Source organism: Bradyrhizobium sp. USDA 3262 (genome assembly GCF_054060035.1).
The window spans coordinates 1194475-1250836 of record NZ_JBSSCT010000001.1 but is presented as its reverse complement, the minus strand read 5'-3'; the positions used below and the strand labels follow the sequence as shown (position 1 = coordinate 1250836).

The 56362-nt window shown below is 64.8% G+C and carries 53 protein-coding genes and 2 tRNA genes (2 of these 55 running past the window's edge); 24 read left to right on the top strand and 31 right to left on the bottom strand.

What is annotated here, in order from left to right:
- Window positions 1-686 carry the 5' portion of a hypothetical protein gene (locus tag ACVWYP_RS05840; protein WP_304498060.1) on the bottom strand. 442 nt of this gene lie to the left of the window's left edge, so 686 of the gene's 1128 nt are visible here — the first part of the coding sequence; it begins with the start codon at window positions 684-686; its stop codon lies off the left edge, out of view.
- A 93-nt stretch (window positions 687-779) separates the two neighbouring features.
- On the bottom strand, window positions 780-1154 hold the full coding sequence (locus ACVWYP_RS05835) for a response regulator (protein WP_304498059.1): 375 nt from the start codon (window positions 1152-1154) through the stop codon (window positions 780-782).
- A 265-nt stretch (window positions 1155-1419) separates the two neighbouring features.
- Between ACVWYP_RS05835 and ACVWYP_RS05830 the strand changes: the two genes are divergently transcribed.
- The 3 genes from ACVWYP_RS05830 (at window position 1420) to ACVWYP_RS05820 (ending at window position 3950) form a co-directional block, all read left to right on the top strand.
- A complete protein-coding gene (locus ACVWYP_RS05830; protein ID WP_304498058.1) occupies window positions 1420-2184 on the top strand; it encodes a Crp/Fnr family transcriptional regulator in 765 nt (254 codons plus the stop codon).
- 199 nt (window positions 2185-2383) lie between these two features.
- Window positions 2384-2968: a hypothetical protein gene (locus ACVWYP_RS05825; protein ID WP_304498057.1), complete on the top strand. Its 585-nt coding sequence runs from the start codon at window positions 2384-2386 to the stop codon at window positions 2966-2968.
- 205 nt (window positions 2969-3173) lie between these two features.
- Window positions 3174-3950, top strand: a complete 777-nt coding sequence (locus ACVWYP_RS05820; protein WP_304498056.1) for a response regulator transcription factor — start codon at window positions 3174-3176, stop codon at window positions 3948-3950.
- Between the two features lie 15 nt (window positions 3951-3965).
- Here ACVWYP_RS05820 and ACVWYP_RS05815 read toward each other — a convergent pair whose 3' ends face one another.
- From ACVWYP_RS05815 to ACVWYP_RS05800, 4 genes are all read right to left on the bottom strand, one after another.
- On the bottom strand, window positions 3966-5438 hold the full coding sequence (locus ACVWYP_RS05815; protein WP_304498055.1) for an HlyD family type I secretion periplasmic adaptor subunit: 1473 nt from the start codon (window positions 5436-5438) through the stop codon (window positions 3966-3968).
- Window positions 5435-7174 (bottom strand): type I secretion system permease/ATPase, encoded by a 1740-nt coding sequence (locus tag ACVWYP_RS05810; RefSeq protein WP_304498054.1) that lies wholly within the window; start codon window positions 7172-7174, stop codon window positions 5435-5437. Before ACVWYP_RS05810 ends, ACVWYP_RS05815 begins: the two co-directional genes overlap by 4 nt.
- A gap of 146 nt (window positions 7175-7320) precedes the next feature.
- On the bottom strand, window positions 7321-7779 hold the full coding sequence (locus ACVWYP_RS05805; protein WP_304498053.1) for a hypothetical protein: 459 nt from the start codon (window positions 7777-7779) through the stop codon (window positions 7321-7323).
- 261 nt (window positions 7780-8040) lie between these two features.
- Window positions 8041-9432, bottom strand: coding sequence for a hypothetical protein (locus ACVWYP_RS05800; protein ID WP_304498052.1), 1392 nt, complete (start codon window positions 9430-9432; stop codon window positions 8041-8043).
- Window positions 9433-9733: 301 nt separating this feature from the next.
- On the opposite strand from ACVWYP_RS05800, the gene ACVWYP_RS05795 reads away from it, so the two are divergent.
- The 7 genes from ACVWYP_RS05795 (at window position 9734) to ACVWYP_RS05765 (ending at window position 16219) form a co-directional block, all read left to right on the top strand.
- Window positions 9734-10453, top strand: coding sequence for a prolipoprotein diacylglyceryl transferase (locus ACVWYP_RS05795; RefSeq protein WP_304498051.1), 720 nt, complete (start codon window positions 9734-9736; stop codon window positions 10451-10453).
- Window positions 10434-11879, top strand: a complete 1446-nt coding sequence (locus ACVWYP_RS05790) for a radical SAM protein (protein ID WP_304498050.1) — start codon at window positions 10434-10436, stop codon at window positions 11877-11879. The genes ACVWYP_RS05795 and ACVWYP_RS05790 overlap by 20 nt, the downstream gene beginning before the upstream one ends.
- Complete coding sequence (locus ACVWYP_RS05785; protein WP_304498049.1) at window positions 11876-12157, top strand: hypothetical protein; 282 nt, start codon at window positions 11876-11878, stop codon at window positions 12155-12157. Before ACVWYP_RS05790 ends, ACVWYP_RS05785 begins: the two co-directional genes overlap by 4 nt.
- Before the next feature lie 18 nt (window positions 12158-12175).
- Window positions 12176-12427, top strand: a complete 252-nt coding sequence (locus tag ACVWYP_RS05780; RefSeq protein ID WP_304498048.1) for a hypothetical protein — start codon at window positions 12176-12178, stop codon at window positions 12425-12427.
- Between the two features lie 13 nt (window positions 12428-12440).
- Window positions 12441-12677 carry a hypothetical protein gene (locus ACVWYP_RS05775; protein WP_453945765.1) on the top strand — a complete coding sequence of 79 codons (237 nt, stop codon included), beginning with the start codon at window positions 12441-12443 and terminating at the stop codon, window positions 12675-12677.
- A gap of 276 nt (window positions 12678-12953) precedes the next feature.
- Complete coding sequence (gene typA / locus ACVWYP_RS05770; protein ID WP_016847242.1) at window positions 12954-14780, top strand: translational GTPase TypA; 1827 nt, start codon at window positions 12954-12956, stop codon at window positions 14778-14780.
- Between the two features lie 191 nt (window positions 14781-14971).
- Window positions 14972-16219, top strand: coding sequence for a flavin monoamine oxidase family protein (locus ACVWYP_RS05765; protein ID WP_304498047.1), 1248 nt, complete (start codon window positions 14972-14974; stop codon window positions 16217-16219).
- A gap of 88 nt (window positions 16220-16307) precedes the next feature.
- On the opposite strand, the gene ACVWYP_RS05760 is transcribed toward ACVWYP_RS05765, so the two are convergent.
- From ACVWYP_RS05760 to ACVWYP_RS05750, 3 genes are all read right to left on the bottom strand, one after another.
- Entirely contained in the window at window positions 16308-16715 is a 408-nt protein-coding gene (locus ACVWYP_RS05760) for a thiol-disulfide oxidoreductase DCC family protein (RefSeq protein WP_304498046.1), read from the bottom strand.
- Window positions 16716-16775: 60 nt separating this feature from the next.
- Window positions 16776-18104, bottom strand: a complete 1329-nt coding sequence (locus tag ACVWYP_RS05755) for an SDR family oxidoreductase (protein WP_304498045.1) — start codon at window positions 18102-18104, stop codon at window positions 16776-16778.
- A gap of 128 nt (window positions 18105-18232) precedes the next feature.
- On the bottom strand, window positions 18233-18700 hold the full coding sequence (locus tag ACVWYP_RS05750) for a DUF2269 family protein (protein ID WP_304498044.1): 468 nt from the start codon (window positions 18698-18700) through the stop codon (window positions 18233-18235).
- A gap of 373 nt (window positions 18701-19073) precedes the next feature.
- Between ACVWYP_RS05750 and ACVWYP_RS05745 the strand changes: the two genes are divergently transcribed.
- Together ACVWYP_RS05745 and ppa are read left to right on the top strand one after the other, a co-directional pair.
- The gene (locus tag ACVWYP_RS05745) at window positions 19074-19583 is read left to right on the top strand and encodes a GNAT family N-acetyltransferase (RefSeq protein WP_028343770.1); all 510 of its coding nucleotides are present in this window, start codon (window positions 19074-19076) and stop codon (window positions 19581-19583) included.
- A gap of 165 nt (window positions 19584-19748) precedes the next feature.
- Complete coding sequence (gene ppa, locus ACVWYP_RS05740) at window positions 19749-20279, top strand: inorganic diphosphatase (protein WP_028343771.1); 531 nt, start codon at window positions 19749-19751, stop codon at window positions 20277-20279.
- A 137-nt stretch (window positions 20280-20416) separates the two neighbouring features.
- Here the strand turns inward: ppa and folD are convergent, their stop codons facing one another.
- Genes folD through ACVWYP_RS05725 form a run of 3 tightly spaced genes read right to left on the bottom strand, consistent with a single transcriptional unit; the run spans window position 20417 to window position 21962 of the window.
- On the bottom strand, window positions 20417-21301 hold the full coding sequence (folD, locus tag ACVWYP_RS05735) for a bifunctional methylenetetrahydrofolate dehydrogenase/methenyltetrahydrofolate cyclohydrolase FolD (protein ID WP_212058118.1): 885 nt from the start codon (window positions 21299-21301) through the stop codon (window positions 20417-20419).
- A 1-nt stretch (window position 21302) separates the two neighbouring features.
- The gene (locus ACVWYP_RS05730) at window positions 21303-21638 is read right to left on the bottom strand and encodes a DUF167 domain-containing protein (RefSeq protein WP_080686922.1); all 336 of its coding nucleotides are present in this window, start codon (window positions 21636-21638) and stop codon (window positions 21303-21305) included.
- A 33-nt stretch (window positions 21639-21671) separates the two neighbouring features.
- A complete protein-coding gene (locus ACVWYP_RS05725) occupies window positions 21672-21962 on the bottom strand; it encodes a YggT family protein (RefSeq protein ID WP_016847252.1) in 291 nt (96 codons plus the stop codon).
- Between the two features lie 296 nt (window positions 21963-22258).
- Here ACVWYP_RS05725 and ACVWYP_RS05720 point away from each other — a divergent pair.
- A tRNA-Ala gene (locus ACVWYP_RS05720) sits at window positions 22259-22334 on the top strand.
- Between the two features lie 116 nt (window positions 22335-22450).
- Here ACVWYP_RS05720 and ACVWYP_RS05715 read toward each other — a convergent pair.
- From ACVWYP_RS05715 to ACVWYP_RS05685, 7 genes are all read right to left on the bottom strand, one after another.
- Entirely contained in the window at window positions 22451-23260 is an 810-nt protein-coding gene (locus tag ACVWYP_RS05715) for an enoyl-CoA hydratase (RefSeq protein ID WP_304498043.1), read from the bottom strand.
- Window positions 23261-23376: 116 nt separating this feature from the next.
- Window positions 23377-24186, bottom strand: coding sequence for a glutamine amidotransferase (locus ACVWYP_RS05710; RefSeq protein ID WP_304498042.1), 810 nt, complete (start codon window positions 24184-24186; stop codon window positions 23377-23379).
- 147 nt (window positions 24187-24333) lie between these two features.
- Window positions 24334-25113, bottom strand: a complete 780-nt coding sequence (locus ACVWYP_RS05705) for an SDR family NAD(P)-dependent oxidoreductase (RefSeq protein WP_304498041.1) — start codon at window positions 25111-25113, stop codon at window positions 24334-24336.
- Between the two features lie 226 nt (window positions 25114-25339).
- Window positions 25340-25843 (bottom strand): tellurite resistance TerB family protein, encoded by a 504-nt coding sequence (locus ACVWYP_RS05700; RefSeq protein ID WP_016847256.1) that lies wholly within the window; start codon window positions 25841-25843, stop codon window positions 25340-25342.
- A gap of 277 nt (window positions 25844-26120) precedes the next feature.
- A complete protein-coding gene (locus ACVWYP_RS05695) occupies window positions 26121-27530 on the bottom strand; it encodes an adenylate/guanylate cyclase domain-containing protein (protein ID WP_304498040.1) in 1410 nt (469 codons plus the stop codon).
- Between the two features lie 41 nt (window positions 27531-27571).
- A complete protein-coding gene (locus ACVWYP_RS05690; protein WP_304498039.1) occupies window positions 27572-28957 on the bottom strand; it encodes a cytochrome P450 in 1386 nt (461 codons plus the stop codon).
- A gap of 83 nt (window positions 28958-29040) precedes the next feature.
- Window positions 29041-30417, bottom strand: a complete 1377-nt coding sequence (locus tag ACVWYP_RS05685; protein ID WP_304498038.1) for a hydrolase — start codon at window positions 30415-30417, stop codon at window positions 29041-29043.
- 181 nt (window positions 30418-30598) lie between these two features.
- Here ACVWYP_RS05685 and ACVWYP_RS05680 point away from each other — a divergent pair, with 181 nt between their 5' ends.
- On the top strand, window positions 30599-32278 hold the full coding sequence (locus tag ACVWYP_RS05680) for an MFS transporter (RefSeq protein ID WP_304498037.1): 1680 nt from the start codon (window positions 30599-30601) through the stop codon (window positions 32276-32278).
- 115 nt (window positions 32279-32393) lie between these two features.
- Here ACVWYP_RS05680 and ACVWYP_RS05675 read toward each other — a convergent pair whose 3' ends face one another.
- The gene (locus ACVWYP_RS05675; RefSeq protein WP_016842076.1) at window positions 32394-32609 is read right to left on the bottom strand and encodes a cysteine rich repeat-containing protein; all 216 of its coding nucleotides are present in this window, start codon (window positions 32607-32609) and stop codon (window positions 32394-32396) included.
- Between the two features lie 312 nt (window positions 32610-32921).
- Between ACVWYP_RS05675 and ACVWYP_RS05670 the strand changes: the two genes are divergently transcribed.
- Window positions 32922-33974 carry a polysaccharide deacetylase family protein gene (locus tag ACVWYP_RS05670; protein WP_304498036.1) on the top strand — a complete coding sequence of 351 codons (1053 nt, stop codon included), beginning with the start codon at window positions 32922-32924 and terminating at the stop codon, window positions 33972-33974.
- Between the two features lie 353 nt (window positions 33975-34327).
- On the opposite strand, the gene ACVWYP_RS05665 is transcribed toward ACVWYP_RS05670, so the two are convergent.
- From ACVWYP_RS05665 to ACVWYP_RS05650, 4 genes are all read right to left on the bottom strand, one after another.
- A complete protein-coding gene (locus ACVWYP_RS05665; protein ID WP_304498035.1) occupies window positions 34328-34873 on the bottom strand; it encodes a carboxymuconolactone decarboxylase family protein in 546 nt (181 codons plus the stop codon).
- A 21-nt stretch (window positions 34874-34894) separates the two neighbouring features.
- Window positions 34895-35512 (bottom strand): nitroreductase family protein, encoded by a 618-nt coding sequence (locus ACVWYP_RS05660; protein ID WP_304498034.1) that lies wholly within the window; start codon window positions 35510-35512, stop codon window positions 34895-34897.
- A 97-nt stretch (window positions 35513-35609) separates the two neighbouring features.
- Window positions 35610-36527, bottom strand: coding sequence for an NADP-dependent oxidoreductase (locus ACVWYP_RS05655; RefSeq protein ID WP_304498033.1), 918 nt, complete (start codon window positions 36525-36527; stop codon window positions 35610-35612).
- 491 nt (window positions 36528-37018) lie between these two features.
- Window positions 37019-38038: a helix-turn-helix transcriptional regulator gene (locus ACVWYP_RS05650; RefSeq protein ID WP_304498032.1), complete on the bottom strand. Its 1020-nt coding sequence runs from the start codon at window positions 38036-38038 to the stop codon at window positions 37019-37021.
- Between the two features lie 351 nt (window positions 38039-38389).
- Here ACVWYP_RS05650 and ACVWYP_RS05645 point away from each other — a divergent pair, with 351 nt between their 5' ends.
- Window positions 38390-39424 carry a hypothetical protein gene (locus ACVWYP_RS05645; RefSeq protein WP_304498031.1) on the top strand — a complete coding sequence of 345 codons (1035 nt, stop codon included), beginning with the start codon at window positions 38390-38392 and terminating at the stop codon, window positions 39422-39424.
- Between the two features lie 480 nt (window positions 39425-39904).
- On the opposite strand, the gene ACVWYP_RS05640 is transcribed toward ACVWYP_RS05645, so the two are convergent.
- The 4 genes from ACVWYP_RS05640 to ACVWYP_RS05625 form a co-directional block, all read right to left on the bottom strand.
- Window positions 39905-39980: transfer RNA gene (locus ACVWYP_RS05640), tRNA-Thr, on the bottom strand.
- 108 nt (window positions 39981-40088) lie between these two features.
- The gene (locus tag ACVWYP_RS05635) at window positions 40089-41855 is read right to left on the bottom strand and encodes a heme biosynthesis protein HemY (RefSeq protein ID WP_304498030.1); all 1767 of its coding nucleotides are present in this window, start codon (window positions 41853-41855) and stop codon (window positions 40089-40091) included.
- Between the two features lie 20 nt (window positions 41856-41875).
- Window positions 41876-43138 carry a COG4223 family protein gene (locus tag ACVWYP_RS05630; RefSeq protein ID WP_304498029.1) on the bottom strand — a complete coding sequence of 421 codons (1263 nt, stop codon included), beginning with the start codon at window positions 43136-43138 and terminating at the stop codon, window positions 41876-41878.
- 111 nt (window positions 43139-43249) lie between these two features.
- On the bottom strand, window positions 43250-43990 hold the full coding sequence (locus tag ACVWYP_RS05625; protein ID WP_304500446.1) for a uroporphyrinogen-III synthase: 741 nt from the start codon (window positions 43988-43990) through the stop codon (window positions 43250-43252).
- A gap of 174 nt (window positions 43991-44164) precedes the next feature.
- On the opposite strand from ACVWYP_RS05625, the gene tsaD reads away from it, so the two are divergent.
- The 4 genes from tsaD (at window position 44165) to ACVWYP_RS05605 (ending at window position 48227) form a co-directional block, all read left to right on the top strand.
- Complete coding sequence (tsaD, locus tag ACVWYP_RS05620) at window positions 44165-45238, top strand: tRNA (adenosine(37)-N6)-threonylcarbamoyltransferase complex transferase subunit TsaD (protein WP_453946189.1); 1074 nt, start codon at window positions 44165-44167, stop codon at window positions 45236-45238.
- Between the two features lie 188 nt (window positions 45239-45426).
- A complete protein-coding gene (locus ACVWYP_RS05615; protein ID WP_304498028.1) occupies window positions 45427-46404 on the top strand; it encodes an NAD(P)H-dependent glycerol-3-phosphate dehydrogenase in 978 nt (325 codons plus the stop codon).
- Between the two features lie 114 nt (window positions 46405-46518).
- Complete coding sequence (locus tag ACVWYP_RS05610) at window positions 46519-47646, top strand: alpha/beta hydrolase (protein WP_304498027.1); 1128 nt, start codon at window positions 46519-46521, stop codon at window positions 47644-47646.
- Between the two features lie 167 nt (window positions 47647-47813).
- Window positions 47814-48227, top strand: coding sequence for an EVE domain-containing protein (locus ACVWYP_RS05605; protein ID WP_028342057.1), 414 nt, complete (start codon window positions 47814-47816; stop codon window positions 48225-48227).
- Window positions 48228-48387: 160 nt separating this feature from the next.
- On the opposite strand, the gene ACVWYP_RS05600 is transcribed toward ACVWYP_RS05605, so the two are convergent.
- Window positions 48388-49566 carry a DNA topoisomerase IB gene (locus tag ACVWYP_RS05600; RefSeq protein WP_304498026.1) on the bottom strand — a complete coding sequence of 393 codons (1179 nt, stop codon included), beginning with the start codon at window positions 49564-49566 and terminating at the stop codon, window positions 48388-48390.
- A 756-nt stretch (window positions 49567-50322) separates the two neighbouring features.
- Between ACVWYP_RS05600 and acs the strand changes: the two genes are divergently transcribed.
- Together acs and ACVWYP_RS05590 are read left to right on the top strand one after the other, a co-directional pair.
- Window positions 50323-52290: an acetate--CoA ligase gene (gene acs / locus ACVWYP_RS05595; protein ID WP_304500445.1), complete on the top strand. Its 1968-nt coding sequence runs from the start codon at window positions 50323-50325 to the stop codon at window positions 52288-52290.
- Between the two features lie 339 nt (window positions 52291-52629).
- Window positions 52630-53157, top strand: coding sequence for a L,D-transpeptidase (locus tag ACVWYP_RS05590; protein WP_028342054.1), 528 nt, complete (start codon window positions 52630-52632; stop codon window positions 53155-53157).
- A gap of 80 nt (window positions 53158-53237) precedes the next feature.
- On the opposite strand, the gene ACVWYP_RS05585 is transcribed toward ACVWYP_RS05590, so the two are convergent.
- Window positions 53238-53735, bottom strand: a complete 498-nt coding sequence (locus ACVWYP_RS05585; protein ID WP_369525550.1) for a thermonuclease family protein — start codon at window positions 53733-53735, stop codon at window positions 53238-53240.
- 139 nt (window positions 53736-53874) lie between these two features.
- On the bottom strand, window positions 53875-54102 hold the full coding sequence (locus ACVWYP_RS05580; RefSeq protein WP_304498024.1) for a DUF1674 domain-containing protein: 228 nt from the start codon (window positions 54100-54102) through the stop codon (window positions 53875-53877).
- A 180-nt stretch (window positions 54103-54282) separates the two neighbouring features.
- Between ACVWYP_RS05580 and ACVWYP_RS05575 the strand changes: the two genes are divergently transcribed.
- Both ACVWYP_RS05575 and ACVWYP_RS05570 read left to right on the top strand, forming a co-directional pair.
- Window positions 54283-55629, top strand: coding sequence for an RsmB/NOP family class I SAM-dependent RNA methyltransferase (locus ACVWYP_RS05575; protein ID WP_304498023.1), 1347 nt, complete (start codon window positions 54283-54285; stop codon window positions 55627-55629).
- A 153-nt stretch (window positions 55630-55782) separates the two neighbouring features.
- Window positions 55783-56362 carry the beginning of a heparinase II/III family protein gene (locus ACVWYP_RS05570; RefSeq protein ID WP_304498022.1) on the top strand. It continues 1172 nt past the right edge of the window, so only the first 580 of its 1752 coding nucleotides appear in the window; the start codon lies at window positions 55783-55785; its stop codon lies beyond the right edge, outside the window.

The window sequence follows — 56362 nt, the reverse complement described above, 5'->3', positions numbered from 1 at the left end:
ATCGATCCCTTGATCGCTGCCCACTTCCTTCGGCCGTTGCGGTCTTCGGACGGACCGGTCTGCAGGCTCCCTTTGTAGGTGTTCGACCGCGCATTCCCCGCATTTTGCTTGCCGCCGGTCTCGGCAAAGAAAAGGCCGAGGCTGATACGGCCCGCGGCCGCGGCGTCAGCGGCATCGAGACCCTTGGCTCGCGCGATCGCGGCCGCCAGATCGACCACGTCCGTGAATGGCGTATCGGATCGTTGCGCGCCGGCGGGCGGCGCCTCCATGATGTCAAAGAGCTTCCTGTACTCGTCGAACAGCGGCTCATTGTCGGCGTCAAAATACGCCGGGGGAATTCGGAATCTGCTGGGTCTTCCAACCCTGGACGGAAGCGCATCGGTGAGATCCTTGTATGCGCTCATCATTTCGACGCGGGCCAGGTAAAGGGCCTGGCCCGGCAGATTGGGCAGCGGCTGATTGGAATCGATCTGTGCGCGTCGCTGGCGCAGGATCGACTCGAAGCTCTTCAGGGCATTCTCGTACGCCTCACGTGCGGCCGATTGCTGGCTCGTGAGCGCGAGGGGCGTCGCAATGGTTGGGGACGCGGAACCACCGATGACGGCCGAGGCCAGCGACAGGACCACCCCAAGCAGCCCGAGGGATCGCGCTGCTGCCGGCGCAACGGCAGATGTCCTGATCGCCATGACGGCTTCCCAATGCCGGTGCGTCGCCGAATCCAACAGCTTGGATCGTAGACGACGAACGCGCCGGCGGCGAGGCCGAAGCCCGGCAATCCGTCAGTGGCCGTTTCTCAGCGCCGCCTCCAGCGCCTCGCTCGAGCACGGCTTGGTCAGCCGCGGCTTGCCGGCGAGCGATGCCGGCAGCTTGATGTCCGCGCCATAGCCCGTGACGAACGCGTAAGGCACCTTCAGCGCATCCAGCCGCTCGGCGATCGCGAACGTCTTCTCGCCCCTGACGAGGCCGACGTCGAGCAGCGCGAAATCCGGCGCGCGCTCGGCGATCAACTCGAGCGCACGGGCGACGTTCGCCGCGGTGCGCACCGTGCGGGCGCCGAAGCCGAGGATGGTGTCCTCGAAATAGAGCGAGATGATCGGATCGTCCTCGACCACGAGGACGTCACCGGGCATGCCGGCATTGGGGGTGAAGTCCATGGCGTGCCAGTTTCCGTTGCTAGAGCTTGTTGTCTTGACGCGTTTTCTTCACGCGAACCGGTATCCAATTCGCTCGAAAACGCTCCAAAGCATGGATGAAAGACCGGATCAGTCCGGCCGGATGGCCCGCGACCGGCGCCTGAAAGCACGCCGGCTGTTCCCGAGATGAAACCACCACATCGCGAGCGACGCCGTCTGTTCACTAGTGAACATAAATCCGGGAACCTTTCGATTATTGTCGGCGTTGGGTTTTCAGGAATTTCCCATGATCGCGAAACGGACCGAGTTGGCCGGGACGAGTGACCGGCCATTCAACAATCTTTTGCGCCGGCTGAACGACGCCGATTACCAGTTGATCGCGCCGCATCTGGGGCTGGTCGACGCGCAGGCCAACGACCTGCTCTACAGCCCCGGCGACGATGTTCAGACCGTGCATTTCCCGTGCGGGCCGAGCCTCGTCTCGTACATGGTGCCCAATGAGGACGGCCGCGATGTCGAGACCATCCTGGTCGGTCGCGAGGGCGCGGTCGGCGGCATCGTCAGCCAGGGCTTCCTGCCGGCCTATACCCGCATCACCGTCAAGTTCGGCGGCCCGTTCGCGCGGCTGCCGATCAGCAAGCTCGACGCCGCCAAGCTGAAGTCGATCTCGGTGCGCAACATCTTCGCGCGCTATGCCGATTGCATGCTGGCGCAGATCTTCCAGTCGACCGCCTGCAATGCGATCCACTCGATCGAGCAGCGCGCGGCGAAATGGATCATCTCGGCGATGGAGCGCACCAATGGCAACGGCATAGTGCCGCTCACCCATGAACAGCTCTCGACCCTGCTCGGCGTCGGCCGCAGCTACACCAGCCGCGTGATCCAGAACTTCAAGGCGGAAGGCGTGCTGGAGACGCGCCGCGGCGCGATCGTGATCCGCGACACGGACAAGCTGCGGCAGCGCTCCTGCCTGTGCAACGACGCGGTCAAGGATCATTTCGAGGAGGTACTGCGCGGGGTCTATCCCAGCGAGGACAACCCGGCGAACTAGGGTGTGTACGCATCATTCGTCGCATCCGCCATGCTTCCGGAACCCGACGCTTAACCCGACATCGCCGTAGGGGTTCGTCCAATCGCCCCAACCCGCGCGCTTAATGAGCGCTTAACGCTTTTGCGCAACAGATAGGATCATCAGCGCGGAATTAGTCCTTGTTATGAGTGCGAGCCGAGCTCCCGAGGAGGGGAATCGGATGGGACTGCTTGTTGTCGGAGCGCTGGCAGGAATCCTGGTCGGCTTTGGCTGGTTTGCGCCTTCCCGAGGGTATTTCCTTGGGTGTGGGTCAAGACCCTGTTTCGACAAGGTTGCAGTCGCCCCGCCCACAGAGCCCATGCCGGCGGCGTTAGCGCCAGCTCCTGCGATCGTCAAATCGAATTCTGCAACCCCGGCAAAATCCGGCAGGAGACCATCATCGAAGAAACACGGACCGGCCGACCTCGCCAAGGCGGCGTCCCCGCGGACGAGGAACAACGTCCCGACACCCCAACGCGCCGCGGACATGGCAGATCCTGTCCTCACCAAAGCGAAGGTCACGATTGCAGCGCAGATAGAGGATCCGGGATCGGCCGAATTCAGCGACATGAAGCGCGCCATGCGAAAGAACACGTTCGGGCGCGCCGTGGATACGATTTGCGGGCGCGTGAAAGGAAGCAGTGTGTCGGGCGGAGAGACTGGAGGGAGGCCGTTTCTGTATCTTGTGAAGGAGGATGAAGCGTATGTCGTCGACGGCAAGTCGGGGTCGGCGGCGTCAACGGCGTATCGAAATATCTGCAAATAGGGGATGCGTCGACCGCGCCACGACGCGCGTCCAAATGATTTGATCGGAAAGAACTTCCACCGAAGCGCCAGGCTATCCCGCAATGGATGCGATCCTGATGTCGGCGCTGCGCGTGATGATGCATTCAGGATGAATGCCGCAACGGTAAATGCGCAATACGCATCGATGGGACTGTCGCAGAAATTCTTTTCATTCCGAGGAAATCATGGACGACATAACGGACTCCTCAAAACGGCTCAATGGAGCGCTTCACGTACCGGTTCTGGTGATCATCGAGCCGCACCTGTTGCCCCGCACATGTATTCTCAACGTCCTCAGACGGGAATTGGCCGACTTCGAGATCCTCGACATGGCAACGGTCCAAGGCCTGGACTGCATGTCAGCCCGCGACGTTCGTCTGGTGCTGCTGAGCATCGCGGACAAGCCCATCGGCGATCCCTCGGTCGAGGACGATCTCGCCTTCGTGGCCGAGCACTGTCCCAATGCCGCCGTCGCAATCCTGTCAAACCATGACGACGAGCCGACCGCACAAGCCGCGATGCAGCGGGGTGTTCGCGGCTTTCTTCCCACCTCGCTACCAATCGAGGTCGTCATAGCCGGCCTGCGCCTGGTTCTTGTCGGCGGCGTCTACAGGCCGTTGCCGGTCGCCGAGATGAACAGGATGCCGGGTTTCGATCCGCCGGACGCGCGCGGGCTTGCGTCCGCATATCTGATGAACGAGGCAGCCAGGGCGGCCATCGACAGGAGCGGTCTCACGCCTCGAGAGCAGCACGTTCTGGCGGAATTGGAGCTCGGCCTGCCCAACAAGCTGATCGCAGCCAAATTGAAGCTCTCGGAAAGCACCGTCAAAATGCACATTCAGCATATCATGAGGAAATGTGCCGCTCACAATCGCACGGAAGCGGTCCTCCGCTGGCGCGGCCGGTCGCTCGTGCAGAATCGCGATCACGACCCGGGTACAGCCCCAATGCCGGAGACCTAGTCACCCTGAGCCGGATCAATCCTCTCTGAATGCACCGCGGAAGCTGTCGAGCAGGGGCCTGAGCGCGTAAAGTGCGACGGTACCGCGCCCCGTGGTGATGAACACTTGAACCGGCATACCGGGGACGATCTGGAAGTCGTTTGCGGCGATCTGCGCGTCGTCGATCCGGATCTTGGTCGCGTAGTATGGCTGGTCGGTACGCTTGTCGAGTAGCCGGTCTGCCGATACGTGCACGACGATTCCCTTCAGGCGCGGCACGCGACGCTGATTGTACGGCACGAGATGCACCTCCGCATTGAGGCCGGGATGAACCACGTCAATGTCCTCGGGCCTCAGGCGGGCGGTCACGATGAGGCGGTCTTGCCGGGGCACCAGCTCCATGAGCGGAGCACCCGCCCCGATGACGCCGCCCGCTGTATGAATCCGCAAGTCGGTTATCACGCCGTCCTCAGGCGCCTTCACCTCCGTTCGCGATAGCTGATCCCTGGCCGCAAGCAACCGCTCGCGGAGCTGGAATATCTGGTTCTGTGCTTCACGAAGCGACTGTGCGATCTCGTTCTGCCTGTCGCTCTCGAGCTTGAACAATGTGGCCTGCTGCTCGCTGATGACCTGCCCGGCGCGAGAAATCTGCGCGGTGATCTCGCCGCGGCGACCCTCAACGTCGGCCAGTTCACGTTGCAGGTTCAGAAGCCGCGGCCGCCGTTCGAGTCCCTTGTTCACGAGCGTCGTGACCATATCCAGTTCTTCCCGGACGATGTCGACCCGCTGCCCGGTGGCGCTCTGCTGAGCCTTGAGACCTTCGATCTCCCTCTCGACTTGAAGCCTCCGTTCGCGAATGACCGCAAGCTGCGACTCATGAACCTGCCGGCGCGCCTGAAAAATGAACTGCTGCGCCGATACCGCGGCGGCGGCCACCCCATTTCGCTTGCTGTCCTGTTCCAGCGCGCTCGGGATTGCGATGCTCTCAAAGTTCTGCTGCTCGGCCTGAAGCCGTGCGGCACGAGCAATTGCATCCCACAACTGGCCTTGAAGGCTTTGCACCTCCGAACCGGGCCGGGTGTCGTCCAGCGCGATCAGCGTCTGTCCGCTTCGCACGATATCGCCGTCCGAGACCAGGATCTTCCTGACGATCCCGCCTTCCAGGTGCTGAATCGTCTTGCGGCTCGATTCTGATTCCACGACGCCGGAAGCGATCGCGGCGCTCTCGAGAGGCGCGAGGCACGCCCATGCGCCAAGCCCCAGCATGAAGCAGAGCACCAGCAGGTTGCCCGCCAGGGTGATACCGCGAAGCCGTCCACGCGGAGAGATCGGTGTCGGGGTCGCACACCATGGATATTCGAGAGGCTCGAAATCGTCGATCGCGGTAACCACGACCCCGGATCGTCCGGCGAGCGCGGGACTTGCCGGCGTTCGCACGAGCTGGTCCCAGATCGCGGGTAGCCTCGATATCTTGGGAAGCTTCCAGATGGTGAGAGGATTCCGGATCATGGCGCAATCCGCGAGGTAACCTGGGGTCGGTTCAGGTGCCGCTCAAAGATTTCCTCGCTGTCGCCGAAAGCGACGACCGCCCCCTCCTCCATAATGGCAATCTTGTCTGTGGCTGCGAGCAGACCCATACGATGAGTGACGACGACCAGGATGACACCGGCGAGCTTCATGCGCTCGATAGCGTCCAGCAGCATTCGCTCGCCCCCGTAATCGAGACTGGCATTCGGTTCGTCGAGAACGATCAGGCGTGGACCGCCGAAAAAGGCCCGGGCAAGACCGAGGCGCTGCCGATATCCGCGCGAGAAGGATTTTTCACGGTGAATCACCGTGTCGTACCCGTTCGGCAGGCGCATGATCGCCTCATGAATTCCGGCCAGCTTGGCCGCTTCCACGACCTTCCGCCGATCGGCATCATCAAGCCGTGCGATGATATCGCTTATCGTATCGCCGAGCAGGTCGATGTCCTGGGGGAGATAACCGAGGCGGTGGCCGCTTAGGCCCTCGCGAAGCAGCGAGACGTCGGTATTGTCGAGCAGGACACAGCCATGAGTTGGCGTCGACAGCCCGGCAATCACCCGGCCAAGCAGGGACTTGCCTGACCCGGACGCACCGATAATGCCAAGGCATTCTCCACTCGCGAGCGTGAACGAGACACCGTTCAGCAGAACGTGGCTGGTCCCCGATAGCCTCACGCCGACGTTGTCGACAACGAGACCGCTCGACGCTTGCCGCTGCGAAACCTCCGGATCCTGCCGTCCGGCGGCGGCGGGGGACGCGGCGAGAACCGCGCCGAGCCGCTGACAGGCACTCACGGCCGTCCTGAGCGACTTCCAGCCTGCGATCGCACTTTCGACCGGCGCGAGCGCGCGGCTGAACATCAGTGTCGAAGCAAAAATGATCGCCGGACTTTTTCCGTGATCGAGGACAAGCCACGCGGCAGCCCCCATTATCAACACCTGCGACAGCGCGCGGACCGGCTTGGTGACCAGCATCACGATCTCGCTTCGCCGGACCGCCACATCGTGCTCTCTGCGTGCCTCCTGCGCGTCATGGTAGATCGTACGCGCAGCGCTATCGAACATTCCCATGGCGCGGATCATGTGGATGTTGCCTGCGGCGGCCTGGAGGCGGCCGTAGCTTCTGGACAGCGCGGCGCCGGATCTGAGCAGAACGTCCTCGGTAACCAGATCTCCGGCGACCGTGAGAGCGAAGAGGAAAGCCACACAGCAGGCGCCCACCACGCCAAGCAGGGGATGGATGAGAAAGAGGACCAGGAGGAATAAAGGCGCCCAGAGTGCGTCGAACAGCATCGGACATGCGCCGGAATCGATGAACTGGCGCAGCACGGTGAGATCCCGATATGCGTCCGACGCCCGCGTCCAATCGCTGCGAAACGCGGATTCGAGGCTGGCCGAAAGCACGCAAGGACGGAGCCGATCGTCGAGCCAGGCGCCGAGGCGACCCAGGACAGCGCGCCGTAAGGCATCGAACACGCCGCCGACCACGACCGTGATCGCGACAATGAGCGTGAGCAGGAGCAGCGTGTCGCCGCTCCGGCTCGACAACACCCTGTCGTAGATCTGAAGAAGGTAGATGGAGGGCGCAAATAAAAGCAGGTTGTAGCTGCAGCTATACGCGAATACGAGACCAAGCGGTCCCGCACAGGACCAAAGGGCCGCGTGCAGCGGCGTCGGGATCTGCGGCAGGACAGGCAACCGAATGGGCGGCATCAGCATGATCGTCACCGCCTGGAATCGAAGTCCGGCGCACTTGCCCGACGGCCAACGCGATCTGCCAAGAAGGGCAACGGCAGGGCATCGGCTTGAACTGCGGGACCGGCGGCAAAGGCGGCCGGTCCCGCCACGGTCGGACGAGCCGATGGTCAGAATGTATCGAGGTGGAAGCTCACTTCTCCGCCCAGCGCGGCGTTGCCGTCTCCGCCATTGCCGCCGATGCCGGCCAGGACCTCCTGGTGCTGGTCCACCGCGAGCTTGTTGATCTGAGTGGCATCGGTATTGGCATATACCTTGGAGGTATCGTGGCCGCTGTAGGATTTCTGGTTTCCGTTCGACTCGGCGCTTCCGCCATGGGCCTTCGCAAGCACCGAGGCCGTCGCGTTTGCGCCGCCGGCGTCCCAATCTGCCGTCTGAGTGACGTGGTCGCCGGTGTTCACATGCACATCGGCGCCTTCTGCCTTGTTGGTTGGATCGAAGTTGAGGGTCGGCTTGCTGATGATGGCTCCCTTGAAGGTACCGTCGCCGCCATTTCCGACACTTTGACCACCGGTGTTGATCGATTTGAATTCGATCGAATCCGAGATGCTGATCGCCTTGGGCAACATTTGAGCCTCCGTCCTTGTGTTGGCTTTCGTGCATCATCCATCCCGATCAGGCGGACGCGCACGGGGGAGTCTGATCCGGCGATACGCGCTGCCGATAGATGTCAAATCGGACACCATCCGGGTTGGTCGACCTACGTACGAAAGTATGACATTCGTCGCGCAACGTTGGGGCTCAAAACAGGTGGGCGCCTCTGCGCGAGATTTGCATGCGCAGGGCTCCGCTACCTTACGACCGGCCTGCGCGAGCGGTGCGATGTTTCGCTATGCCAACAGGTGAAGATCCGACAGAAGATGGGCGGAAAGATCGCCACCCAGCGCGAGATTGCCGTAGCCGCCGTCCCCACCAAGTCCGGCAATCTGGACCGCACTCTGGTCGATGTGCACGTTGTTGACCTGATCGGCCACGGCCGTCGAATGGGGCCCCGCGATTGCGATATTGATGGGTGCATAGATCGCGACGCTGACATCGATCAGGCTGCCGGCAAAATAGCCGTTGCCGCCATTGCCTGCGCCGTTCGAGCCGGTCGCAATCGTGTCGGAACCGCCCCACAAGCCGTGGGAAAGAAGGCTTGCATGGCCGCCCGTCGCGGCGTTGCCATTGCCGCCGTGCCCGCCCATGGCGGCGATCTGAACTGCGGATTGATCCACGTCGGCGTCATTCGTCTGGACTGAATGAACGTTGGAGCCATAGCCCGCGACTGCGATGTTGATCGGGTCGTACACTAAGATCGAGGAATGCACGAGACTCCCGTAGAACGCGCCGTCGCCGCCATTGCCGGCCTGACTCCCGCCCGTTTGAACGTCCCAGACGCTCCCTCCGTTGCTTGAACCCCAACTGGGGTCGAGCGTGATGATGCTGCCGCCGAGGGCCACATTGCCATTTCCGCCACTTCCGCCGACGCCCGCGACCTGCGTAGCCGATTGATCGATGTCGACTGTGTTCGATTGACTTGCATAGGCCGTGCCGCCTGAGCTCGCCACCGCAATATTGATCGGATGATAGATCACCACGGGAGCGTCCACCAACGCACCCGAGAAATAGCCGCTGCCGCCATTTCCGGCGCCGTTGTCGCCGCTCCCGATCACGCCGGGGCCCAGGGAAGCACTCAAGGAAGCACTGATGCTGCCTCCCGATGCAAGGTTGTCATTCCCACCATGTCCGCCGACGCCGGCCATCTGAAAGGCGGATTGATCGACATTCAAATCGTTGGACTGATTGGCCACGGCGACCGAGCCGTATCCCAAATTCACCGAAATGTTGATCGGTTCATAGATCAACAGGGATGCGTGAATGGCACCTCCGTAAAAGTAACCGTCTCCGCCGTTCCCGGCGGTGTTCGCCCCGCTCTCGATCGAAGCGACGCCCGTCGCGGAATGGGATGCGCCGGCAGCAGGCTTCGTTGCCGAAGCGTCCAGGCTCGCCGCAGTGTGGTTGCCGACGTGGCCGCCGGTGCCGCCCCCCGACACGGTGGGATGGTCGGATTGGCCTGGGCCAGAGTCATAAGACGGAGAATTCGCGGTCGAGGTATGCGCATCGAGCCCTGCAAACGGACCGCTCGGTGCCGGACCCGGCTCGTCGTCACCATCGTGCCCATCGTGGCGATGAGAGGCGTGATGCAGCCGGATCCCATCCGACATCCGCGAAAAATCCATCGTAGCCTTCCTCATCGCAATCGCTCCGCGCAATCGGGACGGGTTCTGCACTCCGGACAGAATGTCATCCTGGGAAGGTCGAAAGCCCAGCCGTCAGTTCGGATATAGCGCTTCGGATGGTCGCCGTAACATCGGCTATATCCGTTCTGGCGCGGTTACAGCCTCTGTAGTTTTGCGCGGACCCGTCGCCGGCGTGGTCCATCAGCCCGCCGCTCCCAGGCGGACGGGTTGATAACCTCGCCCCGCCACTGCAATCGGGAAGCGCTATCGCGGACCGCGAAAATCACGCTACACTCGCCTCATGAGCGGGGCTGAACTTCACGCCGTCTTCGACGTTGCAGCATGGGGCGCGGCCGCGCTCGCGATGTGGTGGCTGTCGCGGCTGCGCGGGCTGCAATTCCCCCGGCAATCCTTCGAGCTGCCCTACATCGCCGCGCTGCTGTTCGGCGCCGGGATCGGCGCCTACATCTTCGGCACGCTGAACCTGTGGTTCTCGGGCATGGCGGGCGTCGCCCGCTCGGTCGAGGGCGCGCTGGCCGGCGGCATCGCCGCGATCGAGCTCTACAAATGGCGGCACGGGATTTCGCTGCGCACCGGCGCGCGGTTCGCGTTGCCGCTTGCGATCGGCGTCGCGGTCGGCCGTCTCGGCTGCTATTTCGCAGGGCTCGAGGATTTCACCTATGGCACGCCGACCACGCTGCCCTGGGGCCATGATTTCGGCGACGGCGTGCTGCGTCATCCGGTGCAGCTCTATGAGAGCCTCGCGATGGCGGCGTTCGCGGCCTTCTATGTCTGGGCCGTGTTGAACCGAAATGCCGCCGTCATCACCAACGGATTCTACCTCGTGCTGCTCTACTACGGGCTGCAGCGCTTCCTGTGGGAGTTCATCAAGCCCTATGGCACGCTGATCGGACCATTCTCGCTGTTTCACCTGCTGTCGCTGTTTGTCATGATTTACGCCGCCGTCATGCTGGCGACGGCGCCGAATGTGAGCTTGAAGCATGAACGCGCCGCTGCGTAAGGCACGCCCTTACATCTTCTGGGGCCAGACCCAGTCGCTTTGCGAAACCTGCCTGGCCCTGGTGCCGACCAAGATCCAGATATCAGGCAACGAGGTCTGGTACGAGAAGCGCTGCAAGCAGCATGGCGTGCAGTCGACGCTGGTCTCGACGGATGCGGCCTATTGGCGGCTGTGCAAGGATTTCATCAAGCCCGGCGACCGGCCGCTCGCGTTCCAGCGCCACACCGAATTCGGCTGCCCCTATGATTGCGGGCTGTGCCCGGACCACGAGCAGCACTCCTGCCTGGCGCTGATCGAGATCACCGAGCATTGCAATTTGACCTGCCCGGTGTGCTTTGCGGATTCCTCGCCGGCGCGCACCAGCTTCACGCCGCTGGCGAAAATCGAGAAGATGCTGGACGCGCTGGTCGCGAGCGAGGGCGAGCCCGATCTGGTGCAGATCTCCGGCGGCGAGCCGACGCTGCATCCGGATTTCTTCGCCATTCTGGATGCGGTGCGCGCGCGCCCGATCCGCCATGTCATGATCAACACCAACGGCCTCAGGATCGCGCGCGAGCCCGACTTCGTGGCGAAGCTCGCCGAGAACAAGCGCGGGCTGGAGGTCTATCTGCAGTTCGATTCGCTGAAGCGCGAGGCGCTGGTCAATCTGCGCGGCGCGGATTTGCGCAAGATCCGCCAGCAGGCGCTGGAGAATCTCGAGCGCCACGGCATCTCGACCACGCTGGTCGCGACCATCAAGCGCGGCGTCAACGACGGCGAGATCGGCGACATCGTCCGCCACGCGCTGACCTGGACATGCGTCCGCGGCGTCACGCTGCAGCCGGTGCAGGACGCCGGCCGCAACGAGCATTTCAACAAGGACACCGACCGCATCATGCTGTCGGAGATCCGCCGGCGCGTGATCGAGACCGGGGTGTTCGGCGCCAACGACATGATCCCGTTGCCCTGCAACCCCGAGAGCATCTCGATCGGCTATGGCCTACGCAACGGCGACAAGGTACTGCCATTGACCTCGCTGATCCCGCAGGAGCAGCTCATCGCCGTGATGCCCAACACCATCAGCCCGGAGAAATATCCGGTGTTGCGGGAGAAGTTTGTCGACCTGTTCTCGCTGTCGTCGGGGCCGCTGAACACCTCGGAGCGGGTCTGCGAATTGCTGTGCTGCCTGCCGAGCTTCGAGGTGCCGGAGGGCCTGACCTACGAGAACGTGTTCCGCGTCACCATCGTGCAGTTTCTCGACCGCTTCAATTTCTGCGTCGGCAACGTCAAGCGAAGCTGCATCCACTTCGTCACCGAGAGCGGCGCGATCATCCCGTTCGACACCTACAATCTGTTCTACCGTGACGGAAAGATCGACGGCATCCGCGCCGCGATGGCCGGCCAGACTTACCGCGAGACGCGGCAAAGCGAGGAGGTGCCGCGATGAGCGAGACCAATCCACCGCCCATCCCGCCTGCACCACCGGAGCCACACTACCAATACATCCCGCCGCCACCGTTGCCACGCAGCGGCTGCGCCACCGCGTTCATGGTGCTGTTCGGGCTGGTCCTGCTGCTGCCCGGGCTCTGCGCCCTCCTGTTCGGGTTCGGCGTCCTGAGCGAGTCGAAAACCGATCCCTCCATTCTCTTCCTGATCCTGCTCGGGCTCGCGGTCTGCTTCGCCGGCGTGATGCTGATCCGCGCCGCGATCAAGGGACGGAGCTGACGGACCATTCGACGACGCATGTCCGACACCGACGAGCCGCCCCCGGAACGACCATCGACGCCGCCTTCGGCGGCGGAAGGCTGCCTGTCGATGCTGATGCTGCTGGTCGGCATCGTGTTGTTGCTTCCCGCCTTATGCGTCGTGATGGCTGGCCTCAAATCCGGCATGTCGCTCAGAGCGGCCGACTTCCCTATCCTGCTCGTCATTCTCGCGATCGCCCTCATTGGTGGCTGGCTGATCTGGTTGGCGACGCGTCCGCGGACTCGCTAGATCGGTAAATCCCATGAGCAATATCGAGCAGACCCCGCCGATCAGACCACCGGAACGCGGGCAGCGCAGCGGTTGCGCCACCGCCATTATGCTGGTCGTGGGGGTGATCCTGCTGATCCCGGGGGTCCTGTGCGCCATTCTCAACGCCAAGATGGGCACCGGGGCCGGCGGCGACCCCATCACCATGTTCGTGATGATGGTGGCGCTGGGCGGGCTTGGCCTGATCGTGTTCGCGATTACCCGGAAGTAGGACCTGAAAGCCCCTCAAAACCCGCCTTTGGAGCGAAAATCAGCCCTCCAAACAGCCAATAAATCATTGTTTTTTGGCGTTTTCTGACTATATTGCGCCGCAACGCGCAAGGTGCCCGGTCCTCTGACCGGGCTTCCTTTTTGGGGTGATGCGTCCCCGTCAAATTTCTTGGGTATGAGCGTGATCCGGGCCCGAATGGGCCACGCGAGCGAGCGGCCGGCCAAACTGGTCCGGCGAGATCGCGCATCTGACCATTGCACGACCAGAAGAAGAGCCATGAACCTTCGCAACGTCGCCATCATCGCCCACGTCGACCACGGCAAGACCACCCTCGTCGACCGCCTGCTGCAGCAATCCGGCACCTTCCGCGAGAACCAGAAGGTCACCGAGCGCGCCATGGACTCCAACGACCTGGAGCGCGAGCGCGGCATCACCATCCTGGCCAAGGCCGCCTCGGTGCAGTGGAAGGACATCCGCGTCAACATCGTCGACACCCCCGGCCACGCCGACTTCGGCGGTGAGGTCGAGCGTATCCTCAACATGGTGGACGGCGCGCTGGTGCTGGTCGACGCCGCCGAGGGCCCGCTGCCGCAGACCAAGTTCGTGGTGTCGAAGGCGCTCAAGATCGGGCTGAAGCCGATCGTCGTGATCAACAAGGTCGACCGTCCCGACGCACGCCCGACCGAAGTCATCAACGAGGTGTTCGACCTGTTCGCGGCGCTCGACGCCAGCGAAGAACAGCTCGACTTCCCGATTCTGTACGGGTCGGCCAAGCAGGGCTGGATGGCGGAGAGCCCGGAGGGTCCGAAGGACCTCGGCATGCAGCCGCTGTTCGACCTGATCGTGCGCCACGTCGAGCCGCCGAAGGTCGAGGAAGGTCCGTTCCGCATGATCGGCACCATCCTCGAGGCCAACCCCTATCTCGGCCGCATCATCACCGGCCGCATCTCCTCGGGCTCGATCAAGCCGAACCAGCAGGTCAAGGTGCTGTCCGCCGACGGCAAGCTGATCGAGAGCGGCCGCCTGACCAAGATCCTCGCCTTCCGCGGCCTCGAGCGCACCCCGCTCGAGGAGGCCGAGGCCGGCGACATCGTCGCGATCGCGGGCCTCACCAAGGGCACCGTTGCCGATACCTTCTGCGATCCCACCGTCGAGACGCCGCTGCCGGCGCAGCCGATCGATCCGCCGACGGTGTCGATGTCGTTCATCGTCAACAACTCGCCGCTCGCCGGCACCGAAGGCGACAAGGTGACCTCGCGCATGATCCGCGACCGCCTGATGCGCGAGGCCGAGGGCAATGTCGCGCTGCGCGTCGTCGAGGCCGCCGACAAGGATTCCATGGAAGTCTCCGGACGCGGCGAATTGCAGCTCGCGATCCTGATCGAGACCATGCGCCGCGAGGGCTTTGAGCTCTCGGTGTCGCGCCCGCGCGTCGTGCTGCAGAAGGACGAGGCGACCGGGGCCTGGCAGGAGCCGATCGAGGAAGTCGTGATCGACGTCGACGAGGAGCATTCCGGCGTCGTAGTGCAGAAGATGAGCGAGCGCAAGGCCGAGATGATCGAGATGCGCCCCTCCGGCGGCAACCGCCTGCGGCTGGTGTTCTACGCGCCGACCCGCGGCCTGATCGGCTACCAGGGCGAACTGCTCACCGACACCCGCGGCACCGCGATCATGAACCGCATCTTCCACGGCTATGCCGCCTACAAGGGCGAGATCCAGGGCCGCCGCAACGGCGTGCTGATCTCCAACGACCAGGGCGAAGCGGTGGCCTATGCGATGTTCAAGCTGGAAGACCGCGGCCCGATGATGATCGAGCCGGGCTGGAAGGTCTACAAGGGCATGATCGTCGGCGAGCACACCCGCGACAACGACCTCGAGATCAACGTGCTGAAGGGCAAGCAGCTCACCAACATCCGAACCACCTCGAAGGACGAGGCGGTGCGCCTGACGCCGCCGATCCGCATGACCCTGGAAAAGGCGCTCGCCTATATCGAGGACGACGAGCTCGTCGAGGTGACGCCGAAGTCGATCCGGCTGCGTAAGAAGCACCTCGACCCGAACGACCGCAAGCGCGCCGAAAAGGCCAAGGAAGCTGTAGCGTAAGCGGTGGCTTAAGCGGCGGCGTAGTAGCCTGTCGTGCCCCGGCTTGACCGGGGCACCCGGTACACCGCGGCTCATCGGCTCAATCACTGCTGTCTCCGGAATACTGGATCACCCGCATGCGCATGCGCGGGTGATGACAGTTATGCGCGGGGTGACTTTAGGCGTCTTTCCAGACGTGCTAGAGCCGGGACATGACTTCCCTTCCCTCCACGATCGATGTTGCCATCATCGGTGCCGGCGCCGCAGGCCTCGGTGCCGCGAATGCGCTGAAGGACTCCGGCCTCTCCACGATCGTGCTGGAGGCCCGCGACCGCCTGGGCGGCCGCGCGCATACGATTCAGGCCGCGCCTGACGTGGTGTTCGACGTCGGCTGCGGCTGGCTGCATTCGGCCGACCGGAACAGCTTTGTCGGCATCGCCCGGCAACTCAACTTCGAACTCAACAAGGACCTGCCGCCGTGGCGCGAGCGCGCCTACGGCGAGGCGTTCCCGCAGGCCGCTCGCGACGACTTCACGCACGCACTCGACGAATTCTACGACCGCATCGAGCAGGCGGCGCAGCAGGGCAGGGACAGCCCGGCCAGCCTGTACCTCGAGCCCGGCAACCGCTGGAACCCGATGATCGATGCGATCTCCACTTATGTGAACGGCAGCGAGCTCGACCAGGTCTCGATCCTCGATGTCGATGCCTATGAAGACACCGACATCAATTGGCGGGTGCGGCGCGGCTATGGCGCGCTGGTCGCGGCCTATGGCGCGCAGGTGCCGGTCGCGCTGAACTGCGAGGTCAGGCTGATCGATCACTCCGGCAAGCGCATCCGCATCGAGACCTCGCGCGGCACGGTTGAGGCGGACAAGGTAATCGTCACCGTGCCGACCAACCTGATCGCCGATCAGGCGATCCGCTTTTCGCCTGCACTGCCGGACAAGCTCGACGCCGCGCGCGGCCTGCCGCTCGGCCTCGCCGACAAGGTGACGCTGGCGCTGGCCGAGCCCGAGGCGCTGCCGAAGGAAGGCAATCTGCGCGGCGCCACCATGCGCACCGAGATGGGCACCTATCACATCCGCCCGTTCGGTCAGCCCTGCATCGAAGGTTTCTTCGGCGGCCGTTTTGCGCGACAGCTCGAAAATGCCGGCGACGGCGCCATCGCCGCGCACAGCATCGACGAGATCGTCTCCTTCCTCGGCAGCGATTTCCGCAGCAAGCTGAAGCCGCTCAGCGAATCCCGCTGGGCCCACGACCCGTTCGCCCGCGGCTCCTACTCGCACGCACTGCCCGGCCACGCCGACAAGCGCGCCGTACTGGCCGCACCGGTCGACGGCCGGCTGTTCTTCGCCGGCGAAGCGACGTCGCCGGAGTTTTTCTCGACCGCGCACGGCGCGCGGGATTCGGGGGAGCGGGCGGCGAAGGAAGTGGTGGCGGCACTGCCGCGCAAATAGTCGCATCGTCATTGCGAGCGAAGCGAAGCAATCCATGCTGCCACAAGCGGAAAGATGGATTGCTTCGCTTCGCTCGCAATGACGGAGACTACTCCAGCACCCTTGCCCGCATATCCGCATCCGGCACGAAGCACGTCTCGTACTTCCCGAAGATTCGGTACCGGTTGCGGGCGATGAGGCTGTAGACGGCGTCGCGCAGCGGCTTGGGCACCGCGAACAGCGCGCGGGTCCAGCCCCAGCCGGGCAGATGACTCAGCACCGTCAGCGCCGCATCGGATTTCATATAGGCGACGCCGCCATGGACGACGGCGTTGGTGTCGGGGTCGTCAGGATCGATGCCGAAGCTCTTCGCCAGCCGCGTGCCGTAGCCGGACTGGATCGGCGTGAAGCGGAAGCGGCGTGCCGTGTCGCGGTCGATGACGAAGCGGACCCAGCGCGAGCAGAAGATGCAGACGCCGTCATAGAGGATCACGTCGTCGTCGGGCCAAATGCTCATTCTTGATTCCTTTCGACGCGTTTTCTTCACGCGAACCGGTTCCCACTTCGCTTGAAAACGCTATCGGTTATCCAGGGTCAGCAGCGCGACCAGCATCAGCACGATCGCAGGTCCCGTCTTCACGAGCGCGCCGAGCGGCTCGATCCAGAGATCCGGCGTCAGGATCGCCGATCCCACCATGTAGCCGAGCGAGGCGATGATGCCTGCGATCAGACCGAACGCCGCGGTGCGGCGGATCGCGATCAGCACCCCGATGCTCATGTCCATCAGGCTGGCCAGCACCGTGACCGGCCCGACCAAAGCGGGCGGGAAATGGTGCGCACGCAAAATGCCCGCCGCGGCGTCATAGGAGATCACCAGCGCGATGAAGCCGGATGCGACCCAGAACAGCACGAGGCTTACGAAGATCAGCGCCTTGATCAGGAACAGCCGCGCGAACCATTTGTCCTGAATGGTCGCGGGGCGCCCGCCGACCGCTTGCGCGATTGTCTTCGGCACGATGCCGGTCGCTTGCATCCAGCCTGCGGGATCGCCGGTGACGCCGCGGCGCAGCTCGGCGATCGCGGTGGAGCGCAGCGGCGGCATCCAGCCGAGGCGGCTTGCGAGATCGCCGAGGCGGGCGCCGAGATCGATCAGCAACGGCGGCGTCGCGATGCGGAGATGCTTTGCCGTGCCGAACGACCGGCGGAACTGGGCGATGACGCCGCCGAGCGAAATCGGCTGCTTCTGCATCAGATCCCATGTCACCGATCGCACCGCTTCGTCGGCGACATCGTGCGCCGCAAGCCAGGCGATGGTGGCGGCGATATCCTCGACTGCGACCGGCTGGAACGGCGTCGCGGCCTCATCGGCCGGCAGATCGACCGGCAGCGCCGCCAGCGCGCGCAGCATGGCGCTGCCGCCATAGGCCGAAGGCGCGATGACGAAGCCCGGACGCAGGATCGCATGGGGAATCCCGGACGCCGCGATCAGCCGTTCGGCCTCGCGCTTGGTGGTGCTGAAGGCGGTGCGGTCCGCATCGGCCCTGCCGGGAATCGAGATGTGGACGAGACGGATGGCGCGGTGGCTGTCACCGATCGCCTGCAACAGCCGCGCGACGAGGTCGCGATGCACCGCGCTTGTGTCGCTGCCCGGGCCGTCCTGCAGCACGCCGAGGCAGTTCACGACGATGTCTACCTCGTGCGTGCGAAGCAGCTGCGTCAGCGCCGCGGCATCCATCGACATGACAGGCAGCTCGATGTCGGCCGTGCTCATTTTCTGCGCCGGCGTGAAGTGGCGCGCGATGCCGATCACGTGAAAGCTGCGCGCCCGCAGATCGTCGGTGATGGTACGCCCGATCAGGCCCGACGCGCCGAGCACGAGGATGTTATGTGATGCGTCGTCACTCATGGAGCCCTGGACTATCTGGTGTGGTCATTCCGGGGCGCGAAGCGAACCCGGAATCTCGAGATTCCCCGATGCGCAATTGCGCATCTGAGGTTCGCTGCTTCGCATCGCCCCGGAATGACGACACTGCGCTAAAATGGTTTCGCGATCATCAGCCAGAGGATGATCACCACGGAGCCGAAGCCGGGAATACCGAACAGGAACCAGCGGCGAAACAGCGCAAAATAACGCGGCGGCAGCGGAAGACCTTTTTCGACGGCCACCTGCGCGAGGTTGCGCATCTCGATCTGCATGAAGACCACGGGAACCCAGAACACGCCGGCGAGCGCGTAGAGCGCAAGCGAAACCACGAGCCAGCGCTCGGTGATGCTCGTTGCCGACAGCAGCATCAGCAGTCCGCCGCTCACCGGCTGCAGCAGCACGGCGGTCAGCGTGAAGATCATGTCCGCGATCACGACGGTCGCCGCCGTGCGCGCGATGAACGCCGCATCCTGCGTGCGATGCGCCGCCAGCATGAAGAAGGCGATGCCGGTCCCGGTGCCCAGGATCACGACGGCGCCGAGCACGTGCAGATATTTGATCAGGAAGTAGAGCGTCATCGCAGTCCGCTCGTAATCAGGCCAACTTCGGTGCACACAAATACCGCCGCTGCCATAGGCCGGTCGGGCGCGAAAATCCACTGCAGCGGCGCAGGCGTGGCGCGGTCGGAGTACCCACATTGCGTCTGGATTCGTCCGCAGAATCCTGGCTGCGAATCAGGCCCGAATGAGCTTTTTCCAACTATGGCAGTGTCATACTGCGCTCGCGATACACGCTTTGCACAGCTCCGGATCGGCGGTTGGCCGCTTGAACTCCGGCAAGTGTCCTCTTTCGGAACAAGTTCTCACGACACTGATGCAAAAAATCCACAGATTAACCGATAATTAACGATGGACCTTGAAGGCGGCCCGCCGACTTGCTTTGATTACACCCATGAGCACAACGCTAATCGAGGTCCGGCCGGCCAAAGCTGCAGACGCGGCGGCGGTGGCGTCTACCCATGACGAAGCCTGGCGCTCGGCGTATCAGGGAATCATCCCCGGCGCCGAACTCGAAAAGCTGATCAATCGCCGCGGCCCGCAGTGGTGGGACAGCGCCATCCGCAAGGGCAGCCGCGTCAGCGTGCTGGTGTTCGGCGACCGGGTCGCAGGCTACGCCAATTACGGCCGCAACCGCGCCCGCAGCCTGCATTTCGAAGGCGAGATCTACGAGCTCTATCTGCGGCCGGAATTCCAGGGGCTTGGCTTCGGCCGGCGCCTGTTCGCCTCCGCCCGCCGCGACCTGATGCAGAGCGGCCTCAAGAGCATGGTGATCTGGGCGCTGTCCGACAACGAGCCGGCGACCGAGTTTTACCGTGCGCTGGGCGGCCGGATGGTGGCGCGCTCCTCGGAGCGGTTCGGGCCGAAGTCGCTCGACAAGGTCGCTTTCGCCTGGGCCAACTGAAAATCCTGCTTCTCTCGCAGCTGCAGCAAGGCTAAACCAGCCTCAAGCGCTGCGCGCGTCGGCCAGCCCGGCCTCAAGGCCGGGCCTGGTGCCCTTTTGCGGCCCGGCGGCGCCAACCAAAAAATCACATCGTTCTCAACTTCCAGAGGCCACGCGGAGCAATCCATGCGTATCGACGCCATATCGATCGGAAAAAATCCGCCCCACGACGTCAACGTCATCATCGAGGTTGCCGTCGGCGGCGAGCCAATCAAATACGAAATGGACAAGGAGGCCGGCACGCTCGTGGTGGACCGCTTCCTCTACACGCCGATGCGCTATCCCGGCAATTACGGCTTCATCCCGCACACCCTGTCCGGCGACGGCGATCCCTGCGACGTGCTGATCGTCAACACCCGTGCGATCGTGCCGGGCGCCGTGATGAGCGTCCGCGTGGTCGGCGTGCTCCTGATGGAGGACGAGGCCGGCGGCGACGAGAAGATCATCGCGGTGCCGTCATCGAAGCTGACCCAGCGCTACGACAAGGTGCAGAACTACAACGACCTGCCGGACATCACGCTGCAGCAGATCCAGCACTTCTTCGAGCACTACAAGGACCTCGAGAAGGGCAAGTGGGTGAAGGTGCTGCGCTGGGGCGACGCCGACGAAGCCCGCAAGCTGATCCTCGAAGGCATCGAGCGCGCGAAGAAGAAGTGACGGCGCAGCCGTCATTCCGGGGCCGATTTCGTCATTGCGAGCGAAGCGAAGCAATCCATGCCACCGCACACGCGGGACGATGGATTGCTTCGTCGCTTCGCTCCTCGCAATGACGGTGGAAGTAGTTTGCCCTTAACTCACACCGCCGGCGCCGGCAGGCCGGCAATCGCGCAGGCGGCGCGCAGCGTGTTGACCAGGAGGCACGCCACCGTCATCTGCCCGACGCCGCCGGGCACCGGCGTGATTGCGCCGGCGACATTGAGCGCTTCCTGGAACGCGACATCGCCGACCAGCTTCGGCTTGCCGCCGGGCACCGGGATGCGGTTGATGCCGACATCGATCACCGTCGCACCCGGCTTCAGCCAGTCGCCCCGCACCATCTCGGGCCGGCCGACCGCGGCATAGACCAGATCGGCCTGGGCGCAGAGCTTTGGCAGATCGCGCGAGCGCGAATGCGCGATCGTCACCGTCGCGTTCTCGTTCAGCAGCAATTGCACCAGCGGACGGCCGACCAGATTGGAGCGGCCGATCACGATCGCGTTCATGCCCTCGAGCGAGGCGTGCACGCTCTTGGTCAGGATGATGCAGCCGAGCGGCGTGCAGGGCGACAGCGCGGCCAGGCCCCCGGCGAGCCGGCCGGCATTGCTGGGGTGCAGGCCATCGACGTCCTTGGCCGGATCGATCGCGTTGATGATGGTCTCGGTGTGCAGCGATTTCGGCAGCGGCAGCTGCACCAGGATGCCATGCACCATGGGATCGCGGTTGAGCCGCGCGATCAGCGCCAGGAGATCGGCCTGCGACACATCCTCCGGCAGCTTGTGCTCGAACGAGGCCATGCCGGCGGCCTGGGTCTGGGTGTGCTTGCTGCGAACATAGACCTCGCTGGCGGGATCATGGCCGACCAGCACGACGGCGAGCCCCGGCGTGAGCGCATGGTCGCGCTTGACGCGGGCGACCTCGTCGGCGACGCGGGCGCGAAGCTCGGCGGCGATGGCTTTTCCGTCGATGATGCGGGCAGTCATGTCAGTCCCTTGTCTGCTGGTTCGGCTTGGCCGCAGTCAGCTTCCTCAATATATCGCCAAGCCCTTTCGGATCGCCGTCCACCGCGACCTGCTTGAGCCGCGAGGTGGCGCCGGACAACAGCTTCACCCTGGCCTTCGGCACGCCGAGCGCCTTGGCCAGCAGCTCGGTCACCGCGCGGTTGGCCTCGCCGCCCTCTGCGATGGCGCGCACCCGCACCTTCACCACCGAACGGCCATTGGCCAGCGTTTCGATCCCATCGATGTCGTCGCGGCCGCCGCGCGGCGTCACGCGCAACGCGATGCTGATGCCCTCGGTGGAATAGCGCCAAGGATCCATCAAGGCTCCCTCGCCAAGGCCCCGTCGAAAGGGTCAGATCACGTTGGGATAGATGTAATAGGCGATCACCCGCTGGATGAACATGATGATCAAGATCACGATGATCGGCGAGATATCGAGCCCGCCCAGATTCGGCATCACGTTGCGGATCGGCCGCAGCACCGGCTCGGTGATCCGGTAGAGGAACTCGGCCACCGCGGAAACGAACTGGTTGCGCGTGTTGACCACATTGAAGGCGACCAGCCAGGACAGGATGGCGGAGGCGATCAGCAGCCAGACATAGAGGTCGAGGATGATGATGACGATGTCGAGAACAGCGCGCATATGAGGGGGGCTCGCGGGTAAGACAACCGATTGAGGCGCAACGAGACCGGACTGAGCCGCCATCGCGCTTCTTGATTGAGCGGGATCGTTTCGGAAAACCGCTATGCACTGGGCCTGGCGCGGTCCGCCGGGTCGGGATCACGCCCTAGATATCGGTTCATCCCCCCGCAAACAAGGGAAGTTCCCGGCGGGACGGGCCGAAAACCGCGCCTTCACCGTTCTTGACTTGACCTTGGGCGGGACTGTAAATGGCGCCCGACTGACGGCCGGGATACTCAGCAACACCCGGCCGCGATGGGGCCATAGCTCAGCTGGGAGAGCGCGTCGTTCGCAATGACGAGGTCGGCGGTTCGATCCCGCCTGGCTCCACCACGCTTCGCCCTTCGGGCTACGCGTGGCGCAGCCGCGCAGGAGCCTGAAGGGCGAAGCGTGGTGTCCGGCGAAGCCCAAGGGGCGAAGACGGACTTTACCCCCCAATCCCCTCCCCCTTACGTCCCCGTAAACCGCGGCGGCCGCTTCTCCACAAAGCTCGCGACGCCTTCCCTGAAATCATTGCCCTTCAGCGCGATCTGCATCTCGCGATTGGCATCGATGGTGGCTTCGGCGAGCGTCTGGAACGGCACGTCGTAGACCTGGCGCTTGATCACCGCGATCGCGCTCGGCGAGACGAAATCGGCGAGGTCGCGGGCATAGGCATAGGTTTCCTCGCGCAGCTTCTCCGGCGAGGAGAGCCGGCTTACGAGGCCGATGCGCAGCGCCTCCTCGGCCGACACCCGCCGCGCCGACATCAACAGATCGAGCGCGTTGGCGTGGCCGACGATACGCGGCAGCATCCAGCTGATGCCGTGTTCGGCGATCAGGCCGCGCCGCGCGAAGGCGGTGGTGAACACCGCGGTGTCGGCGGCGAAGCGCAAATCGCAATAGAGCGCGTGGACCAGGCCGATGCCGGCGGTGGCGCCGTTGAGCATCGCGATCACGGGCTTCCTGATCGCGGGGTAGTAGGCGTAGCGCGTCTGCCAGTCGGCGCGGCGGTTCATGTCGAACGGGATGGTCTCGCCGCGCCTGACCTCGTTGGGATCGATTCCCTTCAGCGCGTCCATGTCGGCGCCGGCGCAGAAGCCGCGGCCCGCGCCGGTCAGCACGATGACGCGAACGTTGTCGTCGTTGGCCGCCGCTTCCATCGCGTGGCGCACGTCGCGCTCCATGATCGCGGTCCACGCATTCATGCGATCGGGGCGATTGAGCGTGATGGTCGCGATCCTGTCGCTGACCTCATAGAGGATGTGCTCGTAGCTCACGGCGATCTCCCTGTGCCTTGTTGTTATTGATACGCGCGGCGATACGGCCCGCGCCCGGCGGCCGACAGTAACACATTCACGAGAATGAACAGCCGGCGCCAAATTCCGCGTGGCGGCTATTCCGCGGCCTGCAGCATCACAGGCGGCGGCACGCGCGCGATCCAGCCGTCGATGAAATGCTTCAGCCACGCGCGCTCGGCGGCATCGTGGACGGCACGCGCGGCGAAGTGCAGATGGCCCGGCTGTGCGCCCGGCGAATCCATCCGCGCGCAACCGCGCGTGGTCCAGCGATGCATCATCGCGTAGGTCACGTCGGGATGGAATTGCAGGCCGAAGGCGTTGCCGAACTGGAACGCCTGCACCGGGAAATCATCGCCCGCCGCGAGCAGGTCGGCGCCGGCGGGCAATTGAAATCCCTCGCCGTGCCAGTGATAGACCCGCGCCGGCCAGTCCGGGCAGAGCGTGCGGCCCGCCTCGGTCGGCCTGACCGGATAATAACCGACCTCGACACGGCCTTGCGGATGCGGCGCGACCGTGGCGCCGAGCTGCCGCGCCAGCATCTGCGCGCCGAGGCAGATGCCCAGGAACGGGCGCTGCTCGCGCAGCGGAACGGCGATCCAGTCGATCTCGCGCCGCACGTAGTCGTCGCCATCGTTGGCGCTCATCGGACCGCCGAAGATCACCGCGCCGGCATGCGCGTCGAGCGTTTCGGGCAGCGCGTCGCCGAAGCGTGGGCGGCGGATGTCGAGGCGGTGGCCCAGCGCGCGCAGGGCGTTGCCGATCCGGCCGGGAGTCGATGTCTCCTGATGCAGCACGATCAGCACCGGCCGCAGCGGGGTCTCGTCCGAGATCTCAGTCGTGACCGCGGTCGGCCTTCGGCTGGCGAAGGGCACCACGACACGGCTTTGGTCAGACCGGAACGACATTGCCTCTGCTTAAAGTTTCGGCACGTAAGGCGCGATCATAGCTAAGTGGTCGTTAACATCGTGTGAGTTTGCGCACACCCAGACGAAGCAAATCGCGGGCCAGAAAACAGCCTTAACGGCGACGCGTGGGACGTTTTTCAGGGGCAGCTAGCGCTTGCGGAGCTGAAATCCGCCGACCGCCGTCAGGATGAAGGAGCGCGGAAACAGCCGGAGCAGGAACGGCACCAGCTTGATGAAGGCGCCGGGCAGCACTGCGCGCTTGTTGGCCATCAACCCGCTATAGGCCTGGCGGGCCACCTCTTCCGGCGTAACGTTGAGGATCGCGGAATCGAATCCGGGGGCAAACCCGGCGCGATCCTGAAACTCCGACGGCACCGGGCCCGGGCAACACACGGTGACACGCACGCCCTGCGGCGCCAGCTCACAGCGCAACGCCTCGGAAAACGACAGCACATAGGCCTTGCTGGCGTAGTACACGGCCATGCCGGGTCCCGGCAGAAATCCGGCGATCGAGCCGAGATTGAGGATGCCGCCGCGGTTGCGGATCAGCTGGTCGGCAAAGCGCAGCGTCAGATCGGTCAGCGCGCGGATATTCACATTGATGATGTTGAGCTGCTCGGCACGGTCGCGCTCGATGGCGCGGCCGAACAGGCCGAAGCCGGCATTATTGACGAGAAATTCGACCTCGACCCCGGCGTCGGTCAGGGCCTGCGCGATCCGGTCGCCCGCATCGCTGTGCTGGAGATCACAGGGGATCACAATCGGCGCTGCGCCGCCCTTGGCCCCGAGCTCGTCGGCGAGCGCCTTCAGGCGGTCGGCGCGCCGCGCCACCAGCGCCACACGGTGACCATTCGATGCAAACACGCGCGCCAGTTCGGTGCCTATGCCCGCCGATGCCCCGGTTATCAGCGTCACACGCTCGGTCACGTTTCAAACTCTTACTGCAAAATCTAGTGAGGTCCCCAACAAGGCGACGAGAGCATAGGCATGCGGTGGGACGCAAGCCGTGTGTAAGCTTGTGGACAGCGGCGAGGCACTGGTTTTGTGATGAAACGCCAGATTTTCAGTCGGATCGCCCACAATCGCGGCGGACATTAAAATTTCGTCATCCGTGATACCGGTGACGATGCGTCCGCCGGCGCGGGCGGCCGCGTCAGATTGCGGCGTCAGCCGTGCCCCAGGGGCCCTTTGGCAGCGCCGCCTGCTTCTCGGCGACCCGATGCTTGAGATCGATGCGGTCGCGCGAGGAAATGCCGAGCAGATCCGCGGCGCGCCAGACCACATTGTCCTCGAACTCGCTGACCTGACCGTCGGCATAGACCAGCTCCCACATCATCTCGACGATGCGCAGCCGTCCCTCCTCGTTCACCGAGCGCATGATGACGCTGGTAAAGTGATAGAGATCGACGGCCTCGCCCTCGACGCGCATGGCAGAGGCGATCAGCTTGTCGGCCGCGCCGCGGTCGAGCTGGAAACGGCTCTCGATCAGGCCGTGCAGCTTGCGCGTCTCCGCAGGCGTCGGCTCGCCGTCCAGCGACACGACATGCACCAGCAGCGCCGTCGCCGCCAGGCGATAGTCGCCGTCATCGAAGGTGCGGTCGGCCTGAGCATCGGGGGAAACGATATCGGCAATGAATTGGCGAAGTCCGTCGAGCATCGTTCTCTCTGTGGGATGAAGCCTGCCTGATTTGAGCGTGATCTATCCGGCTATAAAGTTTTCGAGACCACGCTCCGTTGAAATCTATATGGCGTGGAAACAGAACCGGTGCAATCCGCGCAGGTTCCCGCTGCGACATTACGTTTCGGCAACATGGATTGAGTCATTCCGGGGCGATGCGAAAGCATCGAACCCGGAATCTCGAGATTCCCCGATGCGCAATTGCGCATCTGAGGTCTGGTCCTGACGGACCATCCCGGAATGACGATGTGCTCAACTACGGTATCTCGTACACCACGAGCTTGTCGGCAATGCCGCGCAGTGCCGCTTCTTTCTGGATCGGCTTGATCGCGGCGCGATCGAGAATGCCCGCGACCTCCGCCGATTCCATCACCGGCTGGGTCAGATGGATTTCCTGCGAGGTCGACAGGCTCTGCACCCTGGCTGCGATATTCACGGTCTGGCCGAAATAATCCTGCCGCTCGTTCAGCGTCACCGCGAGGCACGGTCCCTCATGGATACCGATCTTGACGATCAGATCCTCCTTGCCGCGCTCGGTGTTGAGCTGCTTCATCGCCGCCCGCATGCGCAGGCCCGCCGACAATGCATGCTCTGGCCGGATGAAGGTCGCCATCACGGCATCGCCGATCGTCTTCACGACGGCGCCATGCTCCGACGCGATGATCTCGAGCAGCGCATGGAAATGCGCGCGCACCAGATCGAATGCGGCGAGATCGCCGACCCGTTCATAGAGCGCGGTCGAGCCTTTGAGATCGGTGAACAGGAAGGTGAGCGCGGTGATCTTCAGCCGCTGGTCGACCGTGAGGTTGTCGGCCTTGAACACATCACGGAAGGTCTGGTTCGACAGCATCCGCTTCGCGGTGAGGATCGGCTTGCGCTTGCCGAGCAGCTCATGCAGCGCATCGGCCGCTACCCAAACAGCGGGCAGCACGCGGGTGTCGGTCTGGTTGTCCAGCGACAGCCGGAGCGGCCCCGGCCGCAGCACCGTGGTGCCGGTCGGCGCCTGCAGCTTGTTGAACACGATCGAGAACTGCTGGCGCTCGGTGGTCGGCTCGCCCTGCACGTCGAAGAAATGCGCCGAGTGCGTCACCGGCTCGAACACGATCAGGAACTGCCTCGGCAATTGCAGCGACAGCAGCGCCTTTTCGCCGGCCGGCAATTCCAGCGATTCCAGCGTCACCTCCTTGAGCAGGCGCTCCAGCGAGTCTTCGTTGAGCTCGATGCCCGAGCTCCAGAACATCTGGCGGACATATTCCCAGATCGGCAGCGTATTCGGATCATGCGCGCCGATGCGGCGCACGCGCGGGCTGACGGTGAAGGCGACCTCGACCAGATCGTCGACGGACGCTTCGTATCCGGCCGCGCACAGCGCGCAATTGTAGTCGTCATGGCGCAGCGACTTCAGCGTCGAATGCGCATCGAGCACGCCGCCGCAGCCCGGGCACAGCACATTCCAGCTCATGTCGAACAGGCCGAGCCGCGACGCATGCAGGAAGCCGGAAATCACCTTCTCCTGGTCGAGCCCGGTGCGGCTCGAGAAATCCAGCAGGTTGATGCGATTGAGATCCCGGTCATGACCGTCCGCGATCAACTGCTGCATGGCATCGACGACGGCCGGATCGGTCGTCTGCCTGAGGACTGCGAAATGGGCCTGCGTATCGCTCATGGTGAGCCCCTAGATGAGCATTGGGACACCGCCGCGCAAGGTCAGCGCGGCTTGATCGTAAACACCGGCGAGCGATTCGGCTGTGTCGTCACCACGCCGATCGGCAGCACCGGATCCTTGTCCGCCAGCGCGACGCGGAATGCGCCGACAATCTTCGCAAGCGCGAGCGTTGCCTCGACCAGCGCAAAATGCGCGCCGATGCAGACCCGCGCGCCGACCCCGAACGGCAGATAGGCGAACCGATCGGGCGGCGTTCCCGTCATGAACCGCGCCGGCACGAACGCGTTCGGATCGCGCCACAGCTTCTCATGCCGGTGCAACAGCCACGGCGCGATCAGGATTACGTCACCCTTCCTGACCGGACGGCCCGCGATGGTATCGGGACCGCCTGCCGCACGCGCGATCAGGAATGCCGGCGGATAAAGCCGCATGGTTTCGTCGATCACCGCGCGGGTAAATTTCAGCTGCTCGATGTCGAGCGCGCCAGACGTCGCCGCGCTCCCGACTTCTGCTGCCAGTTGTTCCTGGGTCAGGGGATCGAGCGCCAGCAGATAGAGCGCCCAGAACAGCGCGGTCGCCGTCGTCTCGTGGCCGGCCAGAATCATGGTGGCGACCTGGTCGCCGAGTTGGCCATCGGTAAAGGCCTCGCCGGTTTCAGGATCGCGCGCGGCGCCCATCAGGTCGAACAGGTCGCGGGCCGGCGCGTTGTCATCCTTTCCGGCCGCACGTCGCTCGGCCATCAGCATGCCGACGAACGCGGTCCAGCGCTTGCGGAAGCGGGCGCGCCGGAAATCCTGCGGCGTCGGCCAGTTCAATGGCAGCACCAGATCGAGCATATGCGGCCGCGCCAGCGTGTCGCCATACTCCATCACGAAGTCGCGCAGCGCGGCGCCGTGGCGATCCATGCCGAACGAGAACATGGTGCGGCCGGCGATCTCCAGCGTCATCCGCTGCATCGCCTCGCGCAGATCGACCGGGCCGCCACTCGCGGACTTCAGCTTGGCGATGGTCTCGTCGACCGCCGCAATCATGTAAGGCACCAGCGTCGTCACCGCGCGCGGCGTGAACGCCGGCGCCAGCGTGCGGCGCTGATGTTTCCACGCACGCCCTTCGGCGATCAACAGCCCCTCGCCCAGCATCGGACGCAGCACGCGAAGGCCGGCCGGCGTGCGGGTGTAGTTCTCGTAATTGTCGACCAGCACATGGCGGATCGCATCGGGCGTGTTGAGGATGAAGCTCGAATGGTTGAGAAAGCGGCCCTGGACGATGTCGTCCTCATAGGCGCGCTGGCCCCAGGTCTCGATCGGCGAGTTGCGCATCACCCGCATGCGCGCGAATGCGCCCATGTCGTCCGGCGCGCGCGGCGGCGCCGGCGGGACCAGGGGACGCCGCGTGACCGTGATATCGTAGACTTCGGCTATGCTCATGGTCCTCGCTTCCTGCCTCACGCGACGGCCGATCCGGCCATGCGATCCCGGCGCCAAGAAGGCGCGCGGACCCTCCACCAGACCTAATAAGTCAGCTCGGCGACCGCAATCCGATTCTCCGACGCCGGCCAGGCCCGCATCATAATGCGTTCCCCGTTGAAGATCGCGGCGACCGGACGGCCGACATCGTCCGCGGCGAGCCGCAGCGTCGTCACCGAATCCGTCGGCACGCCAGGCTTTACATCGGCCGGCTCCTTGCCGTCGAACAGCACGATATCGCGCGGCAGGCCGAAATAGCCGCGCGGCCGCGACATCAGCACGACCGCGCCCGCACCGGCATCGGCCGGCCCCAGCGGCCGCGCCGCGCGCAGATGCACGATCTCGGACGAGCGTGGAAACGGCGAGCGATAGATGTGCGTCGTCGCCGTACCCGGTGACGTCAGCACGAATTCGAGCGGCCACGACGGGTCGACCTGCGCCGGACCCCAGCGGCCGTCGGCGCCGGTCTGCGAGCTGTGCAGCGGGCCGCCGATGCGCTCGCCGGTCTCCGCCGCGACATGATAGATGTCGACCGTGGCGCCTGGCACCGGCCGGTTGGTCGGCACGCCGCCCGGCGTGCCCGTGACGAGGCCGCTCAGCCTCACCGCCGTCTCCGGTACGATCCCGATCCGCGACGGCTCGTGCCGTGCGATGAATTTGTAGATTTCGCGAAAGGCGCGCGGATGAAAGGCGGTCTCGCGATGATCGAGCGCGCCGAGCACCAGATTGGTCGCGCCTTTCAGCGCCGGGCCTTCCGTCGTGACGTTGGTCGGCGTGCCCGGCTTGCCGACGAAGCGGCCGTCGGCTTGCGCATATTTGTCGAGGCCGTCGCTGCGCAACGTCAGGAATGCGGTGCCAACCGTCACTTCGCTGTCGCCATCGTTCAGTCCGCGCAGGAACGGACCACGACCGTTGAACTCGTTGCCGAGCCCGTCGTCCCACGCATAGACACCGTGATTGGGCGTGCCGCACAGCACCGCGTGGCTGACGTCGCCGCCGCCACCATTCTTGATGGTGTTGCGGATCGCATTGCCGCCGCGCGAACTGCCGACCAGCGCGACCCGCGGCGCGCCGGTCTTCTGCTTCAGCTCCCTGATCGCCTCGGCGAGCTCGCGGCGCTGGTCCTCGGTCGAGGAGCGGCTGGCCTGCTCGATCTTGTCGTCACTGCGCGCCAGCGGATCGGTGAAATTGATCGCCGCCATGCGTTCGCGCGGCATGCCGTTCGATTCCATCCGCCAGAACGTCGTCATCCAGAGCGGGGCGTGATCGCCATTGCCATGCACGAACAGGATCGGCGGGGTATCACCGGCGGGCACCGGCTGCGCCGAGGCCGACTGAGCCGAGGCCGGGGCGCCGAGGCGGCCGGCCAGCAGGGACAGGGCGCCGGCCCCTTGCAAAATTCTCCGCCGCGACAGCGCCATTGCCCCTCCCCCGACCTTCCCTTGACCTTCCCTTGGCCTTCCTCAGGTCTTTCAGTGCTTTAGCTGTGTCCTATCCCCGCCAAGGGTGCCGTAATCGCTGGACAGGACACGCGTTTCGCGGGCATCAGTTGGTGCAGCCGGAATCGTCCAACAAGCCATAGCAGGCCAACCGGAACTGGATATGACCGAACCGCGTGATCGCTCCGACAGTATCACTGCACCGTTGCGGCATTCAATCTTCAGGCGAATCTGGCTCGCGAGCCTGCTCTCCAATCTCGGTATCCTGATCCAGGGCGTCGGCGCGGCCTGGGCGATGACGCAGATGACCTCGGAGGCCGACAAGGTTGCGCTGGTGCAGACCGCCTTGATGCTGCCGGTGATGCTGATCTCGATGCCGGCCGGAGCCATCGCCGACATGCACGACCGCCGCATCGTCGCGCTGGTGTCGCTGGCGATTGCGCTGACCGGCGCCACCACCCTGACCGTGCTGGCCTGGCTCAATCTGGTAACGCCGAACATCCTGCTCGCGCTGTGCTTCGTCGTCGGCAGCGGCATGGCGCTGTTCGGCCCGGCCTGGCAATCCTCCGTCAGCGAGCAGGTGCCGCCGGAGACGCTGCCCGCCGCGGTCGCGCTGAACGGCATCAGCTACAACATCGCGCGCAGCTTTGGTCCGGCGATCGGCGGCATCGTGGTGGCGTCCGCGGGCGCCGTCGCCGCCTTCGCCGCCAATGCCGTGTTGTATCTGCCGCTGCTCGTCGTGCTGTTCCTGTGGAATCGCGTCAGCGAGCCGTCGCGGTTGCCGCGCGAGCGGCTGAACCGCGCCATCGTCTCCGGCGTGCGCTACATCACCAATTCGCCGTCGATCAAGATCGTGCTGACCCGCACCATGGTGACCGGGATCATCGGCGGATCGGTCTCGGCACTGATGCCGCTGGTGGCGCGCGACCTCCTGCATGGCGGCGCGCAGACCTACGGCATCATGCTCGGCGCCTTCGGCATGGGCGCGGTGATCGGCGCGCTCAACATCAGCGAGATCCGCAACCGGCTCAGCGGCGAAGCTGCCATACGCGTCTGTGCGTTGACGATGGGCGCGGCGATCGCCGCGGTTGCCGTGAGCAAGCAGCCGGTGATCACCGCCGCCGCGCTGGTGGTTGCCGGAGCGGTGTGGATGCTGGCGATCGCGCTGTTCAACATCGGTGTGCAGCTCTCCGCGCCGCGCTGGGTCGCGGGCCGTTCGCTTGCGGCCTTCCAGGCCGCGATCGCCGGCGGCATCGCAATCGGAAGCTGGTGCTGGGGCCGCATCACGGACGTGGGCGGCGTCGAGATGGCGCTGCTGATCTCCGCCGGTCTGATGCTGCTGTCGCCGCTGCTCGGCATCTGGCTCAGGATGCCGCCGATCGGCGCGCGCAACGAGGACGCGACCGATACCTTGGCCGATCCCGAGGTGCGGCTGCAACTGAGCGGGCGCAGCGGGCCGCTGGTGGTCGAGATCGAGTACCGGGTGGCGCAGGACAATGCCCGCGCCTTCCACAATGTGATGCAGGACGTGCAGCTCAGCCGCCAGCGCAACGGCGCCTATGGCTGGTCGATCGCGCGCGACATCGCCGATCCCGAATTGTGGACCGAGCGCTATCATTGCCCGACCTGGCTCGATTTCCTGCGCCAGCGCAACCGCGCCACGCAGATCGAGCGCGAACTGCATCAGAAGGCGGCCGACTTCCACATCGGCGCCGAGCCAATCCGCGTGCGCCGGATGCTGGAGCGTCCGTTCGGATCGGTGCGCTGGAAGGACGAGACCCCGGATCGCGCCGCCAAGGAGGTGATCCCGGTGGTCGCGACCGCGGCGGGGAGCAGTACGTAGTCTCTCCATTGTCATTCCGGGGCGCGCGAATAGCGCGAACCCGGAATCTGGAGATTATTAGCTCGAGATTCCGGGTTCATCGCTCCGCGATGCCCCGGAATGACAGCTGATGGGTCTACTGCCCGTGATCGGCGAGCGTCTGCTGGCAGGCCTTGCTGAGGCGGCTGCGATGCTCCTTCAGGCACGCCAGCACGACCTGATCACCTTCGCTGAGATGGGCGCGGCAGAACCGCGAGGCATCGCGTGAGCAGGCATCGCGCCCCTGCTGCTGCGCCGAGGCGGCCGACGTCAACAAAACCAGCGGAACGACGGCAAACAGAAATCGGGTCATCTCTCAAAGCCTCTCAAGCGTTTTCGCGCGAAGTGGTGCCGGTTCGCGTGAAGAAAACGCGTCAAATAAGGAATCCGGAGCCCCGTTCCGATTTCATCGGAGCGGAAACGGCTCCAGGGAATGCGACGCCGGTTCTATAGCGTTTCCTTGCCGCGAAGAAGCTTGAAACCGACTGTGACGGTCATCACGCATGGCAAGGCCCGCTTTTTCTTGTCGTTCCGGCGCCTTGTTGGGATCGCGTTAAGACCTTGTTGGCATTAATCGCTCGTTACGGCTGTGGCGTATCCTTAAGTTCCGAGAGAGTGTGTAGCGATGCGTAGTGCGTTGGGCCTGATGCTGGCCAGTGTTGTAACGGCGATCGTGATCGCCGGCGTGTGGTTTTGGACCTCCTCGCCGCGTGCCGACGCGGCTCCTCCGCAAACCACGGCTGCGGCCAAGGCCGATCCGCTTCCCGCGGCGGCAAAACAGGCCGCCAGGGACGATGTCGAGACGACCGCCGCGCTGTCGAAGCGCGCCGATGCCACCCAGGCCGCGGCACCGGCCGCCACTCCTGCTCCGGCGCCGGCCCCCGTCGCGGCTGCGCCCAAATGCGCCAACCCCGATGCGCTCGGCATCAGCCGCACCGTCGTGGTCGACACCAATGGCGGCCCGGGCTTCGGTTTCCTGCAGTACAAGCAGTATGACTTCCTGACCGACAAGGAGGTCGTGCTGACCTTCGACGACGGTCCGTGGCCGACCACACCGGCCGTGCTCAAGGCGCTGGCCGATGAATGCACCAAGGCGGTGTTCTTCCCGATCGGCCTGCACACCACCTATCACCCAGACATCCTGCGCCAGGTTGCCGCCGCCGGCCACACCATCGGCGCCCATACCTGGTCGCATGCGCATCTGGCGGGCAAGAAGATCACTGAGCAGCAGGCCAAGGACGAGATCGAGAAGGGTTTTAGCGCGGTAAAGCTGGCGCTGGGCGCCAACCCGGCCCCGTTCTTCCGCTTCCCGGCGCTGGCGCACACCCCGGCGACAACCGCCTATCTCGGCACCCGCAACATCGCGATGTTCTCGGTCGACGTCGACTCCAACGACTTCAAGTCCAAGAGCGCGGACGAGGTGATCAACAACGTGATGACCAAGCTCGACAAGGAGCACAAGGGCATCATCCTGATGCACGACCTGCAGAAGCACACCGCGCAGGCGCTGCCGACGCTGCTCCGCAAGCTCAAGGCCGGCGGCTACAAGGTGGTCTGGATGAAGGCCAAGACCCAGCTCGAGACGCTGCCCGAATACGACGCGATGATGGCGAAGACCGAGAAGCCGATCGCAACGGGCCGGCCGATCGGCAACGTCGTGCAGACGGTCGCCGAGTAACGCAGCGAACGCACTCTCAACGCAAAGCGCCCCTGGACCCAATCCAGGGGCGCTTTCGTTTTCTGGTCGCAGCCACCTTCTCTCGGTCCGATACGATGTGAGCGACAGCCTGGAAAGGCCTGTGCGTCTTCAAGAGAGGCGCCATCACGCCCGGTGGCTGCGGCTCCCACAAAAATATCGAAAACAACCCCATGCAAAGGAGCCGGCGGATGCCGTCTCCAGACTGACCGTTTGAGTGCCCCGCGCCGGCGTAGCGGGTGTTCGGATCGGCCGAGATGAATTGCCCCGTCTTACGCTCGCATCACATGAAACCTCCAACCATCTTCGGAAACGCTGATGCGATCGGACAGAGTTCAGATCGAGCCAGCGGGCGCAACGGCGGGAAAATCCTGCTCGGGATCGAACGCGTTATTGAAAAAGTTCGTCAGGGAGTACATGGCCACTAGCGCGACGATCTCCATGACGTTCGCATCCGTGTAGCCGGCGTCCCGGACGGCTTTCATATCGGCGTCACCGACCTTGCCGCGGGTTGTGATGACTTTGCGCGCAAACTGGAGAGCGGCGTCCCGCTTCGGATCACTGGCATGCCCCTTCCGAGCGAGAATGATTTCATTAGCCGGCAGCTTGGCCATATGCTCGGCGGTAAAGCTGTGAACCGTCAGGCAGTAGTTGCACCCATTCACTTCGGAGACAGCGAGGCCGATGCTGTCACGCGTCTTCACGTCAAGCGCCTTGCTCAAAGAGCTGAGCAGTGTAGCCCATGCGTTGAACGCGATCGGGCTCAGCGCGAAGGTCGCCATCATATTCGGAGTGAATCCGATGTTCTTGGTGAATCCATCGAGAGTCGGTTTCGAAGCTGCCGGCACCTGAGCCGGTGTTGGCAATGCAGTTCGAGCCATCAGCAATCTCCGTAGATCGTATTATACCAGGTCCAGCACATCGGCCACCGGACGGCGCGGCTTCTGCGCCCAGTTTCCCGGACGCTCCGGCCCCACGGCCAACAGCAGGACCGGCACTTCGTCCTTCGCCAATCCGAACTCGCGGTGCACCGGTTCGGCATCGAAACCGATCATCGGCGTCGAACCCAGGCCTAGCGAGCGGGCCGCATAGATGATCGCTGCCGCGCCGAAGGAGGCGGTTCGTAGCGCTTCATCGCGCTGGCGCTGTGGGTACTCCATGTACAGATTGCGCGCGGGGATCTCCCATTCCGGCACCATCTTCGCCGGCATGACGCCCGATTCTACCAGCGGCGCCAGGCGCTCCGGTATTACGCTGGAATCGGCCAACTGGCCGCAGGCGATGAAGGTAACGGCTGCGTCGGTGATCGCGGGTTGATTCCAAGCGATCGGACTCAGCCGGGCTTTGGCTTCAGGCGTGCGCACGGCGATGAAGCGCCAGTTCTGCATGTGGAAGGATGTCGGTGCGGCGGTGCCGATTCGCACGAGCTCTCGGATTTGGTCGTCGCTCAGGGTGGCGGCAGGGTCGTAATACTTGGTGGAGCTGCGGCTCAGGATACATTCGATAACTGCGTTGGTCATGGTTGGTCCTAGGAGTGAAGTGATAGGTTGAGGCACGAGAGTGCTTTCGCTCTCGTTGAGAGCCGGCCGGCCGCATTCATCGATAGGCGCACGCCGCTCACGGACGAGCGCAAATGATCGTCTTCCCGCTGATCCGCTCGGTCGGGTTGAAGGCGGCAACGGCATCGTCGAGGGCAACCACGCTGCCGATGTTTGTCCGCACTCGTCCGTCACGCGCCCGCCGGACAATCTCACTCAGTTGGGCGCGATCGGGTTCGACGACGAAGTCTATCGTCCGGCCGTCAGCGGGGCGTGCCTCAGTCGGACCGGCGATGGTCACCAGCGTTCCTCCGGCTCGAATCACGCGCGCGGACCGCTTCGCGATGTCGCCGCCAAGGACATCGAACACCAGATCGACTCCGCCGACATCTTCCAGAGTGTCGTTGTCGAGGTCGACGAACTCCTGTGCGCCGAAGTCGAGAGCCGTCTGACGGCCGGCAGCGCGTCCGGTACCGATGACGTAAGCACCAGCCTCACGTGCGAGCTGGGTTGCCATCGAACCGACGACGCCGGCGGCACCGTGCACGAGGACGCTCTGCCCCGCCCGAAGCCGGCCGTGATCGAACAGCCCCTGCCACGCGGTAAGGCCTGGCATCACGAGGGCCGCGCCCACCGTGAAATCGACATCGCCCGGCAGCGGCGCGAGGTTGCGCGCCTCGATGGCCACATACTCCGCCAAGGTGCCGTCGCGATACCAGTCCGCGAGACCGAATACCCGCTGTCCAACCGACAGCCCCGTCGTGCCATAGCCGAGGGCGCTGACCACTCCAGCCAACTCGTGGCCGGGGATCGACGGTGTTCGGTCACGCTCGCGGCGATCGGTCCAAGTCGAGGGCCACGTCAGCTCATCCCGGGTGAATCCCGCCGCATGAATCTCAACGACGACGTCGTTTATCGCGGCCTGCGGCTCGGGCCGCTCCACCAGCTTCATTCCGGCCGTTCCCGCCGCTTGGTCCGTCACAACGATTGCCTTCATCGTGCACCTGCCTCAGTGTGGCAGCTCATCATCTTCCGAACTCCTTTTCAGACGAGCGAAAACCGGAAGGCGAAACTCGATGGCTCCAATGACCTTGGATATTGAATCGATGCCATCGACGCGGCGCATTTCCTAAAGCCACGTTGCCACTGGTCCCGGCGCGATGAAACCCGCGGTGGGCGTTCCTGGACGCGCGGACACGCATTCTGGACTCCAGAGCTGGCCAACGCCGAGGATCAGTGCGCCGAGTGTGCGCGAATCTGGCCAGGGAACGGGAAAGAGCCCGGTTGGGGCGCAGCCTCGGGCATGCACGAGCCCACGCGGCTTGCTTTCGGCCTTTGCTGTTTCCAGTTTTTTCTTCGGTCGGGCAGCGAGTTCAGCCAACGCTGATAACCCGACGAACAGTTTCGATAGATGAGCGGAGTCGCTATTGGCACGCCCATCTAAATCGCACACTTGACGGGAGAGATGCCTCGGAGGCGATATTTGGCTCAAGTGCCCTTATCACTCCCAGCGTTCTTCACGCGCAGCCGGTACTCGCTAGGATCAACGTTGTAGGCTTTGCGGAATGCTCGCACGAAACTTGACCGGCTTTCGTAGCCGGCGTTGTAGGCCACAACATCGACCGGGGCTGATGTCGTCGTGAGATCGAGGGCCGCCTGCCGCATCCTGAGATCGCGAAGGATGGCCATCGGCGAACGGCCAAAGATCTCCGAGAACTTCGCCATGAATGCCGACCGGCTGAGACCCGCGCTATGCGCAAGGCTCTGAACCGTATGAGCGGCCCCCGGACGCGCCACCATATCGGCGAATGCACGCGTGATCTGCCGATCCGCGAGAATCGAAAACCGATCAGTCCAGCTGCGGGAGGACTTCATCGACCGCCTCACCAGGGCGATGATGACCTGCTTTAGCAGGGACGCCGTCATGGCGCCCATGCCGATTTCCTGCACGCAAAGCTCCTCGACCGCTTCGCGAAGCTTCAGGTCGATCTTGTCCGTCGGCTCGAACTTCTCGACCACGGGCTCGCGCAATTCGCGAAACAACCCGACGGATTGTCCGAAGGATGCGTTGAAGAAGCCGCAGATCTGGATGATCTCGGGCTGCTCGGTCGGTGTTGCGATGCGCAACATGCTGTCATGCTGCTTCCAGCAATCGCGGGAGATGAGCCTCTTCGGGCCGCTGGTTCCGTCGACTTCGATTACGAACGGGGTACTCGGAGGCTTGATGATGAGGAGATGGGGTTCGAGCGACGTCCAAGGCCCATCGCCGATCGAAATTCGTCCCCTGCCACTAATGGTGTAATGGACCGCCGGCGCATCGATCGTCCCCATCTCGGCGCGATGGCCTGATGGAATCAGCATTTCGGTGAGCGCGACGACATCGATCTCAAGTGCCCGCATGAGGTTGTTGAGATCGGCAGTGGCGAGCTTCGAGGCAGAGACGGCGATCCGCGAATCTGGCCGCTCGCCCTGTCCGCTTCCGGCCCGCGATTTGGCCGTTTTTTGCATAGCAACCTGCTTACAAGATCAACCCGTGAATCCGCTAGGCGAATCTGTCTCACCCTTGAACTGGATTTTGTGGCGCGCCGAAAGAAGCCTTGGCATGGTCCAGTCGGATTGTTGGAACTTGGTCCTATCGGTGGGACAGCATCGCTGTAGGTTATGGCCTTGAGACATGGTCTCGGCGCAACGCCGTCGCGCGTGCACGCCGCCGCCTGCAGCCCGAGCTCGTGTGCTGCGCCTCCGACGATGATCCGGGAATAGATTCGTCGGTCTGGCCTTCTCTTTCACGATGCCCGACCCCTGGAGAGCTCAGTGAGTGCATTCGAACAAGGCCGCGTAGGGTCGGGCGACGATGGCTTGGCGAATACGGCCGCCGAAAAGCTCCGTTCGATGATCCCGGCGGCCGGCGCAATCGCCTATCCGTTCCTGCTCGATGCATTTCATCTCGCGGTATCTCCCGCTGCTGGTCCGGTGTCGTTCGGGCGACTGGTCCTGGCGGCGCTTTGCCTGTTGGCCGCGACCGCCGCGCCCTTGCCGGGTCTTGCCTGCGCATACTGGATGACCAAGGCCGAGCCTTCGTCGTTCGAGCTGCGCGCCCGGCGGCTCGCCTATCTCAGCATCGCTGCGCCGCCTTTGTTCGTACTGACCGGCGTCGGTCTCGGATTGCTGCACATCCCCGTCAGCGACGAGCTTGTCTGGGTCGCGGGCTGGTTGGCCGCGTGCCTGTATGTGCTGCTCGGCGGTGAGCAAGAGCGCCCGGCAGGATCAGCCGCGATTGCTCCATCGATTGCCAAATGGCGCGTGACGCACGGCGTCACCGCAGCGGTCATCCTGCTCTACGTCGCGTTTCACCTCACCAATCATCTGCTGGGCCTACTCGGACCCGAGATTCATGCCGCCGTGATGAAGATGGGGCGCACGGTCTATCGATCGTCCCTCGTCGAACCGATCCTCGTTGGCCTGATGCTGTTCCAGGTCGCCGTCGGGGTGCGGCTCGCCTGGCGCTGGAGCTCGGCGCCCGCGGATGCCTACCGCGTGTTTCAGATCGGCTCCGGCGTCTACCTCGCGGCGTTCATCGTCACTCATCTGAACTCCGCGTTGGTCTCGGCGCGCGCCGTGCACCACATCGACACCAATTGGGCCTGGGCGTCGGGCGCACCGACCGGCCTGATCCACGACGCCTGGAGCATTCGCCTGGTGCCGCACTACGCACTCGGCGTGTTCTTCGTCCTCGCCCATCTCGCATCGGGATTGCGCGGCGTCCTGATCGCGCACGGCGTCGCTACCACGATCGCCAACCGGATCTGGGCAACCGGGCTCGCGGCAGGCGCGTTGGTCGCGATTGCGATCATGAGCGGACTGTGCGGCGCGCGGATTTGGTCTTCGGCCTAGTGGCGGCTGCTCCGCGAGCCGGTCGACGACGTTACATGGTTCCGCTCCCGATCCAGTCACCACCAATGATGTACCTAACCGACTGAGCTATGCAGCGAACTATTCTGCTACGGACTTGAAGAGGCTACCAGCGTTGACCTGACGGCGGCCTCCAGAAAAAGTTTTCAATCCGTCCCGGCTGGATCGATGCAGTACTCAACCAGCTTTGGAAACGTCTCTAGGCGTCCGTACTCACGATGGCTCTCCAAGTTGATCCGATAACACTTCTCAACTTAGCCGATTCTCCGGAGCATCCTACGAAAGCTCTTGCGACAGTTCGGCTAGGCGGCCTCGTGCTTCGGACGTAGACCAAAGCCTTCCGTCTTAGCGAAGCTGGCTTTTGAGGATTGGGCAGTACGGTGGGTAGTCAGCCAGACAGCGGGCTATACTATCCGGGGCAAGCCCTGCGGCCGAAAGGGTTGACTTCCAAGTTTTGAAAACTGGTGCCGCAAGAGGGACTCGAACCCCCGACCCCGTCATTACGAATGACGTGCTCTACCAACTGAGCTATTGCGGCGAACCGTTCGGCAACGGCCGGATCACGCGGCCACCTGATATCGGGCATGACCCCGATTGGCAAGGAAAACGCGGTTATCGAACTACACACCGGTTATCTAACCGCGAATTAGCTTCCCAAACGTGACAGAAATCCGCGCCAGCCGCCCACCTGGGCCTTGGGCGGGCCGATTTGTTCCGCAAATTCGTCCACCGGGCCGTCCTCGTCGACCCCGGGGTCGTCGGGAGCCCGGACGATCGGGATTACGGCCGGAATGGGCGCAGGCGCCGCCTTGGGCAGGTCGGCCCTCGACCGGAACAGGGGGGCCGGAGCCGGGGGCGTCGATTCGGCGGCCGGCGCGGGAGCCGGTTCCGGAGCGGCGGGTTCGGCCGAGGCCGGGGCGGGCTCGGCCTCGATGGCCGCCGGCAGCGGGGCGTTGTCCTGCACGGGCGGCGCGGCCGGCTCCAAGGGCTTGATCTCGACCGGCTTGATCTCGACCGGCTCAGCCGGCTTGGCGTCCACCGGCTCGCTGGCCAGTTCCTTTGGCGGCTCGACCCGCCGCGGCGCCAGCATGGCCTCCTCGAACGGCGAAGGCTCGATGGCATGGCCCTTGTCGGACGGCAGCGCCGCCACCGGGGTCTGCCACTGGAAGGCGTCGAGCCGGCCGGTGACCGGCGAGACCGGACGCCAGCGATCCGAGACATAGCCGTCGGCGGTCCAGACCGGATCGTGCAGCGCGCGCACGGCGCGCAACGTCCAGGCCCGCGCCCGGCCGCTGTCGCCATGCTCGGTGCGCTCGATCTCGGCCATCAACAGCGCGACACGTTGCGTCGGCGCCGCGATAAATGGCTCCAGCGCCGCACGCGCCTTGGCGAATTCGGCCGCGTCGACCGCGGCGCGCGCGATCGCCAGCGCGCCCTCGATATGTCCAGGTGTTTTCGCCGCCAGCGTCTCGACCCGCACCAGGCGTTGCCGCGCGGAATCGCCGAGCCGCACATGCGAATAGGCGTCGGCGAGATCGGGATGCGGCTGCGCCAGCCACGCGGTCTCGACGATGCGCATCGCGCGGCGAACCTGATGCGCCTCGCTCTCGAACTTCGCAGCGAGCACGGCGGCCGGAATCAGCGTCGGCGCCAGCTTGACCGCGTCCATCGCGCTCGAGCGCGACAGGTCGCGATCGACGGTCTCGAACTCCAGCGCACGCGCCGTCAGCAGCACGCCGCGCTGCCGCCGATAGATCGCCTTGTCGATCAATCCGGCGCTCTGGTTGTTGTCGATGATCGACAGCGCGCCGGCCCAATCGCCCTTGGCGCAGCAGAAGCCGAGCACCGCATGCGAGGCCCATGACGACGACGGCGACATCTTCAGCGCTTCCTCGGCGATCATCACGGCCGCCACCGGATCGTCGGCGCGCTGCGCCTCGATGAACAGACCGCGCAATCCGAGCAGCCGCGTGTCCTCGCGCTCGGCCATGGCGCGGAAGGCGCGCTGCGCGCCGTCGCGATCGCCGTCGAGCTGCGCCGATTGCGCGTGCAGCAGCAGCGCCAGCGGATCGTTTGCGGCGTGGCGCCGCGCCACTTCGGCATGCGCGCGGGCGCCTGCGGAATCGCCATGCCCGATCGCGAGCAGGCCTTGCGTGATGGCGTGGCGGCCGCGGGCGTGACGCCGCTCGCGCCGGCCACGGCGGACGTGCCCGGGAATCTTCCAGAGCCCGCGCAGGATCACGCCGGCGATCATCGCAGCGACGACGACGAGGCCGAGCAGATACATCGGCTGCTTGGACGTCAGCCGCAAGCCGCCCCAATTCAGCACGAGATCGCCGGGCTGATCGGCCATCCAGGCCGCACCCGCTGCAGCGAGCGCGATCAGCAGCAGGAACAGAATGATCCGGATCATCAAAGACCTATTGCAAAGACTTACTGGTTGACCGTGGCGAGCGCCGCCATGGCGTTGTCGGCAAATTTACGCGACGCGTCGAGCGCGGCGCGGCGCGCGTCCACCTTGGCGAGCCAGGCTTGCGCCGCCGTGCGATCCGCCGGCGGCAGCGACTTCAGTTCACGCTCGGTCAATGCGAGGTCATTATGCAAGGCGGCCGATGTCACGCGCGCGACGATGCTGCCGCGATCGGTCCCCGTGCCGTCGGTCCGCTCGATCTGGATCAGCGTGGAGGCACCGGCCTTCAGACGATCGACCAGCCCGGCGCTGGCCGCCGCAGCTTCAGGCGGAGGCGGCGCAAGTTTCGGCACGATCTCGATCAGCTCGCGGCACAGCGCGTTCGGGTTCGGCACGCCCGACCTCGCGAACGTCTCGAGCGGCTTCAACACCTCGGCATCATCCGACAGCGCCTTCGCGGCCTCGAGCGCGGAGGCATAGGGATCGCCGTGACGCGCCGCGACGTCGAGCAGCGATGCCGCGACGACGCGGCGCAGCGGCACATCGTCGGCCTTCGCCTCGGCCTTGGTGTCGGCGATCTTGCCGTCCTGCCTGGCGATCGCGGCGCCCTGCGCCTTCACCGCGCCTTCGACCTTGTCGATGCGCGCCGTGATGCCGGAGAGATCAGGCGCAGCCGCGCCATCGCGCGGTGCGGCTCTCGCGTCATTGGCCGCCGCCGCAAGCTTGTCGGATTGCGCCCGCGTCGCGGCGAGCTCGGTGCGCAGTGCGGCGATCGATTTGTCGAGCGCCTCCAGCCGCGCCGTCGCCGCGGGATCGGCGGCCGGCACGACCGGCCTGCCGGCTTTCGATTCCAGCGCACTCAGGCGCGTGCCGAGTTGGTCGATGGCGGCATTGGGTTGCGGTGCGGGGACCGGCTGCACGACGGGCCAGCCGAGCAGCCAGCCAACCCCGATCACCAGCGCCGCGGCGACCGCACCCGACACCGGCGCCACCACCCAGGGCGACACCGGCCGCGCCGGTTCGGCGTCCGGCGCCGCGGAGGCGGTCTCGGGCTGCGGCTCCGCCTGCGGTGCGGCGTCGCCCTGGGGCTCGGCCCCAGGCGTCGCCGCGTCCGCAGACGCCTTGCCGGCATCCTGGTCGGCCTCCTCCTTGGCGGCTTCCTCGGCCCCCTCCGTTTTCGGCGGTTCGCTGGTGATTTCGGTCGCCTGAAGATCGATGGTCGGCGGCGCGCGCTTGGGCCGGGAATCCGGCGAAGATCCTGGGTCGTCTGGCCTTTCTTCAGCCATCGCGGGGGTCCTCAAAACTGCTGGCCGCATACTCTACCAGAATCGGCCCAGGTTCTTAGAGCACGATCCGAATAACCGAGCATCGCCTAACATCATGGTCAAACGAAAGAATTATTCCGGTCTCGGCCGCAGGGTGCGGCCGAGCGCCTCCAGCAGGGCATTTTCGTCCGGCCGCGCCGCCACCACCACATTGGTCGCGCCGGCGTCATGGAGCACCGCGGCGACGGCCGCCGAGATGCAGCATTGCGGCAAGGCGAGCGCCGAAATCTCGATTCCGTCGGCGCGTACCGTGTCCAGGAAGGCCTGCGCGCTGCGACGGGAATAGTGCAGCACCGCGGTGATCCGGTTCGCCATGAAGGCGTCGCTGACCTCCCTCGGGAAGCCGGCCACCGGCGCCATCCGGTAGGTGGTGTGGGTGACGACGCTGAGCCCGCGCTCGCCGAGCTCGCCCGCGAGATCGCGCGACAGGTCGGCGCCGGCGAGATAGAGCAGCGTCGCTGATGCGTCGAGTTCGCCGGCCTTGACCCGTGCCAGCACGAGATTGCGCAGCGAGACTGCATCGCCCTTCGCCACGATCACCTTGTCGAAGCCCGCGGCGCGCGCCGCATCGGCGGTGTGCGCGCCGACCGCAAACAGCGGCAGCCGCAACAACGGGCTGGCAGCGAGGTCGACCGCGCGCAGCGCATTGGCGCTGGTCAGGATGACGGCATCATAGTCCGCATCGTCGTCGCCTCGGAACGGCAGCGGCTCGAAGCGCAGCACCGGTGCCGACAGGGCGTCAAAGCCGCGTTGGCGCAGCGTCGCGAGCGTTGCGTCATTGTCCGGATGCGGTCGTGTGACAAGGATTGTCAGGGTTTCAGGCCTCCAGCCGTATAAATTGGACGTTGGCGACCGATTGCACTTTAAGACCTCGCAATGCTACCCCGGAGCGGACGTTTTGATGAGCATCATCTTTCCGGAAACCGGTTCCGGCCTGTCCGGATCATGCTCGTAGCACAAGGACCGAAATTGGGACACGAACCACCGATGCTGGTGCTGGGGATCGAGACCACCTGCGATGAAACCGCGGCCGCCGTGGTCGAGCGCCAGGCTGACGGGCAGGCGAAAATCCTCTCCAACGTGGTGCGCTCGCAGACCGACGAGCACGCCCGCTTCGGCGGCGTGGTGCCGGAGATCGCGGCGCGCGCCCATGTCGACCTGCTCGACGGCATCGTCGCCTCCGCCATGAAGGAGGCCGGCATCGGCTACCGACAATTGTCGGCGGTCGCGGCCGCCGCCGGGCCCGGCCTGATCGGCGGCGTGATCGTCGGTCTCACCACCGCGAAGGCGATCGCGATGGTGCACGATACGCCGCTGATCGCGGTGAACCATCTCGAGGCGCACGCGCTGACGCCGCGGCTGACCTGCGCGCTGGCGTTCCCCTATTGCCTGTTCCTTGCTTCGGGCGGACACACCCAGATTGTCGCCGTGGTCGGCGTCGGTGAATATGTGCGGCTCGGCACCACGGTCGACGACGCGATGGGCGAGGCGTTCGACAAGGTGGCGAAGATGCTGTCGCTGCCCTATCCCGGCGGGCCGGAGGTCGAGCGCGCGGCCGCCGGCGGCGACCCGACACGGTTTGCCTTTCCACGCCCGATGCTCGGCCGCCCCGATGCGAATTTCTCGCTCTCGGGATTGAAGACGGCGGTGCGCAATGAAGCCAGCCGGCTGGAGCCGCTCGAGCCGCAGGACGTCAGCGATCTCTGCGCGAGTTTCCAGGCCGCGGTGCTGGAATCGACCGCGGACCGGCTGAGCGTCGGCCTAAAGCTGTTTCAAGAGCGGTTCGGCACGCCGCGCGCGCTGGTCGCGGCCGGGGGCGTCGCCGCCAACCATGCCATCCGCAGCGCGCTGCAGGAGGTCGCGGCGAAGGCGCAGACCACGCTGATCATCCCGCCGCCGGCGCTCTGCACCGACAATGGCGCGATGATCGCCTGGGCAGGTGCCGAGCGGATGGCGCTTGGCCTCACCGACACGATGGAGGCGCCGCCGCGCGCGCGCTGGCTGCTCGACGCCAACGCCAAGGCGCCGGCCGGCTACGCCAACAGCCGCGCCGGATATTGAACAATGTACGACGGAGCGCGCATCAGGCACCATCGCACCTCGCCCCGTTTGCGGGGAGAGGTCGGATTGCGCAGCAATCCGGGTGAGGGGGTACCGGTCTCAACACTCGGCTCGCTCGCGGATAAAGCCCCTCACCCCAACCCTCTCCCCGCAAGAGCGGGGAGAGGGAGCGAAGACAGGCCCGCCTGATGCCCGCGCATATGTCAGTCAGCGTGATCGGTGCCGGCGCCTGGGGCACCGCATTGGCCGAGGTCGCGGCGCGCGCCGGACGCAAGGTGACGCTGTATGCGCGCAATGCCGAGCATGCCGCGCAGATCCAGGCGACGCGGGTCAATCCGCGGCTGGCAGGTGTGCAGCTTCATCCCGGCATCGCCGTGACGTCGGATATCGCCGCCGCGGCACACGCCGACATCGTCCTGGCCGTGACACCGGCGCAGCATTTGCGCGCGGCGGTTGGGCATCTTGCGCCGCATCTCAAACCCGACACGCCTGTCGTCGCCTGCGCCAAGGGCATCGAGCACGGCACGCATAAATTCATGACCGAGGTGATCGCGGAAGCCGCGCCGCGCGCCGTGCCCGCGATCCTGTCGGGGCCGAGCTTTGCCGACGACGTCGCACGCGGATTGCCGACCGCCGTAACGCTGGCCACCAAGGACGAAGCGCTCGCACGCGCGCTGGTCCAGGCGCTCGGCTCGGCAACGTTTCGGCCCTATCACACCACTGACGTGCGCGGCGTCGAGATCGGCGGCGCGGCCAAGAACGTGCTGGCGATCGCCGCCGGAATCGTGGTTGGCAAAAATCTCGGCGCCTCCGCGCTCGCTGCGCTGACCACACGCGGCTTCAGCGAGCTCGCAAGATTGGGCCGCGCCTGCGGCGCCCGCACCGAGACACTCTCGGGCCTGTCGGGATTGGGCGATCTCCTGCTCAGCTGCTCGACCGCGCAATCGCGCAATTTCGCGCTCGGCCTCGCGCTCGGACGCGGCGAGGCCGCACCGATCGGCAAGCTCGCCGAAGGCGCGTTCACCGCACCGGTGCTGTGCGAGCTCGCCGCCGCGCAAAAGGTCGACATGCCGGTGTCAAACGCGGTCGCCGCGATCCTGAGCGACCGGCTGACCGTCGATGCCGCGATCGAAGGCCTGCTGACGCGGCCGTTCAAGGCCGAGTAACGCACATCACGGTCGCGCGTGGCGGAGCTTCACGATCCATGCGCGACGTAATAGCGTGGCGAACCGTCGGATCCCGGCCCAACAAATCGAAAAACGGATCCCAAGGGAAAACCCATGCGTCGATCGCATCGCGCCATCCTTTCGATCAGCCTTCTCTCGATCAGCCTTGCCGTCGCCCTCGCCGCCTCATCCACTATCGCCCACGCCCAGACCGCAACCTCCTACGACGAACTTGCCAAGAGCGAGGCCGCCGCCAATGCCGACAACGGCAAGCGGGTCGCGCCGCTCAAATCGATCGGCAATCCGACCGCCGACGTGTCTCCCGAGATGCAGGCAATGATCGGCGCGCCCTATCCGCCGCATTTCAATGCCGACCCCAAGACCCCAGCGGAATGGAAGGAGTTGATCGATCGCCGCGCCAAGCTTCTGATCGCGGGTGTTCCGGCGCTGAAGGCGAAGCTCGGCGTCAAGGTCGAGGAAACCAGGCTTGCCGGCGTGCACTGCTACATCGTCACCCCGAACAAGATCGCGCTCGAGAACAGGCGACGCCTGCTGATCCACGTCCATGGCGGCGGTTACGTGTTCGGCCCCGGCGAAGCCGCGTTGCCGGAAGCCATCATGATGGCGGGCTTTGGCGGCTTCAAGGTCCTCTCGGTCGACTACCGGATGCCGCCGGACTTCCCCTATCCGGCCGCGATGGACGACGCGATGGCGGTGTGGAAGGAAGTTCTGAAATCGCACGAGCACCGCCGGCTGGCGATCTTCGGCACGTCGACGGGCGGGGCGATGACGCTCGCGATGGTATTGCGGGCGAAGGACGAGAAGCTGCCGCTGCCGGCTGCCATCGCGCCGGGCACGCCCTGGTCCGATATCGACAAGATCGGCGACAGCTACGTGAGCAATGAATGGGTCGACAATGTGCTGGTGACCTGGGACGGCTGGCTCGGCCGCGCCGCCAGGCTTTATGCAAACGGCACCAGCCTGAAGAATCCCTACATTTCGCCGATCTATGGTGACTTCAAGGGCTTCCCGCCAACCATCCTGACGTCGGGCACGCGCGATCTGTTCCTCAGCAACACGGTTCGCACGCATCGCAAGTTGCGCCGCGCCGGCGTGATCGCCGATCTCAATGTCTATGAGGGGCAGTCCCACGCCCAATACCAGTTCAACGTCGACGCGCCCGAGACGAAGGAGGCGTTCACCGACATCGCCAGGTTCTTCGATCGATATTTGAAACAGTAGGTGCTGCGCTTCTTGATTTGACGCGTTTTCTTCACGCGAACCGGCATCCATCCCGCATCAAGTGCGGGACAGGCTTCGCTTGAAAACGCTTTGGATCGGGTGCCCGTGCTTGTCGCGGGCATCCACGTCGCTGTAGATTGCAGCGCAATCGAACGGGGTGAGTTGCGATGAATTACTGGCTGGTGAAATCCGAACCGTCGGTCTGGTCATGGGACCATCAGGTCGCCAAGGGCGCGAAGGGCGAAGCCTGGACCGGCGTGCGCAACTTCACGGCACGGCAGAATCTCGTCAACATGAAGAAGGGCGACAAGGCGTTCTTCTATCATTCCAACGAGGGCAAGGAGATCGTCGGCATCGCCGAGATCATCAAGGAAGCCTATCCCGACCCGACCGACAAGACCGGCAAGTTCGTCTGCGTCGACATCAAGGCCGACAAGCCGCTGAAGACGCCGGTGACGATGGCCGCGATCAAGGCCGACAAGAAGCTCGCCGACATGGCGCTGGTGAAATATTCGCGGCTTTCGGTGCAGCCGGTGACCGCGGACGAATGGAAATACGTCTGCAAGATGGGCGGGCTGTAGCGGCTCACGAACTCTGCTGTCGTCCCCGCGAAAGCAGGGACCCATAACCACAGGCGAGCATCGTTAGAGTGCGCTGTGGCTCCAGCTCGTCTCAACAATCAAGATTTGGGGTTATGGGTCCCGGCTTTCGCCGGGACGACGACAGGAGGTGCGGCCGAGCTTACGCTCCCGCCGCCATCACCACCTGCGCCAGTAATTGCTCGCGCTTGGACTGGGTGCGGTAGCCTCCCATCGTCGCGGCGAAGCGTTCGAGGATGCCGTCCTCGAAGGCGGTGACGATGGTGTCGTGGACATAGCTCTTGCGGCAGATCGCCGGCGTGTTGGACAGCTGGTCGGCGGCGGCGCGGATCGCATCCAGCACCTGGCGCTTGCGGCCGCGCTGGCTGGTGGCCGGCGTGATCCGCGACAGCGATTCCACGACGACGGCCGACGCCATCAGGGTGCGGAAATCCTTCAGCGAGATCTTGATGCCGGCGATCTCGCGCAGGAACGCGTTCACCGCCGTGGTCGAGGCGGCCCGCACCACGCCGGAGCGGTCGTAATACTGAAACATGCGCTTGCCCGGGACGCCGCGCAGGATGCCGATCGCACGCACCAGCTTGGCCGCATCGCATTCCTTGCGCACGGCCTTGCCGCCCTTGGCCTTGAAGGTCAGCACCAGCGAGTCGTCGTCCAGCGTGACGTTGGACTTCAAAAGCGTGGTGGCGCCGCGGGTGCCGTTGAGGCGCGCATAGGATTCGTTGCCGGGCCGGATCGCGGTGCGCGCGATCAGCTCGATCACCGCCGACAGCGCGAACTCGCGCGTCGGCTCGTCCCCGGACAGAAACGCCGAGACCTTGCGCCGGATCTTCGGCAGCGCGGCCACCAGCTTGGCGAGGCGATGCGCCTTGCGCTGCTCGCGAACCTTCTCCCAGTCGGCGTGATAGCGATACTGCAGCCGGCCCGCCGCATCGCGGCCGACCGCCTGCAGATGCGAGCTCGGATCGCTGGAATAGCGCACCTGGCGGTAGGCCGGCGGAACGGCCATCGCGTGCAGCCGGCGGATCGTCCGCGCATCGCGGACCCGCGAGCCATTGGCACGGACGAATGAATAGGTCTTGCCGCGCTTGATGCGGCGGATGGTCAGCTCGTTCTGGTCGCCGAGCCGCAGGCCCAGATCACGCGCCAGTTCTTCAACCGTCGTTCTGATGGCGGCGGGGGCGTCGAGTTTGAGTGTTGACGGCGATCGCAACTTTGCGCGTGGCGTCTGCTTTGGCCACTGGCCCAGTGCCTTTGCCAAGGCGACAGCGGGATCGGCGGAAACGGGCCGCACAGCCGCGATATTCTGCTGATCCATCATTATTCTCGCAAGACGCCTTGTTCCGCTGTTCTCCCGGTAATGCCGTTGCTTCGGGCTTCGTTCCGGTGGGCCATCCGGCCTCGGTTTGGCGATTTAGGGCGTCGGAGCCGACATTGCGAGTCGCGAATCAGTTATTGACGGTGCCAAATTACCTTTCATGGGTGCCATTCACCCGCTAACGTTGATTTTGGGCTGCCTGGGATCGGACAAAATGACGCGAGCGCGGTACCGGAACCGGCGTTTGAACGCCGCCGTAGGTCCACCGCGGTCCCCAGATCAGGTCAGCGACCTTGCCCTTTCGCGCGCTGCTCTCGCTGGGTACGTGGCTTGAGTTCTGCAGCCACGGGCCGGTCCAACCGCTGGCCACAACCAAGGACTACGCGGTCACGAACGTGTTGACGTAGGTCGTCGCGACGGCGTCCGACAATTCGTTCAATTGTGCCTGAAGCCGTCCATCAAAATCGGCGTCAGCGTATCGTCATCGTGCGCGGCGAACGGTGCAGAGAACGACACCACTACGACCAAGAGACCAGTGACCCCGAGCACGCGATGGCGCATAGGTTTCTCTCGTCGACGCGTTGCGGTAAGCCGTCTTGTCAAAAGCGGAAGCCGGCGGACTATCCGACGGCTTCCACGCGACGAAAGTGACAGTCCTTTTTCCTTGCCGGGCCGGAATGCGGCAACGCATAATCGCGGCAATGATCAAGACGGCTTGCCGTCGCGTCGTTCGCGATCGGCAATGAGTGGAGGAAAATGATGTCCGAGAAGATCTATGACGTGTCGGCCGACTGGGCCAAGCGCGCCTATATCGATGACGCCAAATATCGCGAGATGTACGCGCACTCGGTCAAGGACCCGAACGGCTTCTGGGCCGAGCACGGCAAGCGGATCGACTGGATCAAGCCCTTCACCAAGGTCGAGAACGTCTCCTTCGCACCGGGCAACATCTCGATCAAATGGTTCGAGGATGGCGTGCTGAACGTCGCCTGGAACTGCATCGACCGCCATCTCGACAAGCGCGGCGACCAGACCGCGATCATCTGGGAGGGCGACGATCCCTCCGAATCCAAGCACATCACCTACCGCCAGCTGCACGACGAAGTCTGCAAGATGGCCAACATCCTGCGCACGCGGAACGTCAAAAAGGGCGATCGCGTCACGATCTACCTGCCGATGATTCCGGAAGCGGCCTACGCCATGCTGGCCTGCGCGCGGATCGGCGCCATCCATTCAGTGGTGTTCGGCGGCTTCTCGCCGGACAGCCTCGCGCAACGCATCAAGGACTGCGACTCGAAGGTGGTGATCACCGCCGACGAGGGCCTGCGCGGCGGCAGGAAAGTGCCGCTGAAGGCCAATGTCGATGCCGCGATCGCCAAGATCGACTCTAAGGATTCCGGCGGCGTCGACTGGGTCGTGGTGGTGAAGCGCACCGGCGGCAAGATCGACATGAACCCGACCCGCGACCTCTGGTATCACGAGGCCGCCGCCATGGTGACGACGGAATGCCCGGCCGAGCATATGCACGCCGAGGACCCGCTGTTCATCCTCTACACCTCGGGCTCGACCGGAACGCCGAAGGGCGTGCTGCACACCTCGGCCGGCTATCTCGTGTTCGCGTCGATGACCCATCAATACGTGTTCGACTATCACGACGGCGACATCTATTGGTGCACCGCCGACGTCGGCTGGGTCACCGGCCACAGCTACATTCTCTACGGGCCGCTCTGTAACGGCGCGACCACGCTGATGTTCGAGGGCGTGCCGAACTATCCGGACAATTCGCGCTTCTGGAACGTGGTCGACAAGCACAAGGTCAACATCTTCTACACCGCGCCGACCGCGATCCGCGCGCTGATGCAGGGCGGCGACGAGCCGGTGAAGAAGACCTCGCGCAAATCGCTGCGCCTGCTCGGCTCGGTCGGCGAGCCGATCAATCCGGAAGCCTGGGAATGGTTTTACCGCGTGGTCGGCGACGACCGCTGCCCGATCGTCGACACCTGGTGGCAGACCGAGACCGGCGGCATCCTGATCACGCCGCTGCCCGGCGCGACCAAGCTGAAGCCGGGATCGGCAACGCGGCCGTTCTTCGGCGTGGTGCCGGAGATCGTCGATGCCGACGGCAAGACGCTGGAGGGCGAGACCTCGGGCAATCTCTGCCTGGCCAAGTCGTGGCCGGGCCAGATGCGCACGGTCTACGGCGACCATGCGCGGTTCGAGCAGACCTATTTCTCGACCTACAAGAACAAGTATTTCACCGGCGACGGCTGCCGGCGCGATGCCGACGGCTATTACTGGATCACCGGCCGCGTCGACGACGTCATCAACGTCTCCGGCCACCGCATGGGCACCGCCGAGGTCGAGAGCTCGCTGGTCGCGCATGAGGCGGTGTCGGAAGCCGCCGTCGTCGGTTACCCGCACGACATCAAGGGCCAGGGCATCTATGCCTATGTCACGCTGATGAAGGGCACCGAGCCGACCGAAGCGCTGCGCAAGGAGCTGGTCGCCTGGGTCCGCAAGGACATCGGCCCGATCGCCTCGCCGGACCTGATCCAGTTCGCGCCCGGCCTGCCCAAGACGCGCTCCGGCAAGATCATGCGCCGCATCCTGCGCAAGATCGCCGAGGACGAGCCGTCGAGTCTCGGCGACACCTCGACCCTGGCCGATCCGGCCGTGGTCGACGACCTCGTGCAGAACCGCCAGAACAAGAAGGGCGCGCCGGCGTAAGGCCAGCAGGAGCAAAACCAGGAAACCGAGGAAGGGCCGCGCGCGATCACCGCCGCGGCCCTTCCCTTTTCCTGCAACGGGCCGCTTCACGGGATTGTCAGAGGCGTGGCGCGATTGGGGCGCGTTTGTGGCCAAGTGTTGTTTTCAGGTCATTTACTTTAATCCGAACTTTTCCTTTTCTCCGCGCCATCAGGACGTGTCTCGCGGCCGGTGTGAAACCACCCGGTTAACACACGCGGTTAATCTTGCGTGCGTGAGACCGGCAGGCCCGGTTTTTCAAGGGCTCTGCATCTTCGTTTTTGGCTTCCTCGCGGGAGCTGTTGGGAAGTGGAGAGGTTGATGTCGATGAAGTTTGCGGTGGCGCTGGCTGCCACAGCTGCTGTTACCCTTGGTGCTGTTGTTTTGACGTCGCAGGCGGCCGAAGCCCGGCCGGAAATGGTGGGAATACACGCCGACAACTATGAGCCAGGCACCATCGTGGTGAAGACCAACGAACGGCGGCTCTACCTCATTCTCGATTCCGGCCACGCGATGCGTTACCCGGTCGGCGTCGGCAAGTCCGGCAAGCAGTGGGCCGGCACCACGAAGATCGACGGCAAATATCGCAACCCGGCATGGTCGCCGCCCGCCGAGGTCAAGCGCGACAAGCCGAGCATCCCGAACGTGATCGCCGGCGGCTCGCCGCATAACCCGATGGGCGTCGCTGCGATGACGCTGGCCGGCGGCGAGTATGCGATCCACGGCACCAACGTGCCGGGCTCGGTCGGCGGCTTCGTCTCCTACGGCTGCATCCGCATGCTGAACACGGACATCACCGACCTCTATTCGCGCGTCGAGATCGGCACGACGGTCGTCGTCACCCGCTGATCGCGTCCAGTGTTTCGCCTGAAGAAGAGCCGCGCATCTGCGCGGCTTTTTGTTTGCCCAGCCTGGTTTGACGCTCTCGCCTAGCGCGCGAAATATCCGCACCAGCCGAAGCGGTGCCCGCCATTGTAGGCGCGGGCATGGCCGGCGGCGAGCAGCGCGGCCGAGACGTTGTCGGTCTTCCTGGTCGCGACGTCGGCGACGACGCGGCCCTGATATTTATCGGGACCGACATTGTAGATCGCGACGTCGCCCTGGCCGAGCAGGTCGCGCAGCGCCACCGTCGCCGCTTGCGCCATTTGCAGTTCGCGCGCGCAGGATGCCTTCAGCTCCGGCGCGTCGATGCCGCGCAGCCGGACACGCGTGTACAGATCCGGGCCCGGCGAGAAATGCACCCGCGCCTCGAACGTGTCGCCGTCGATCGTCCTGATCACATCAATGTTGTGCCTGATGTCGGGCGCGCCGGCCCGCTGCCAGATCACGTCGGTGTCGCGAGACCTGCCGAGCGACCAGGTCGGCGGCAGATGCACCCATTGGCGGATCGGCAATGTGCTGCCGACGGCAATGCCGAGCACGAACACCCATGGCAGCGCCGCCGAGACGCGGCGGCCCCAAGGGGTCCGGCGGAAAGGCGGACGCCCCGTCCCACGATAAGCATTTATTCTTTCGTATGGGGACATTTTCCCAGACTGGCGTGAGTCGAGCCGTCAGGCAAGACTCTCAGAAGTCCGAGGCGATGCCCTTGGTCTCCCAATCGCCGTAACGCGTCGGTTCCGGCCCCTTCGGCCCCTGGAACTCCTTCGGCCGCGCGGCCGCGTTCTGCGCGGCGAGCTCTTCGGCAGCCTTGCGCCGCGCCGCGGCCTCGGCGAGCGCGCGTTGCGCGGCCGGCGTCAGCGGCTTGCGGGGCGCGGCCTCCGGCGGCAGTGACGATGGCAATTTTTCAGACATGGCAAAACCTTCCGACCGCGCGTTGCTTATCGTATCTCTGTGCTGGCTCAGTGACGACATCACGATCGCAAAATCCCGCAAGCCGATTCTTACATTTGGCATATTCGCATGCCAGAGGTGGTCTCGAGTTGATGGGCATGAGCCGAATGTAACTCAGCACCTTCGAGATATCTCCGCTTCATGCCTCCTTCAAGATTTGCAGTACCTGCCGAAGTCCCCGGCCTCGCGGCCCGCCGTATCGCGGCCGACATCCTCGATGGCGTGCTGCACAAGCACCGCACGCTCGACGACCAGCTCGACGGCGCCGGAGCACATCCTGGCCTGAAATCGCTGGCCGATCGCGACCGCGCGCTGATGCGCCGGCTGGTGTCGACCATCCTGCGCAAGCTCGGCACGCTGGGCCATCTGCTGTCGCGCCTGCTCGACCGCGGCGTCCCGACCGATGCACCGCGCGCGCAGAGCGCGCTCCTGATCGGCGCGGCACAGATTCTCTGGATGGACGTGCCTGACCATGCCGCGGTCGATCTTTCGGTGCGGCTGGTGCAATCCGACCGGCGCGCCGCGAAATATGCCGGGCTCGTCAACGCCGTGCTGCGCCGCTGCGCGCGCGAGGGCCAGGGGTTGATCGACGAGATCGGCACGCAGACGCTCGACCTGCCGCAATGGATGCTGGCGCGCTGGAATACGCATTACGGCGAAGCCACCGCGCGCGACATGGCGCTGGCGCTCGGCCACGAGCCGTCGCTCGATCTCACGGTGAAGTCCGACGCGCCGCAATGGGCGAGCCGCCTGCACGGCGAGATACTGCCGACGGGAACCGTGCGCACGCTGCTGCAGGGTTCCGTCACGATGCTGCCCGGCTTTGCCGAAGGCCAGTGGTGGGTGCAGGACGCCGCCGCCGCGCTGCCGGCGCGGCTGTTCGGCGACATCAAGGACAAGGCGGTCGCGGATCTCTGCGCCGCGCCCGGCGGCAAGACCGCCCAGCTCGCGCTGGCCGGCGCGCATGTCACCGCGGTCGACCGCTCGCCGGCGCGGGTCGCGCGGCTGCGTGACAATCTCACGCGGTTGGAGTTGCAGGCCGAGACCGTCGTCGCCGACGCCGCCGAATGGCCGGCGGAAGCGGCGAGCTTCGACGGTATTCTGGTCGATGCACCCTGTACCTCGACGGGAACCATCCGCCGCCATCCCGACGTCGCTTGGCTGCGGCAGGAGGGTGACATCGCCGCGCTGTCGGCGCTGCAGAAGCGGCTGTTGCAAAAAGCCGCCAATCTGCTGAAGCCCGGCGGCACCCTGGTTTACTGCACCTGCTCGCTGGAGCCGGAGGAAGGCGAGCACGCGATTGCCGCGCTGCTGGCGAGCGAATCAGGCCTGCGCCGTGCACCGGTCGAGACAAGCGAGGTCGCCGGCCTCGACGACATCATCACCGCCGACGGCGATTTGCGCACTTTGCCGAGCCATTTGCCCAATGCCGACCCGCGGCTCGGCGGGCTGGACGGCTTTTACGCGGCCCGGCTGGTTAAATCCTGATTTTAAACTTCAGTCTTCTAAGCTCGAAGTGATTCGTGCGGTATCAAGAGGGTGTCCTGGTAGGCGTCTTGGCAGGTGTCTTGGCAGGTGTCTTGGCCGCGTTTCCGGATTAAATAAGGATTCGTTGAAAATTCCCTCCCCGCAAGGTTAGGCGTGTCGGTCGCTCAAAGCAGACGCATCTCGACGCTGATTGCTGGCCGCTTTGCCCGCAGCATGATCGCGCGCGCCAGCGGGAGCACGGTTGCGCTGACGCGGCTCTGGCCCGGCCGCACCGACCGGCTGATCATCGCCCCGCACGACCTGCGGACCGCCGACGCCACCCGCGCGGCCGAGATCTATGCCGGACGATTCGTTTTCGCCGGCAAGATCGTCACCTGCCACGGCCGCTCGATCTTCGATCTCGAGCCGCCGTCGGAGGATTGGGAAGCCGCCCTGCTCGGCTTCGGCTGGCTGCGCCATCTGCGCGCCGCCGACACCGCGCTGACCCGCGCCAACGCCCGCTCGCTGGTCGACGACTGGATCTCCAACCAGGCCCGCAAGCGGCCGCTGGAGCGCCGCGCCGATGTGCGCGCGCGGCGGGTGATCTCGCTGCTGTCGCAGGCGCCGCTGGTGCTCGGCGACACCGACGGAAAATTCTACCGCAAATATCTGCGCGGGCTGGCGCGCGAGATCCGCTATCTGCGCCACGCGACGCTCGACAATGACGGCGTTCCGCGCCTGCAGGTCTTGATCG

Coding starts and splice junctions, on each gene's coding strand:
- ACVWYP_RS05835 (WP_304498059.1), bottom strand. CDS start 1,154: ATGGACTTCACCCCCAATGCCGGCATGCCCGGTGACGTCCTCGTGGTC.
- ACVWYP_RS05830 (WP_304498058.1), top strand. CDS start 1,420: ATGATCGCGAAACGGACCGAGTTGGCCGGGACGAGTGACCGGCCATTC.
- ACVWYP_RS05825 (WP_304498057.1), top strand. CDS start 2,384: ATGGGACTGCTTGTTGTCGGAGCGCTGGCAGGAATCCTGGTCGGCTTT.
- ACVWYP_RS05820 (WP_304498056.1), top strand. CDS start 3,174: ATGGACGACATAACGGACTCCTCAAAACGGCTCAATGGAGCGCTTCAC.
- ACVWYP_RS05815 (WP_304498055.1), bottom strand. CDS start 5,438: ATGATCCGGAATCCTCTCACCATCTGGAAGCTTCCCAAGATATCGAGG.
- ACVWYP_RS05810 (WP_304498054.1), bottom strand. CDS start 7,174: ATGCTGATGCCGCCCATTCGGTTGCCTGTCCTGCCGCAGATCCCGACG.
- ACVWYP_RS05805 (WP_304498053.1), bottom strand. CDS start 7,779: ATGTTGCCCAAGGCGATCAGCATCTCGGATTCGATCGAATTCAAATCG.
- ACVWYP_RS05800 (WP_304498052.1), bottom strand. CDS start 9,432: ATGGATTTTTCGCGGATGTCGGATGGGATCCGGCTGCATCACGCCTCT.
- ACVWYP_RS05795 (WP_304498051.1), top strand. CDS start 9,734: ATGAGCGGGGCTGAACTTCACGCCGTCTTCGACGTTGCAGCATGGGGC.
- ACVWYP_RS05790 (WP_304498050.1), top strand. CDS start 10,434: ATGAACGCGCCGCTGCGTAAGGCACGCCCTTACATCTTCTGGGGCCAG.
- ACVWYP_RS05785 (WP_304498049.1), top strand. CDS start 11,876: ATGAGCGAGACCAATCCACCGCCCATCCCGCCTGCACCACCGGAGCCA.
- ACVWYP_RS05780 (WP_304498048.1), top strand. CDS start 12,176: ATGTCCGACACCGACGAGCCGCCCCCGGAACGACCATCGACGCCGCCT.
- ACVWYP_RS05775 (WP_453945765.1), top strand. CDS start 12,441: ATGAGCAATATCGAGCAGACCCCGCCGATCAGACCACCGGAACGCGGG.
- typA (WP_016847242.1), top strand. CDS start 12,954: ATGAACCTTCGCAACGTCGCCATCATCGCCCACGTCGACCACGGCAAG.
- ACVWYP_RS05765 (WP_304498047.1), top strand. CDS start 14,972: ATGACTTCCCTTCCCTCCACGATCGATGTTGCCATCATCGGTGCCGGC.
- ACVWYP_RS05760 (WP_304498046.1), bottom strand. CDS start 16,715: ATGAGCATTTGGCCCGACGACGACGTGATCCTCTATGACGGCGTCTGC.
- ACVWYP_RS05755 (WP_304498045.1), bottom strand. CDS start 18,104: ATGAGTGACGACGCATCACATAACATCCTCGTGCTCGGCGCGTCGGGC.
- ACVWYP_RS05750 (WP_304498044.1), bottom strand. CDS start 18,700: ATGACGCTCTACTTCCTGATCAAATATCTGCACGTGCTCGGCGCCGTC.
- ACVWYP_RS05745 (WP_028343770.1), top strand. CDS start 19,074: ATGAGCACAACGCTAATCGAGGTCCGGCCGGCCAAAGCTGCAGACGCG.
- ppa (WP_028343771.1), top strand. CDS start 19,749: ATGCGTATCGACGCCATATCGATCGGAAAAAATCCGCCCCACGACGTC.
- folD (WP_212058118.1), bottom strand. CDS start 21,301: ATGACTGCCCGCATCATCGACGGAAAAGCCATCGCCGCCGAGCTTCGC.
- ACVWYP_RS05730 (WP_080686922.1), bottom strand. CDS start 21,638: ATGGATCCTTGGCGCTATTCCACCGAGGGCATCAGCATCGCGTTGCGC.
- ACVWYP_RS05725 (WP_016847252.1), bottom strand. CDS start 21,962: ATGCGCGCTGTTCTCGACATCGTCATCATCATCCTCGACCTCTATGTC.
- ACVWYP_RS05710 (WP_304498042.1), bottom strand. CDS start 24,186: ATGTCGTTCCGGTCTGACCAAAGCCGTGTCGTGGTGCCCTTCGCCAGC.
- ACVWYP_RS05700 (WP_016847256.1), bottom strand. CDS start 25,843: ATGCTCGACGGACTTCGCCAATTCATTGCCGATATCGTTTCCCCCGAT.
- ACVWYP_RS05695 (WP_304498040.1), bottom strand. CDS start 27,530: ATGAGCGATACGCAGGCCCATTTCGCAGTCCTCAGGCAGACGACCGAT.
- ACVWYP_RS05690 (WP_304498039.1), bottom strand. CDS start 28,957: ATGAGCATAGCCGAAGTCTACGATATCACGGTCACGCGGCGTCCCCTG.
- ACVWYP_RS05685 (WP_304498038.1), bottom strand. CDS start 30,417: ATGGCGCTGTCGCGGCGGAGAATTTTGCAAGGGGCCGGCGCCCTGTCC.
- ACVWYP_RS05680 (WP_304498037.1), top strand. CDS start 30,599: ATGACCGAACCGCGTGATCGCTCCGACAGTATCACTGCACCGTTGCGG.
- ACVWYP_RS05675 (WP_016842076.1), bottom strand. CDS start 32,609: ATGACCCGATTTCTGTTTGCCGTCGTTCCGCTGGTTTTGTTGACGTCG.
- ACVWYP_RS05670 (WP_304498036.1), top strand. CDS start 32,922: ATGCGTAGTGCGTTGGGCCTGATGCTGGCCAGTGTTGTAACGGCGATC.
- ACVWYP_RS05665 (WP_304498035.1), bottom strand. CDS start 34,873: ATGGCTCGAACTGCATTGCCAACACCGGCTCAGGTGCCGGCAGCTTCG.
- ACVWYP_RS05660 (WP_304498034.1), bottom strand. CDS start 35,512: ATGACCAACGCAGTTATCGAATGTATCCTGAGCCGCAGCTCCACCAAG.
- ACVWYP_RS05655 (WP_304498033.1), bottom strand. CDS start 36,527: ATGAAGGCAATCGTTGTGACGGACCAAGCGGCGGGAACGGCCGGAATG.
- ACVWYP_RS05650 (WP_304498032.1), bottom strand. CDS start 38,038: ATGCAAAAAACGGCCAAATCGCGGGCCGGAAGCGGACAGGGCGAGCGG.
- ACVWYP_RS05635 (WP_304498030.1), bottom strand. CDS start 41,855: ATGATCCGGATCATTCTGTTCCTGCTGCTGATCGCGCTCGCTGCAGCG.
- ACVWYP_RS05630 (WP_304498029.1), bottom strand. CDS start 43,138: ATGGCTGAAGAAAGGCCAGACGACCCAGGATCTTCGCCGGATTCCCGG.
- tsaD (WP_453946189.1), top strand. CDS start 44,165: ATGCTGGTGCTGGGGATCGAGACCACCTGCGATGAAACCGCGGCCGCC.
- ACVWYP_RS05615 (WP_304498028.1), top strand. CDS start 45,427: ATGCCCGCGCATATGTCAGTCAGCGTGATCGGTGCCGGCGCCTGGGGC.
- ACVWYP_RS05610 (WP_304498027.1), top strand. CDS start 46,519: ATGCGTCGATCGCATCGCGCCATCCTTTCGATCAGCCTTCTCTCGATC.
- ACVWYP_RS05605 (WP_028342057.1), top strand. CDS start 47,814: ATGAATTACTGGCTGGTGAAATCCGAACCGTCGGTCTGGTCATGGGAC.
- ACVWYP_RS05600 (WP_304498026.1), bottom strand. CDS start 49,566: ATGATGGATCAGCAGAATATCGCGGCTGTGCGGCCCGTTTCCGCCGAT.
- acs (WP_304500445.1), top strand. CDS start 50,323: ATGTCCGAGAAGATCTATGACGTGTCGGCCGACTGGGCCAAGCGCGCC.
- ACVWYP_RS05590 (WP_028342054.1), top strand. CDS start 52,630: ATGTCGATGAAGTTTGCGGTGGCGCTGGCTGCCACAGCTGCTGTTACC.
- ACVWYP_RS05580 (WP_304498024.1), bottom strand. CDS start 54,102: ATGTCTGAAAAATTGCCATCGTCACTGCCGCCGGAGGCCGCGCCCCGC.
- ACVWYP_RS05575 (WP_304498023.1), top strand. CDS start 54,283: ATGCCTCCTTCAAGATTTGCAGTACCTGCCGAAGTCCCCGGCCTCGCG.